The organism is Flagellimonas sp. L-11 (assembly GCF_056857735.1).
Map to the genome: position 1 here is coordinate 1 of NZ_JBSXNR010000077.1, position 57,671 is coordinate 57,671.

Consider the following 57,671-nt stretch of genomic DNA (forward strand, 5'->3'; position numbering starts at 1 on the left):
GCACAAGGAATTAAGTTCCAGATATTGTTTTGGGGACACATATCCCAGGGCCTTGTGTGGCCTGTAATTGTTGTAATCGTCCATCCAAATCCGTGCCTGTTCCCTTACTTGGTCGATGTCCTCAAAGATGAACCTGTTGAGTGTCCCCCTCCTAACTGCCGTTGAACCTTTCCACGAATGCATTCTGGGTCGGTTTTCCCGGTTGTATATAATTGAACTCTATTCCGTGCATCTCGCTCCATTGGGACGTTAGCTTAGCGATGAACTCAGGGCCGTTGTCCATACGTATGCGTTTGGGCTTGCCCCTTCGGTTTATCAGATGGTTCAAGACCCATACCATCCGGTTGCTTGTCAGGGAAAAGTCCACTTCGATGTGCAGTGCCTCCCTGTTGTAATCGTCCATGATGTTCAGTGCCCTGAATCATTGGGTTCTGAAAATTGGACAGTCCGTAGAACCAGATTCTGGGATCACCATTTTTTGTTAAAGGGCGGTAAAGAGAAGCTTTAGATTTAATGGTTTTTAAACCGTCATATATTACAGCTGGTATCAATACTTTATACTTCGGTCCTTGCAGCTGTGATTCATAATTATGGATATTCTCCTCCTCCAAAAAGCTGCGTACGGTTCCTGTGGCGTCCATTATGGACTTTTTCAACCCAGTTTCGGTCGGCTCTATCAAGGTAAATGGGACTTGATATTTTGTTAAGATCTTTATTTTTTCCTGTTCGGCGTTGTAAAGTTTTCTCACTTGATATTTTTTAAAATTTCCATCGCCACAGCCCTTGCCATCAAAGGGGGTACCGCATTTCCAACCAAAGTATATTGGGGCAGTTCCGATTTGCGATTATTTCCACCAGTTGAGCGCTTGCCCTGAAAAACAAAGGAATCATCGAAGGATTGCAAACGGGCCATTTCCCGAACAGTAAGGGCCCTTGGGGTATTATAGTGGATATAATCATCCGGAATGGTCATAACCGTAGGGCTTTGGGATTCAGGCTTCAATATATTATAGTTACGCTTATTTGAAGCCAGCCCACATTCGTTCAGTTTATCCTGTGCTTTCTTGTAATCCCCTTCCTTTAGGATAATATCCAATCGTTTTATGACATCGTCCCCCTGATTGCTGGTCTTATGGTTGTGCAGCACCGCATAATCTTTTTGATTGTTGTCCAATGCCTTCGCATTCCTGACATAAAAAGGCTTGGTAGCGTTTGTAAACCTACCATTGAGACGGCCCGACTTGCTCCATTCGGCAAAGGTCTTCCCCTTTTTGACCAAGGGCTTTCCTTCAATAGAACGAGTTTTTAGCAAGCTCTTCATTTTTTTTGCGGTACCATTGTACTGTTTTGAGATATCGACAAGCTGATAATGGTGCGCCTCTTGGTTGTTACCGATAAAATCCAGATCGTACAAGGCCTCAAATACCGATACTTTCTCCTCCTCTGCAACAGTGGCCGGTATTTCGGATATAAACTTCTGGTCCTTTCTACAACCAATGAAAAGTACACGTTCCCTATTCTGTGGCACCCCATAATTTGATGAATTGGCCACGAACGGTGCTTCAATCCGGTATAGCCTGATATCATCTATTATCTTTTGAAGCTCATTGTTTTGTCGTTTATTGCAAAAGGTCTTGATAATGGCCAGACAGTCATCGATGTTAAGGATATAGATCTTCAGGGCATGGATGATATCCTCACAGTGTTTCCGGAATTTCTTCTCTACTTTTAATTCTTTGAATGCCTGTTCTATCTTGTCAATAATCACTTGTGAATCAAGATGGGTCAAGAATTGGGTGAAGATATCTACAAATGAATCATTATCGATGTTGCAGAAATCCTTTTCCCTAATGATGTCCCTTTTGAGCTTTTCCCATTCTTTGTTCCGTATTAGGAGATTGAAGCCATGTCTGATGGTACTGATTCGGGTATCTGTCTTACTTGTTTTGTAATCAACAATATTTGGGGTTAATTTTTTAAATCGGGAATCAACGGTCCTAATATAATTTTCCTTTTCAATTTCAGCCTTGGTATCCGTGAACTGTTCCATCTCGATACGCTTTACCAGACAATCCAAAATAAAGTTGTCCTCTGGATTGGTCTTCTTCAATGCATTGACAAAAGCGGAAAGCTTAGGCACTTCATTGATATCCACGATGGAATTGATCTCTGTCAATATGAGTTCCTTTATCTTGCCCCGTTCCTTGGTCAATATCCCCTTGACATTTTCCATCACAAAGTATTTGGGCTGCAATACTTTGATAACCTCCAGATAATGTGCAAAAAGGTCGTCTTTTTTATCAAATTTTTTCCGTTTTCCCGCGAGACTAAAACTTTGGCAGGGAGGTCCTCCACAGACCACATCCACCTGTTTCCCTTTAAGTTTGGCCATCAAATTGTCCAAAAAATCGGGCTCTGTGATGTCTTGGCACAAAAACTCGGCATCCAGTCCCAATTGGTAGTTATAGCGCACCAGATGGGTCAATTCCGAATTTTCATTGATATCATTGGCCAATAAAAAATCAAAATACTTGTTTTTTCTCTCTGCCTGTAAAAATCCCTCGCTGAATCCGCCCGCACCGGCAAAAAGATCTACAAAGGTAAATGCCTCTCCCTTTGGGGAACTGGGTTTCTTTACAATATTGACATCATGGCTCTCCTTATAAGCATTGACATAATCAGAGAGTTTATCCTTTATTTCTTTATCTGTATAATTTTTCTTCAGTGGACTGTTGAACAGTTCCTCGGCTCGCTCTTTCAAGTAATCTAAATAATGGTTAATCTCCCCTGACCTTTCTGCATGTGCGATCACGGATTGTGATTCCTTGTCAAAATCCTCTGGTCTGATTTTTTCCTTAGTAGAGATTTTTAGCTGCTCTGCATTACAGTTAATTCTTAAATGAATTGGTGCGAAACCCTTTTTATCGGTCTTGTCTAAATAGAAATTGAATGTTGCCATGCTTGTTTACGGACATTTTTACGGACACGGACAAATTTACGGACACCGATGGGAATTTCCAATTTTTGTTTTGAACTTCGGGATTTTGTTAACAAAAATTGTTGAACATATTAAAAAAACAAATCCCTCCCCTTCTTACATCTTTACATCCAGGTTGCCACACTGCAGTTAAGGATGGGTCAGCACCTTGGGGATGATGTGGACACAAACGGCTGACAAAGACAGTCTGGTGTTTCAATAAACCCGCCTTTTCAAGAATTCCAACCTGTTTATAATATGTACCGGCATTCCTTTTATTAAATCCCTATTTGATTCTTAATAGGTTTTCTATAAATTTCTTACATTGTTGCTGGATTACCCCCAATTCCTTATGGAAAATTAATGACATCATACCTCGCATTAAAGGACAACATTAATGCCAAGCTTATTTGATGGTTCACGAAAAAGTTTAGTTAAACTTAGGCCCAATGGCAACCAAAACAAGGCAAGAAATGAAAAATTTAACACTCGACAATTACCTTGACAGTCATTACATCCACAGGAGCAATTGGTTAAGGGCGGCCGTTTTGGGGGCCAATGATGGCATAATTTCCATTTCCAGTCTCGCAATCGGGGTTGCAACGGCGAGTTCGACCAATGAACCTGTTATTTTAGCAACGGTGGCTGGACTTGTGGCAGGAGCGGCATCCATGGCAGCAGGAGAATATGTATCTGTAAGCTCACAGACCGACATTGAAAAGGCAGATATTGAAAGAGAAAAAAAAGAACTGGTCGAAATGCCGGAAGAAGAGTTGAACATATTGGCCCAGATCTATGAAAAAAGAGGGCTGAAAAAGGAAACAGCGCTGGAAGTTGCCCAAGAACTAACTGCGGCCGATGCCCTGGGAACGCACATACGGGACGAATTGGGCATCAATGAGATCAGTAAAGCCAACCCGATTCAGGCCGCGTTGGCGTCAGGTGCTGCATTTACTGTTGGGGGCATGTTACCTCTTTTAGTGGTTCTTTTTGCCCCAATAAAAGGAATGGAATATTGGCTATATGGATTTACAACTATTTTCTTGATCATTTTGGGAGCAACGGCCGCAAAAACCGGTGGTTCAAATATGTTGAAGGGAATGGTCAGGATTACCATTTGGGGCACAATCGCCATGGGACTTTCTGCATTCGTGGGTTATCTCTTTGGGGTAAGCGTCTAAAATTTATAAATATGGGGACAGTATATCCGCATGTAGCGATAAATCATTAACCCACATTTTTTTTGTGGATTCAATCATAATGGTTACTGGACTGAGATTTAAATCAAAGGCCATGAATCGAACGGTATATCTGATTTTTATCTGTGCATCTTATTTGTGATGAGGTCAAGCTTATTTCAAATATTGATTCTTTACCGTACCGCCCTGTTATCTGCACAGACCTCACTCCAAGAAACAGACCTTGAAAACGGAAAATTACCGTAGGGCTCCACCACTATACCTCCGATGCCAACACAAGAACGTGTACCAGGGTTTTTGATTACACCAATAATAAAATCGCCCGACCCATTCCCACCGGTCTATGGCATCCCTTTGAAGAGAATGGAGCGAGTGCCAAACCTTTACACGTATTGGACTAATATAATGTATATGCCTTATTGTTAAAAATCAGGAGCGCATCCCAAATTTTTATTATACGGTTGAATATATTTCCAGAATGCTTTACCGGCACTTTGTCTATAGTTCATAGAATAATTGGTTTGGGTGTTAGAAGCCACTTGATAAATATATTCCGAGCATTGGTAAGCATATTTTCTTTTAAAGCATACGATTGCAAAATAGTAAGTTTTATAATCCACAAATACACTGTAGAATGTAATCTTGGAAATGGCATCACTATTGTAACTATGGAAAGTACTGCCATAGCTCTCCGACTTCACGAATTCCATCATCTCTTCACAGGTCTGGGCCTTCAACTCCAAGAAGCACAATAGTACGAGTATACTTAACACTATTTTTTTCATACGTCAAACATTGGTATTACCCCCTACCCAAAAAATCCTGTGCATATTTTATAAAATAATCGTGATCTGTTTCCTATTCCATATAGGTGAAAGTCAACGATACCACCCCTTGATCCGAATCCATTACGGAGACCGCAGTGATATCCGCGGAAGTTGGATAATTATCTTCGTCATAATCAAAGTTCGCATTAATGGAATACACCATCTCTCCCTCCTCATTCTTATAAACTATCTGTGAAAGGTTGTTTACCGGAAACAATAACCTGGCCTGCACAATTTCCGAGGATTGCGGGGTCATTGAAAAGTTGAGTCGCACATTATCAAGCATGTATATCAATCCCCCAGATTTCATGGTATAATAAAAAGGATTGGGAGCATCGTCATACTCCAGGTTTGCGGTATAGACTTTAGCGATATAATCGCCAAAGTCCTCATCCCATTCTTCTTCAAAAAACTCAATTACTTCTGGATTTCCATTATCATCGTAGGAAACCACCTGACCTATGTCAAAGGCATCATAGGGAGACTGATATAGTTCTTCCGTATTAAGGTTGTCATTAGAGCCGGTAATCGTTTTCAATTCACTGTTCTCATACAAAAAGATACTGGTATCGGTCCCATCGGAGACCGTATTCAAACTACCATCATTATTGTAGGAGAAACCGATCGTTCTATTATCTTCCGGCTTTTCCGGGGAGATATATGAAACACTGCGGATTAACTTCTCCTCTACATTTCCATTGGCATTTTCAAATTCATCGGTAACGGATTCCTCGCTACAAGCAACATTTAACAAGGAAACAATAGCACAAACAAGTGGTAGTTTAAATTTTTTCATGGGACTTTGGTTTTATTTTTTAATCTTTAGGTAGTCCGAAATTACATGGAACATCAGTTACTACCATACGTTTTTCCGTAATAGCCCTTTGCCCATTTATGCTTATTTTCCCAAATCCAAAATCCAATCAACCTTATGTTACAAAAGATATCTTTCCTTGTATTGATATGCTTCCAATGTGTCCTTTTTGCTCAAACTGAAGAAATTCAACTGATATCATGGAACATCCAAGATTTTGGTAGGACCAAAAACACCGACGAACTAAATCAAATCGCTGAGATCGTCAGGGATATGGATATCCTTGCCATCCAAGAAGTGGTCGCGGGATATGGCGGGGCACAGGCCGTTGCCAAATTAACCGACATGCTCAATAGAAAAGGGGCCAAATGGGACTATGTCATTAGTGACCCTACCAACAGCCCGAAATACGTTACCGAGCGTTATGCCATTGTTTGGAAGACCAAAAACATAAAAATAAAAAATCGGGGTTGGCTTATCTCAGAATTAGATTCGTTGGTAGACCGAGAGCCATTTTTACTGGATTTATATGTAGAAGGAAAAAAAATCACCCTGATCAATTTCCATTCCAGGCCCTATAACAAAGACCCTGAAAGTGAAATCATCGCACTTTCCAATTTTGTCCTTGATTCACTAGAAACTCCTTTGATTATTGCCGGTGATTTTAATGTTGAAGAAAAAATGCCTGTTTTTGATTACTTAAAGGATAATGGTTTTAAAACAGCCATATCCAATGCAAAGACCACATTAAAAAGGCAATGTGATAACAATGATTACCTCAACCACCCCATCGACAATATTTTTTATTCGCAGGATATTTACAAGACCGAAGGAAAAGCTATTGATTTTGTGAGGTTTTGCGACGGGTTAAAACGGGCCCGTAAATTATCCGATCATTTACCGGTTCTTTTAAAATTCCGGATCAACTGGAAAGCTTATTAATCTTCCCAACCACAAAGGGTCCTGCCCAAATCCTTGGCCTCGGACAAGCTCACTTCATAAGTCTTTGTCGAGCAATTGGACAAACCCCTGCAATGTTTGTCATAATGATACCGTTTACTGCTCTTTCCTTTACAGATAAAGACTTTGGTCTCAACATTTGTAACAGGATTGAAACCAGTGATAAAACAAAAAAGTACTACAAGAGACAAAATTTTAGTCATCCCCATAATAAGCTGCGGTCTGTAATAAAAGGTCTTCAAATTGATAGATATCGTCCACGGTTTCAATCGGATGCCGTGACTCGTCTTTATGCTCATCAAAGGTCCCTAGGTATTTCTTCCCCCCATTGAGATGCAAACGACAGAGCGGTTTTCGGTTATTATCATCCAGCAAGATACCAAAATAGGACTGGGTATCCCTATGCACAATGCGGTCTACCGAGAGTTTCCTACGCAAAATGGCCACTACGATTCGATATCCTTCAAGTTCCTCCTCCGTGGTGTCGACTTTACTCACCTTTTCTGGCTCCTTGTCCTCTTCCTGTTGTTTTTCCGCTTCCTTATGAAGCGCCGAATTCAAGCGATCGTTCACCTTCTCGCCAATGGTCTGGATAAAGGCCTTGCTTACCAAATCGGTGAATTCCCCCATTACCTTTTCAGTAAGCCGGCCAGTATAGATCCGTGATGCGAAGAGCCTGACAAAATCATAGCTTGGCGCTTGTAGTTCTTCGCCAATAAGTTTTTTGATTTCCTTGGTATATTTTAGGGAGCTCGCGTTGTCCACTATCTCATCAACGTTAAAGTTCTTCTTGTGGAACTTGGCAATTTCGTTGACCACATTCTCCTTTAACTGGGTGATATCGAACTCTAAAAAAGGTTTTTCGTCCATTTTATTGGCCGATTCCAAATCGGTGAAAAATTGATACTCGATACCGTTGGTCAACAGGGCAAAACGAGTTTTCGTAGTATGGAAATACCGGAACAATTGGGAGTTGTGGGCGTTCAACTTTTCTTTCCAGTTCTTACACTCGATGATGATTATGGGGTCACCATGCTGAAAAATCGCATAATCCACCTTTTCCCCCTTTTTCAATCCAAGGTCTGCGGTAAATTCAGGTACTACCTCGGTAGGGTTAAAGGTGTCGTAGCCCAATAAATTGATGAATGGCAACACAAAGGCATGTTTGGTGGATTCCTCGGTATCGATTTGCTCTTTGAGCTTGATTACTTTTTCCGCTAATACCTTAAGTTGGTTCTGAAGTTCCATGTTCCTATATATTTTTTGACAACCAATTGGTACAATCACCGCTTAGATTATGCGAAGCCCAATATCCTTTTAATCCAACAACAAGGAGTTCATCGTCTCCATAGATGTGTTTGGAGAGTCTATCCCTTAATAATGCACTGGTTTCATTGGATTTGACCACCCACATCGAATCGAAGCATTGCCTACAATTTCCAATTCTTTGTATTTCTTCAACCAAAGGTTGATAATTCCGAATTGGGGCATGCAAAACATATGAAATTAGAAACGACCCCATTTTACCGATAGCTGGTTTTACATCCCTTTTTATCGCATGTAATTTCCTCAACGCTTTCTTCCCAATGCTCTGGCTTTGCCCTTGTGTCAAATCCACAATCTGTAATCCCTCCCTTGTATCCTTTGTGCACTTCTCCTGTTGGGATATGTTTAACTGCCATATCGATAGTATTTGATTATACTTTCAAACCTACCCCTATAAAATATCAATCCCTTACAGATATCCGTAAGGGAGTGTCAAGTTTTGCAATTCATGTACAGTAGGCTGAACTAACCTACACTACCATTGCAGGTGGTCAGTGTGTAATATTATATCAATTTCCTTCATAAAAGAAATCATGGAGTTCGATTAAGCTACCTCTTTTTATTTGTACAAGATCACGGGTATTTTTCAAGAAAATACCTAAGGACCTTTCATTATAAACTAATTTCATTTCGTTGGAATAATCCGATACGACAAACATGTCTCCTTCCATTTTATAAAATGGAATCATATTCTTTCCTTTTACCCTGACTCCTCTATTGACAATCTTTCCATTTATTACATCACTTTCCACGTCGGAGGTTTCTCCAGAGGCAACTTTTACGTAAGCCACCATCATTTTTGTCCATTCTGATTTGTTGACCATAAACCACTGGACCTTGTTAAAATCAATACCATATTCATTAATCCATCCATGACTGGTGAACCCAAGAAGTACATATTTTTTCCCGTTCAAAACAGGGTTGTCTTCCGGTTCAAATTCTTGAATCTTGAAAGTGATTACGGATGCGGATGACATGTCCTTTACCTTTTTCCCATCAAAGTCCACTGTCTTTAAAGAAAAACTGGACATTTCTGGATGGTTGGACAATACCCATTGCGTTGCGGTGAGCTCTGCTCTTTCCTTCATTTGTTCGACCGCCGCTACCCCTGCCCCAACCAATGCCAATGCTCCTACAGCACCTGCAATCGCTGCACCATCATTTTGGGCGTGCGTCTGTTTTGGTATCAAAAGACATAGAAAAACCATAATCAAGGCAAATCCCCTGAATTTTATGCCTACCATGTTGATGACTGAAGCTTTTGTTGGTATATGTTGAGATTCTGTTGTGTAAAAATTAACTGAGGACTTCATCGGTAATTAGTTTGATCTTTTCAATATTACAACCTTATGAAAAAGTAACCTTACAGATATCTGCATGGTAAAGTCAAATATTAACCAACAAACTATAAATCAGATCTTTTCCTCCCGAATCATTTTGGCGATTAAATGATTGGTATTCTTGGCCCCGAATTCATCGAACATTTTACTGACCCTTTTGTCTATGGTGCTTTCGCTATTGGGGGTGATATCCTCCTTTTTGAACTTTTCCGAAATTTCCTTTTTGGTAAGCCCTTCCGCCAAGCTTTGAAGTATCATCAGGTCGAACTCTTCAAGTTCAAATACGTTATTGGAAACGTTCAGATCAATACCGGGGGAAACATAGGTACGGTTATGGTACACTTCCCGAATTGCTCTTACCAATTCCGTAAGGCCATGGCGTCCCTTGCAGACATAGGCATTGATTTCTTGGTCCTTAAAGAGTGCATCGATCTTGGACGGGTTATCCTCCATGGAATTCACGATGACCTTTATTTCCGGTTGCAGATTTCTGGCAGCCTGGATCAGTTCCAAACCAGAGGTGAGTTTGCGCTCCACATGGTCTCCTTTAAAAAACAAATCGGTTATCAATAAGCCGAAAGGTTCCCTTTGATCTACAGCATACTTTAAGCGATTGTATGCCTTATCACAATAGAGTTCGTCGCGGATGATCGGGATTTGTAACTTCTCGCGCAACATTTCAGATATCCCTTGATTGGTATCTTGAAAATCCTCCGCGAGCAATATTTTTTTGAACATAACAATACGTTGAATTATAAAGGTATCGTGATATGGGCCTTAAAGCCCTGACCTTTATGGGAATCAAAAGTAATGCTTCCTCCAATAGCCTGAATACGCTTTTCTGTATTCCAAAGACCATTTTTGGCATTGAGTTCCTTCAGTGACGCCCCCACTCCATTATCCGAGTAATTGACCGTCAATACTTTTTCTGTGGATTTGAAAACAATGGTGATCATATCGGCACTACTATGCTTGCCCATATTGATCATCAGTTCCTGTATAGCCTTGAAGAGCACTTTTTGTGATAAAGGGGCCATTTCATTCCATTGGACATCCTTGACACCGGTCATGAAAAGGTTCGCATCGCTCGGTGTCCTAAAGCGAAGCATTTCCAAAAACGCTTCCTTAAAATGCGTTCCTATTGCCACTTCATTGACCTCCCTCGAAAAATTGCGGCTTTGATTGTAAAGGCCATCCAATTTATCCAAGACGGCTGTCCTATCCACGTCCGCATTGATCATCAACATGGTCTGGTTGAGTCCCGCCCCGAAATCGTCATGTAACCTTCTGGACATTTCCGCTTCGGTCTCCAATGTCGCCTCCAACCTTGTCAATCTATTTTGTTCCTTTAAATGTCTCGTCCGTTGTCTAAAAAAATAAATGGCAAAACCCAAGCCCAATAGCATTGTCAAGGAACCTAAGTAGGATATCGTTTTTTGATTTCGCTCCTTTGCGGTCAACAACGCTTGTTCCGCCTTCTCCTTCTCTAAGCGCAAAATGGATTCCTGTTTTATTTTATCGTCATACTTGTATTTGGCAAATTGGGTCTTGACCTTCAATTCCTGCGAATCAAGACTATCGGCCAACAGAATATAGCGGTCTCGGAGCTTGACATTTTCTGGGTCTATTTGCATGAGAAATTTCAAGGCATCAATCTCTGCCCTTGGGACCTCGATTTTTTTGGCCACTTGGATCACGGTATCAAAATAGGCCTTGGCCCTATTGGACCTATCGTCCAAATGAAACTCACCTAGATGCGTATAGCTTGCCAATTGCCCACGCCAATCCTTTTTCTCCTTTCTTATTTGGAGGGCCTTTTGGAAAGAAGCGCCAACATCCTTTTTCTCTAAAAGCCATTGGGCATAGGACAAATTATCCAAAATCCTTGCATAAACCACAGGAGTGGAATCCAAGGCTGTATTTCCCATGATCTTATCTAAAAGTACTATGGCCTCTTCATATCTTCCATTATCGATATAGGTGGCGGCAAGATTGTTCTCAAATGCGATCCTGTCCTCCAATGATCCGCTATTTTTAATGGCCTTGGTATAATAGAATATGGCATCCTCGAAGTTCAATAACTTCCTATGATTGGTGGCCAAGAGTCCATAATATTGAACCATTTTTTTGATGTCACGGGATTCCCTTAAAAATTGCAGGGCCTCGGTCACGGTTTCCTTGCTTCCAAAAAAATCATTTTGGTTCTTCTGTATCACCCCCATAAGCAATAAGCAATTCCCTGTCCAGCTACTATCCTTTGCCAATTCGAATTGGCTTTTGGCCGCACTGTAATTTTCAAATGCCCTGCTATAATCAGATTGGATCCGATCATAATAATACCCCATTAGGTAATACTGGGATGCCTTTAATCTAGGCCTATCAACTTCGGATTGCATTGTGACGAAACTGTCATGGTGGGCCACCAAGCTATTGTAGTCCCCAGCTTGAAAGAGCAAGGAACTTTTTTTGTACATCAACTTGCCCAAGATGGAATCCGCTTCCAGATTTTTAGCCAAAAAAAGGGCCCTGTCTATACTTTCCCTTTTCTCTTCCAATGAAACATCCTTGCTAATGGAGCGAGTATAATAGATGTTTATACTGTCGTTTTTATCCGAAACATCCCTTGTCCCATCTTTATCGAACGGTACACAGGAAACTAAAATCGTCAATATGATAAGGAATGGGTACCGTTTCAAGAATAAAGAAGTTGTGGTTCATTAAAAAAAGCCATGTCCGATTTACAGACATGGCTCAAATTAATGAAATTATTCTTATTGATCACCTTCTCCGGGGGGCGGTGGAGGTGGTGGTGGGGTCGGATCTTGGTCGTCACCTTCGGTAGCGACCATGTCATATTCGCTCTCGATCTCAGCCGTATCCGTAGTGGAACAAGAGAACAGAAACATATTCAGAACAACGGCCATCACGGCCAAAAACACTTTTCTCATCTTTATGAAATTTTAAATTGAACAAAGAGGTGGCCGTCCGGAATTTTCCGGAGCATTTTTGGTTTTCAACCACCCGTGAGTTTTGGAGTACTCCTTTGCTATTTTTGGAAAGTGGAAACTGTAAGCGACCCTTTAGGTTACTTTCCAATGGACCTTACAGGCCGCATTACAGCATCCCATAAAAATGAACTTTCTAGAAAAGCCATGTTAGCAACACATAGCGGAATCCATTTTCTGAGACAAAGTAAATTGAAGTGTTCATTTGCATTGCAGACAGCGATTGGACTTGTATTGGACATTTTTTAGACATCAATAAAATCAGGGGTTCAGAAGGGTTCAGTAATATGATTTGCCTTTTTAAAATTTGTACTTTTAGTCCAATGGATGAAAAATATATAGCAGAGATTGTTCGGAAGGTCTTTGAAAAAGCGAAGACGGAACATGCCTCCCACTCTAGGTTTGCATTGTCCAGTCATATCAGCGACCATAGTGAACTAAGTTCAAAAACCTTGGAGAGGGCCTATGACAGGTACATCAACAAAAAAAAGAAGTATGGTGCCCCACAAGCGGAGAGTGTCGATCTATGCTGTAAATATCTTGGCTATGACAATTATGCTGATTATGTAAAAAACAGAAAAACAGTTCCTTCCACAAAATGGGCCATACCCATCCTCGTGGTCGTTTCCTTGGTTTTGGCAATCGTGATAGGGATATATGGGAGCAATACAAATCCCACAGGTGAAAAGGCTGCAAACCAATGCATGGCATGGGCCGACTCCATATATGTAGAAGTACCCTGTACTTCCAAACCCTATTCTTCGTTTGGAACCAAGGTGGAGCCCATGGATATAACAAAGCTGAAGCATTTTAAAAAAGTGGATGTCAACATGGCAACGCAATTCTTTTCGAAGGATGATAAACCCTTACTATGGTACCATAAGAACAAGGAAGGGGAAATTGAATATTTTACGGCTCCAGGACTGCATCCGACCAACGACGAAACCTTGCGCAAAATCACCCCCTATATCATCCAGACCTATGTTCCTGTGCATTCCTATAAAAAGGACTCCTTCTTGGAATAATACCTGCATTTTAAAATGCATAAAGTTTGAATAAAGCGCAAGGATAATTCCAGTCCAGGATATTTGGGTCTGAGACTCCCTCGTTTAAAAAGCGCTCCTTCAAAAGCAACATAATGCACTGCCCCCATAATCGATACCTCCCATAACCAAAGCCAAAACATTTCGAAAAACGAATATCCCATCAAAAATCTCCGGTTTATAGGCACCGGAGCGGCCCTTTATGGCCTTTAGACCATCTCACAAACGGTTTCAAAGAGTTGTTTATCGAAACGTTTCTGATGTGAAAAACTTCGTCTCAAACTACAGTGCAATACCGCATTAAAGGCATTGTAGCCCAATCAGAGGTTGGGAGTAGTACCCAATAGTACGGCCTAACGAGCTAGGATCTCGATGACCTCACGGGCCCTTTTGGAGGGATTATCATTGGTATCACTGCACTCATAGCAAAAGAGCTTGGTCTGATCGAGCACCTTCTTAAAGGCCTTAGTGTCCAATAGTTTCGCCGAGATTATCTGGTGGTACCTATCGGAGATCGTATAGAATTCATTGTCCATGAATTTAAGGAACAGCCCTTCGAGCTCGGGCATAATCAAGTTCACGCAACGCATGTGGTGCTTGATGGAAAAACCGATCTCCTTTTGGGCCACATGCAGTCCATTGGAGTACACCCTGCAACCCTAACACCGCTCCGTACGACCGCACATTCGCCAGTTCTCACGATCAACTACAACAATTATTTTCACTAAATTGCCTTTGCCACTGTTCCTAACTGTGCATATAGCGAATGTGCGTTTAATGGCTGCCCTAGCTTTTGCCCCGCTGTGCAGGACAACGCTACTCGCCATATCCGCGTGGCCGTTGACAGTAATGTGGAAAACGAGTTAAACTAAAAGAAAGAAATTATGGACAGAAAGGAATTTTTAAAAAACTCGGCAATTTTAGGTGGAGCGACAATCCTACCGATCAACAACGTTTTTTCACAAAATGTGACAGAAAATGGTATTGACAAATTAGTGGACAATAATGGGAATTTCATTCAAAAACCACTTCCATACAATAAAACTTTTTTGGAGCCATATATGGACGAGGAAACTCTTCATTTGCACTTTGAATTTCATCACGGTGGAGCAGTTAAAGGAGCAAACAAAGATTTGATTAAAATTAAGGAACACCTAAAATCGGGCGATTTAGACCAAGTGGATTTGTGGACACGAAAGTTAGCCTACCATTTTTCAAGCCACGTACTTCATTCCATTTTTTGGACGAACTTAACCAATAAAAAAACTGAACCCAAGACCGAACTTTTAAAACAGATAGAAAAGGACTTTGGCTCATTTGATAGGTTAAAAAGTTACATCGGAAAAATATCAAAAACCGTAGAAGGTAGCGGTTGGGGAATTTTGGGCTACCAACCTTATTCGGACAGCTTGACATTACTACAGTGCGAAAACCATCAAAAATTAACACAATGGGGCGTTATTCCGATTTTGGTGATTGATGTTTGGGAACACGCCTATTATTTGAAGTACAAAAATAAAAGAGCTGAATTTGTTGATACCGTTCTTGAAATTATCAATTGGGATAATGTAGCTGAACGATTTATGATAGCAAAACGACTTACAAAATAAACACTACTGCCAACAATGGTCCGTTCCTCCATAAGCAGACACGTGCACATGCCCTTGAATAGCGGAAACTATGCTTTGCATTAAAAACACAAAACTTGGGCAGAGCCAACCTATTTGGCACAGGATGCCGAAGAGAATTGGGATATAAACAAGTTGGCAGTAATCAAAAAAACAAGAAAGACAGATGGACATTACAACAAACTATAAGGTACCAAAGGACACCAAAATAGGGCACGTACACTTGAAGGTTTCCAACCTACAGCGCTCACTCGACTTCTACTGCGGACTATTGGGTTTTGAAATTACAACGACCTATGGCACTGACGCCGCCTTCATATCTGCGGGAGGTTATCACCACCACATTGGCTTAAACGTTTGGTATAGCAAGAACGCCCCTCCAGCAGCACGAAATACGGTCGGACTATTTCATACGGCAATACTGTATCCAACAAGAAAGGACCTAGCAACCATTCTCTATCGCTTACAACAGGCCGACTACCCATTGACAGGGGCTTCTGATCATGGCGTTTCAGAGGCCTTATATTTAGATGACCCTGACGGCAATGGTGTTGAACTATATTGGGACAAACCGAAAAACCAATGGCCACAAAAACCTGATGGCTCATTGGATATGTACACCAAACCCCTTGACCTTGATGGATTAATGAACGAAATAAATTGACTACGGCCTATAAGTGGATGGCTCCGCCATTACATGACGGCGTGCGCCCCTCAAAACCACAGTGAACATCTGTATGCTACCCTTCAAACCAAATGTTTCCATGTATGTGGGAAGAATAAGATTTCCCCTATCCAAAATTAAATACACTTCATGTCCGAAGAATAAAAAACTGCTCGAAACGCAATTATGGAAGACTGCCAATGAGTTAAGGGGCAATATGGATGCCGTCCTTAGGATAAAACTTTCGGTAAACTCATTCAACGACAATCACATCCTACGGGTTCCCTTTCCGTATATCTCGTAGACCAAAACAATGATATGACCTCCCAGTCATTGGTCGATCAACAAACCACGGTACGCAGAATTCTCAACACTGATAACCAGGAATTCAACGATATCTTTTATGGAATATCCCTGGGAAGTTATATAGAAAGTCTTTTGACAACGGAACAGGAATCGGATGGGGCCTGATACTATTACATATAATTTATAAATTCCTTCTGATAGCCCCTATGGTCTCCAAAGTGATTTTCACCTTGTTTTCCAACCCGGCATAATCCCCATTGGCCAGTATCTCCTTGGATATGAGCTTGGAGCCCATGCCCACACAGGTCACTCCAGCATTGAACCAAGCTTCCAAATTTTCCCTTTCCGTGCTCACGCCCCCCGTGGGCATAATGCTCGTCCAGGGTTGCGGGCCCTTTATCGCCTTTACAAACCCGGGGCCATAGGTGGCCCCGGGAAAAAGCTTGATGATCTCGCACCCCAATTCCTCCGCCCTATTGATTTCCGTCAATGATCCACAGCCCGGCGACCAAAGCACCTTGCGCCTATTGCAGACCTTGGCAATATCCTCCCTAAAGGATGGGGTGACAATAAAGTTCGCGCCCATTTGCATGAACAGAGAGGCCGCCGCTGCATCCGTAATGGACCCGACCCCCATGATCATCCCGGGAAGCTCCTTGATTGCATATTTATTGAGTTCCAAGAACACTTCAAAGGCAAAATCCCCCCTTGCCGTGAACTCCATCAATCTGGCGCCGCCCGCGTAACATGCTCTCAGTACCTTTTTCCCCACTTCAACGTCCGAATGATAAAACAAGGGCACCATCCCCGTTTCCTGCATCATTCCCACTACTTCCGATCTTGTATGTCCTGCCATATCCTTTATATCAAAAAGTCATGGAGCCGTATCGTTGGCCCCATGGGATTAAAAAACTAAACCAACCCGACCATCTATCGGGACACTCTACCGGAGGCATCGCCCCCCATTAATTTTTCCACTTCGTCCACCGTGGCCAGATTGGCATCCCCTTTTATGGTGTGTTTCAAGCAAGAGGCCGCCACCGCAAAGTCCAAGGCATTCTGGTCATCTTCAGGGTATTTGAGCAATCCGTAGATCAATCCGCCCATGAAGGAGTCCCCGCCACCGACACGATCAACGATATGCGTGATTTGGTATTCCCTGGAGGTGTACATGTTCTTGCCATCGTACAGCACGCCCGCCCAAGTGTTGTGGGAGGCGGACAGTGAACCCCGTAAGGTGGTGATCACCTTCTTGGCCCTGGGAAAACGCTCCATCATCTGCTTGCATACCGAAAGAAAAGCTTCGGCCTTCACGTGTTCACCTTGCGTGGTGATGTCCAGCCCCTCCGGTTTGATCCCGAAGTGCTTTTCCGCGTCCTCCTCGTTGCCCAGTACGATGTCACAGTACGATGTCAACTCGGACATAACCTCCTCCCGCTTGGTATCGTCACAGTATTTCCAAAGCTTGGCACGATAGTTAAGGTCGGTGGATATGGTAACGCCGTTATCACTTGCCACCTTTACGGCCTCCAGACAGGCATCCGCTGCGCCCTGTGATATGGCTGGGGTAATCCCCGTCCAGTGGAACCATTCCACATCCTTGAAGACACTGTCCCAATCGACCATCCCGGGGCCTATCTCGGCCATGGCCGAATGTGCACGGTCGTAAACCACCTTGCTGCCCCGGCTCACCGCCCCGGTCTCCAAAAAATAAATGCCCAAGCGGTCCCCGCCATAAACGATTTTGTTGGTGCCCACTCCCCGCTTTCTCATTTCCATCAGGGCGCATTCCCCGATATCGTTCTTGGGCAATCGGGTCACAAAGTCAACGGGCACCCCATAGTTGGCCAATGAGACCGCCACATTGGACTCCCCCCCGCCATAGACCACATCAAAACTGTTGGCCTGCGAGAACCTCAGAAACCCCGGAGGGGCCAATCTCAACATAATCTCGCCGAACGTTACTACTTTTTTCATCTCTATCTTTCATTTTTAAGGTTTACTTGTCGTTTTCGTTCACTTTTAAAAGGGAAGGACCGGCAGTGCCCTTCCCGATTGACCAAGCTAATTCAAACAATCAATTATTTTTTTATCCCTTTGAACGCTCCATATCCGGGGTTTCCTCCACGGGCGCGTTCTTGTGCCAGTACGAAGCCAGGACAGACCCCGTAATGTTCATCAATGGACCGAAGACCGCAGGGGCCAGCCCCATGGTCGCTATCTTGCCCAAGGTATTGGCGATACCGGAGGCCAGCCCTCCGTTCTGCATCCCCACCTCTATGGAGATCGTCCTGGAATCCCGTTCATCCATCCCGGCCAACCGGGCGAACCAATAGCCCAATGTGTAACCAAAAACGTTGTGCACCAGTACCAGCAACAGCAGCAAAGCCCCAATGTCCAACAAACTGTCCCTGCCAGCAGCGGTAATCACTATAATAATCAGGCCTATGGCAAACATGGACACCAAGGGCATCACATTGTCCAGCCATTTGGTGCGCCCGTGCAGCAAATGGTTGAACAATAGGCCCGCCCCTATGGGAAGGATAATCATCTTGGTTATACTCCACATCATAGAAAGCACATCGATCTCAACGAACTGCCCTGCCAATAACTTCATGAGCAAGGGCGTCACAAAAGGGGCCAACAGCGTCGCAATGGAGGTGATGGTAATGGAAAGTGCCAAGTTCGCCTTGGCCAGATAGGCCATGACATTGGAGGCCACCCCGCTTGGGGAGCAGCCGATCAGGATGATTCCCGCCGCTATCTCAGGGGCAAACCCGCTCAAGTTTGCCAGGCCATAGCCCACCAAGGGCATTATCGCCAATTGCGCAACAACCCCCACCAGGACCCCTTTCGGCGATTTGACCACCCCGGCAAAGTCCTTTACGCTCATCGAGGTCCCCATGCCGAACATGATGATCTGTATCAAGGGGATGATTAGGCCGGTCAGTTTAAATTCGCCGACCTGTACAAAGTACTGGGGCCAATATAATGAAAGGGAGACCCCCGCAAAGATCAGCACTGCGAACACATAGCCCCTCAACGATTTGTAACCGCTGAAGCCCAAGGCCAACAGCACAAAGAACAGCACTATGGGCATACCTGCACCGGACAGTTCGCCCATAAGGGCCATAGCACTAAAAATCAATAGCGACAAAGCTGCAAGGCCCAAGCTTATCTTATATATTATCGGTGTTTTCAAAATGTTAGTTTTTTATGGTTAATTAATTTTTTGTGGCTTGTTTTTCAGAGCAAACGCTATATAATATCCTCCTGGTTTTTGCCCCCTTCCCCCACCGGCGGCGATAACCACATATTGTCTGTTGTCCGCTTCATAGGTGATGGGTGTGGCAAAGCCACCGGCGGGCAATTGGTATTCCCAGACCACCTTCCCCGTCCTTTTATCGAATGCCCTGATTTTCTCATCCTTTGTTCCTGCAATAAAAACGAGCCCACTAGCGGTTACTATGGGGCCTCCATAACTTTCCGTTCCGGTTATCGGAATGCCCTGCTCCGTCAACTCAGGGTACTCTCCCAAAGGAACCCTCCAAAGGTACTCCCCGGTATTCAGGTCAATGGCATTCAGTGTTCCCCATGGTGGTTTGATTCCGGGGTAACCGTTTTGATCCTTTAGTTTTTTCCAAACTTTTGGAACATAACGTGGTTCATAGCCAAAGGCAGGCTCTTCTATATTTTCTTCCGCTTCGCTTGTATTGGGGACATTTGCCGTCCCGGGATGCATTCCCATAGGCAAATCCAATAGAAAAGCTGTAACGGCTTTTCTATTTTTTTTGGAAATGTGGCGAAAGGCCGGCATACGACCCATACCGGATTCAAGAATAGATTCAATGTCCTGTGAAGCCAACCTATCCCCAATGTTGACCAAACTTGGAAACTCTGCGGTCCCTTTTTTATCGCTTCCGTGGCACATGGCACAATTTATCCTATAGATATCGGCACCGGTCCGTACACTTTGCATTTCATTGTCCCTGGACTCCACATCCTCCATTTCCAATATCCAAGGATCGTTATTGGAGTTTTGATAGAGGATCCCTTCCAGGTCCGTTGCATTCCCTCCCCATTCCGCTCCACCACTATATCCGAACATCAGCGTACCGCTTTCACTGGGCAAACTGAACTTATGCCCGATTTGATATTTATCGACTATCCCTTTAACGTACGCACGGGATTCCGGTGATAGGTCGGTTATCATATCTTCCCTGAAAAATTGATGTGACAATGGTTCTGGTTTTATCGGAAAAATTTGGGAAGGGTACGGTTGTTCTCCCGGAAGACCATCCAAAATAGGGACTTTTCGCTCTTCGATTGGAAAAACGGACGTGCCATTTTCCCTGTCCAAAACGTAAACCAACCCATCTTTTCCAGCCTGTACCACGACATCCCTCTTTTCCCCTTCCACAGTTATGGTGGTAAGGTTTGGCGCGCATGGGAGATCTCTGTCCCAAAGGTCGTGCCGTACGGTCTGAAAATACCATTCCAGTTTGCCCGTTTTTGCATCCAAGGCCACCACACTGTTGGCGAACAGGTTTTTTCCCTTACGATTGCCACCATAAAAATCCGAGGATGGCGATCCGGTACCGAAAAATACCATGCCCCTTTCCACATCCAAGGACATGCCGCCCCAACTATTTACGCCTCCATGCTCTTTATACGCATCTTTGGGCCAAGTATCATATCCTTCCTCGCCCGGATGGGGTATGGTATGGAAAACCCATTTTAACTTTCCCGTCACCACATCGAATGCACGAATATTGCCCGGTGCCGCATCCCCTTTCTCGGAAACACTGGAACCAATGATGAATATATCCTTGTAAATTATTCCGGGGCTCGTCGCATTTATACTGACCTTGCCCATATCCAAATCCAAACCATCGTCCAAGCCCTCATGCAAATCCACTCTGCCGTCCTCTCCAAAACTAGGGATTGCATTGCCTGTTTTTGCATTGATCGCATATAGGTAGGTACCCGATGTGTAAATAATCCTACAATCATTGCCCTTTTGCCAATAGGTGACGCCCCTACCTGCACTAATATTGTATTTTCGGGAATCCCGAACCGGTTTAAACCTCCATAGCTCCTCTCCTGTTGTCGCCCTAAGTGCAAACAGTTGCAGTTCCGGCGTTGTACCGTAGAGAATGCCATCCTTCACTATGGGCTGGCATTGTATGGACCTAGGTCTGGACGCTTCAGCTCCCTCGACTTGGTCTCTGGCATCATAAGTCCAGGCTATTTCCAGATCGCCCACATTTTCCATGGTTATCTGTGTCAAAGGGGAATATCTTTTTGACGCTCTACTCCCTCCATATACAGGCCAATCTTTTCCTGTCTCTAATGTAGGAGTGAAGCTGTCTAGATACTTTTTGTTGTCATCGACACATCCTCCGACCAATATTGGGACTGTGGCAACGAAAAGGATCAACACCAAAGTTGGTACACTTTGTTCTCCTTTTACAAGGATTCCGGTCTCCTTCATATATTCCCGTGATGATTAAATATCATGATCATAGTTTATATGCTTGACGGGCAAGAAGCGCTACACGCCCGTTGTCATCCAACTTGAAAACCATTACAACTCCTATATGTACCTGGGCAGAAACCCCATTGTTCATGGCATCGGCAGAGAGAACATGCCTCACAATGGCAACATTGCCCGATACATTAACTCTTTGGTCTTTATTTGAAATGGATAAGAATTGGAAAGGTCCGTTTACCACATCATCAATAAATTCTTCCTTATCCTGTATGTTTCCGCTGGAATGTCCATAGGTCAAATCTTGGGATGCTATTGCCGACAAAACCTCAGCATCCCTTTCCATTATAGCGTTATCGAACCGTTCCAGTGCACTCAAGACTATGTCCTTATTGAGCTCGCCCTCTGTCCCACGGGCTGTACATGAACTAAGGACAATACCTGCCAAAAGGAACAATAGGGTCAAAAACAGCTGCTTCATTTATAAAAAATTAATAGTTGTTTTTCTTTAAATGAGCGTTCAATTCCTTCCTGGTCATAGGTAGTTTGCTGTCTGGATAATTCTTTAGCCAATTCAAGAAATCCGATTTGATCTCGGAGGTCCATTTGGTATCGATCTGCCCTGCGGTATATGTTTTCTCCCGTAATCTTTGAAAACCGAATTCATCCCTCAAAGCCACTACTTCTGAAGAGATCACCAACTCGGCCACATGGTGGGACGGTATAAAGATGGTCCCGTGCCTATTGGCCAAAACCACATCCCCTGGCAGTACGGTGGCCCTTCCGATCCGAATGGGGGCATTGATCGACGTCAACATCTGCTCTTGCAGGTAAGAGGGATCTTCATCACGGTACCATCCATTGAACCCTTCAATTTCCAGCAAGCCCCCCAAATCCCTGACACCTCCGTCGAAGACCACCCCATTTTGGGAATTGGCGTATATGGCGTTCCCTAAATTGGAACCGATCAATGTTCCGTCAATGATCCTTCCGTAACCGTCCGCCACATACACATCTCCCTTGACCAACATTTCAATGGGCCAGGAATTGCTTCCTCCTATGGTATCCCTTTTTTCTTTGGCACCCTGTAACTTCACGTATTGGTTTAGGTCTGGCCTAAGTGGCATATATTGCGCCGTTACAACGCGACCGGTCATCACCCCTTCGGGATGAATGATCTTCCATCCGCCTTCATACTGGTTGTTATATCCTTTGCCTCTCAGATAGCCCCAGGCCTCTTCAATCCTTATTTTTTTCAATCGCTCCAATAGTGCATCGGAAACCCTAGGCCTACCGTCCTTAAAGCGCTCCCCTTCCCATTCTTTTGTAAGTGCCTTTATATATTCTGGCGATGAACCGACCTTTTGGGCGTTCATGCCCCATTGGCCGATCAAACAAACAAGCAACACTAAAAATATTCTAGATTTTTTCATTTTTTAAAAATTCCGTATTGATTCAACAAATATTCAATGGAAGCCCATGATGATATAAAACCTATCACGGGCTTGCCTAACTAAACAATTCAACTACAAATACTAACTATAAGTCCTATCATGGGATCTCAGTTCATCCCATTCCTTTGTCGATTTAAAGAAGCTCTTATCGCTTGGGTGCAAGTGGTCTTTGACCACTTCCTCATTCAACTCAATCCCCAATCCAGGTGCCGTAAGGGGTACGGTCGCAAAACCTTTATCGATCATCTTAAAGCCTCCGACTGTTGTTACCAAGTCTTCCCACCAAGGCACATCCACTGAGTGGTGCTCCAAGGCCAAGAAATTTTGTGTTGCAGCCGCACAATGCACATTGGCCATAAAGGATACGGGAGTACCGGCTTGGTGCATGGCCATGCCTATTCCAAATTCCTCTGCATAATCGCCTATCCGCTTGGTTTCCAGCAGTCCCCCGGAAGAAGCCAGGTCCGGATGTACGATATCCACTGACCTGTTATGTATGATGGGCTTGAAGTTTTCCAAGAAATGGATATCCTCTCCCGTTGTGGTCGGTGTTTCCAATGCTTCGGAAATAGTTCTCCACTGTTCGGTATACTGCCATGGCACCATATCTTCCAACCATGCCAACCTATATTTGTCCAATGCTTTTCCCAGTCGGATTCCATTGTTCATGTCAAAGTGTCCATAGTGATCGGTGGATATTGGAATTTCCCAACCTACCATTTCCCTTACATCTGCAACACGCTGGGCCAACATATCGAGTCCTTTCTCGGTAATCTGGATCTGTGTGAAAGGATGCTCGGTGTTCCCATAGGACATATAGTTCCTTCGGTCCCCCCATTGTGCCAAACGTCCTTCCTTGTTTCTCCAGAACTTATCGTTTACCAAGGTTCCCGAATTTGGGGGCAAGGAAGAAATGGCCACATCCATCTTTAACCAAGTGTAACCTTGGTCATTCATTCTATAGTCAATGAGTTTTTTCTGCTCGGCCGCCGTATCGGCTTGGGGCGTATCGGCATACAACCTCACCCTATCCCTATATCTTCCTCCCAACAATTGCCATGCGGGCACATTATATGCTTTTCCACAAAGGTCCCATAAAGCCATTTCCACGGCACAAACACCACCGGCCTGCCTAGCAGGCCCTCCGAATTGCTTTATGCTCTTGAATATTTTTTCAACATTGCAAGGATTCTTCCCCAATATTCTACTCTTAAGGAACAATGCGTAGCGAACATCGGCGGCATCCCTTACCTCTCCCAATCCATAAATACCTTGGTTGGTCTCTATTTTTATGATGGCGGTACCTCCCATTACATTGGTCAGAACATATCGCATATCGGTAATCTTTAGCTCAGAGGGAGCAGAGGCCCTGTTCACTTTTGATGTCGTCTGGGCCACGGTATCCTCAATGCCAAGCCCCATCATTCCTGTCATCGCAATCCCTCCAAGAGCGGTTTTCTTCAAAAAATCCCGTCTGGCATCCGGTGTTTTTGGATTATTGATTTCGGCCTCCCTGGCCGATTTATAGGCACTTTCCTCCTTTTTATTTTTGGCTATGATTTCTTTTAATACTGATTTCATTTTTTATGGATTTGATTTGTTTGATTAATTTACTCTCGGTCCCACCACACACGGGTGTCTAGATTATCAGGCCCCATTCTGGATATGGCCTCGTTCAGATTCTCCCCATTTACTGCTATTTCCGCATTTGGATATGTCAATCTTCTGATAAAGTCACCGGTTATATCCTGTCCCGGATATGAATTCGGGGACAGGTTGGGATACCCTGATCTTCTAAAATTGGCAAATGCCTCCGGTCCATTTAAAAAGGAGGACACCCAGTACTGGGTATTGATCAACTCTAGGTTATTGCTCCCATCCAAAGGGTTCGCAGCTATGTAGGCATCGACATCCGAGGCTTCTATTGTGGCATCACTGCCATAAGAGGCCATCTGTTCCATATGGGCCCTCATACCTTCTTCATAAAAAGTCCCGGCATCACCTGTGATCCAACCTCTTTCGGCAGCTTCGGCCAACAATAATTGCGTTTGTGAATGGGTCAATAAAAATACCGGGGAGCTGATTGTAACGATTCTGTCCCTATCCACTTGACTGAATGCATAAAAGCTCTCCAGTCCCATATCCGAGACGACTTGCTCGATGCTCACATTATCATACCCAATGGGCATTCCTATTTGATCTTCAGCATTGGTGGACGCATTGTCCTCGGTCTGTTCCGCACCTGAAGCGGCACCAATATATCTAACTGCAATGGATTCCAATCTCGGGTCGTTATGTGAGGACAAATAATCCACAAAGTACTCCGTTAAATAAAAATTATTGGCCTCGGAACCGTTGAGATACCCCCCTATGGGGCTTGTAAAGTTATTATCGTGCCTAACCACAAAATTATCTTCATTGGACTCCAGCACACCTCCATCATAGGCGTACTGAACGGTTTCTTGGGCCAATTGTGGGTTCACTTTCACCATTCTCATTCCGATACGAAGGAGGAGTGAATTCCCTAATTTCCTCCATTGGTCCAAATTACCTGCATATAGTACCTCACCGCCTTCATCGGTCGCTGATGCTGTAAAACCTTCAACGGCTCCTTTCAATTGCTCGATCAAGTCTAGGTATATGTCCTCCTGTGCATCATATTTTGGCAAAACAATTTGATCCGAATACCCCTTTCCTGCTTCAGAATAAGGGATATCCCCATAGGTATCCGTCAATACCATAAAGGCATAGGACTGGACAATCTTGGCCATATTCAAAAGGTTGCTTCGTTCCGGCCTATCCGATAATTGGTCGATCAGGTCCCCTGTATGCTTTATAACGGACTCGTAGTAGTCGTTCCATTGCATTTCGGTTGCCCCGCGGTTGTCCTGGTTATAGTTTGCCCCGCTCAAAATACCAGAATTCGGGGTTATCAATTGTTGCACTATCCCCATATCGTAAACTACCTGTCCGTTGGAGAACGATAATCCGATAATGGCGTTGTTCAACAAAAATGTTGGGTCTATACTCTCACTGGTAGGATCCACTGTATTGGTGTTTATCTCATCAAAGTCTTGTTCACACCCAATAAAGAGGAAAACCACCATCATTAATGCTATAATTTTCTTATTGCTTTTCATAATTCTTCTCTTAAAATTTTAGGTTTAGATTGAAGCCCATGCTCCTAGTGGTGGGCACACCAGTTGATTCCAACCCGGAAACATTGTCCGAACTATAGCTGAACGAATCCGGGTCTATGTTATCAACCCATTTTTTGATCAGAAATACATTGTTGGCCACCAAACTCAATGTGGCTCCTTTCAATACCGAATCATCGGGGATAAACTTTCTAAAATTGTACCCGAGGGTAATTTGTCTTAGTTTCCAATACCCTCCATCGTAAATAATGGGTTCAATAATTTGTGATGACCTTACTACTTCCCAATACCTTTGGGATTCTGTGGCCACTGTATTAGGTTCTCCCTGCAGGTTAACACCGTCGCCCACCACACCGGTTTCACGTCCGGGAAGTGTCATTTTGTGCAACCCGTGCCTTACTGCATTAAAGTTCGTGCCTGAAATTATCTTGTTGCCCAACTTAAAATCAATTAAGAATGAAAAATTGAAGTCTTTATACCTAAAGGCATTGGTGATTCCACCGACCCATTTTGGCAGAGCACTTCCAAAGTATTGGATTTCATCAGTTCTAAGTGCCCTTCCATCATCGCCAAAAACTTGTCGGCCTTGTTCATCCCTCATAAATCCAAAACCGGCCAATTGACCTATTTCTTTGCCGGTTACTTGATATAGGAACCCATTGAAAATATGATTACCGACCAATATGGACTCTCCTGGTGTATCGGTCAACAAGCTGATTACCTTTGTTTTGTTGTAAGAGGCGTTCAAGTTAAGGTCCCACCTAAAGTCCTTGTTCTTTATCGGGACAATATTGAGCATGGCCTCTACACCATCGCTCCTACTCTCGCCGCTATTGATCAAAGTGCTCACAAAACCTGATGTATTGGAGATTTGTGCCGGTACAATCTGATCTATCGTGGTCTTACGATATACTGCCAAGTCCAGTCCCAACCGGTTATCAAAAAATCTAACGTCCAGACCAAATTCCATCTCCTTGGTCCGCATAGGTCGCAGATCGGGATTGGGCAAAGTGCTGGTATTTGCACCTGCCACTGGTTGCGCATTCCCATCTATATTGGGAAAGAAATTAGAGTCAATATCGTAGAACAATGCATCGGAGTAAGGGGGCACATCCGTATCGCTCCCCACTTCTGCATAAGCCACTCGAAGTTTGGCGAAAGTGAGCCAATCTGGTTGTTCTTCGAATACATTGGATACAATATAGCTTGCGGATAGGGATGGATAAAGTATGCTCCTATTCGCTGGAGCGAGAGTGGAAAACCAATCATTCCTCAATGTTGCACTCAGGAAATAGGTATCTTTATACGATAGGTCCAGCGCACCGTACAAAGAATTTACTGCGCGTTCCGATAAACTATAAACAGGGTCTTTGATACGACCATTCTGAACGGTATAAAGGTCTCGTATCACAAAATCCGATACATCTACCCTGTTCAGATCCAAGGTACGCTTCATCTTGTTGCCCCCCATATTCAGACCTACTGAAAAATTTTCAGAAATATCTTTATTTATGGAAATCAGGAAATCTATATTGGTCTCCCTAAACCTTCTAGACTCTTGCGTAAAGGTCCCGTTCACGAAACCATCCGGAGCTGGCCCTCTTGAAGCCTGTCCCGTTGGGAAACCGTTATATTCCTGAAACCGGGACCAATAATCTTGGCCTCCCCGGATTTGGGTGCTCAACCAGGGTAATACATCATATTTTAGGGATATATTTCCAAAAACTCTGTCTCTTTTTATAGTATTGAACTGCTCTGAGAGTGTAAAGTATGGATTTGTCCTGTTCCTAAACCTTGAATAGACATATTCATTGCCATTCTCATCAAACTTATTGGCATCCAAGACGTCCAAAGGCATGGAATTGGCCATATTGAACAGTGATACGGGAATCGTATTGTCCTGTTGCCCCACATTCGGTGGATTGGTATTCCTTTCATTGGAGTAGTTCACGTGGGCCTCAAAGCTCAATTTATCGGATAGATCATAGGTAGTGCCCAAGTTGATCGTACTCCTATCAAATTCATTGTTGGGAGTAATACCCTCGCTGTTCAGGTCTGATAAAGAAACATTAAACCCTCCTTTTTCATTCCCGCCCGCAAAAGAAACCGAATGGGTAACATCCAAACCATTCCTGTAGAACTTTTTGACCCTATCGCGTACAGGTACATATGGCACCTCGATTCCATCAAAGAGCACTTGTGTCATTCCTGGTTCAAAACGTTCACCGAAGGACCATTGTCCTGATGTTGGATTGGCAGATGTAGGCCTGATCCCATTTTCACCCTGGCCATATTCGTATTGATATTCGGTGAAATCCAGAGGGGTATGATTGGTTACGTTCACGTTGTAGGTAATTCCAAGTCCATCGCCATAGCCACGGCTCTTGGTCGTTATCATGATCACACCATCTTTGGCTCTGGAACCATAAAGTGCAGCCCCTGTGGCTCCTTTCAATATGGTCATACTTTCAATATCATCTGGATTGATACTGGAAAATCCATCTCCTCCATCAGAAAAAACACCTCCGCTATTGGTTCCAACTTCATTGCTGGCACTTCCAGGGCTGGTACCAAAGCTTGTATTGTCAATAGGCACACCGTTTACCACTATTAAGGGATTATTGGTTCCGGAAATCGACGACTGTCCACGAATCCTAACTTTTGATGAACCCCCAGGTCCAGTGCTCAAGGAAGAAATATTGACACCGGCCACTTTACCTTGTAAGGTGTTCATGAAATTGCTCGACCTGTTGACATTTACCTCTTCTGCATCCACTTGGGCTACGGAGTATCCCAGTTTTTTTGTCTCTTGTTTGATTCCCAAAGCAGTAACTACTACCTCATTAAGGTTTTGGGTATCTTCCTGTAGTGTTATGTTGAGTTGTCTTGCCCCATCCACAGGAATTTCTTGTCTTGCAAAACCTATGGAGCTCACAATCAATATTGGGTTCGTTCCTCTAACGGTTATCTCATATACACCATCGAAATCGGCCGCAACACCATTGGTCGTGCCCTTCTCGATAACTGAGGCTCCCGGAATTGGAACTCCGTTCGAATCTGTTATAGTACCGGTGATTGTAGCTTGTGGAATTACCCTGAGGGTATTCGCAAGTCCATTTGGCGCACCTTGCATGCCCTTTGGCCTAGGCTTTAACACAATTTGTTTCTTATTGAACAAGTAAGTAATGCTGGTGCCTTTGAACAGCTCATCTAAAATGGCCGTAATCGACAATTGCTCTGCCTTAATGGAAACCCTTCTCTTGGTGTCTATTTTTTTATTGTCGTAAAAAAATTTGAATTCTGTTGCAGATTCAATTTCCTCGAACACTTGCTCGATCGCTACATTTTCCATTACCAATGTAAGTTTGGCTTTCTGGGAGTAGGAGTTTGCATGTGTCGAAAAAAAGGAAACTATCAAAAAAAAGACGGTTAGTTTCACGGTCAGCGACAGGTTGATTGGTAGACAAGGCACAGTGTCCTTAATATTATTTTTCATACCTTTGTAATGTTTTTAGTTAACTTAATTTTTAAGTTGATGAACTCTATCGGGAATATGTTGCAGCATTTCCCGATTTTTTTATGTGCATTTATTTCATAGGCTTAATTGTTTTTTGAGGTTGTTTTGATATGGTTATTTGATTTTCCTTTATTTCGTATTCAAACTTTGTTTCTGACGCAAATGTGCTCAAGACCTCATCAATGGTCTCTACATCAAATGTTGCCGTGAACAAGCGCTCATTTAGATTATCATTTTGATTGGAGATACTAACGTTGTAATGTCGTTCCAGCCTTTTGATGATATCCCTAAACCTCATTCCCTTAAACACCAGTTTTCCATCCATCCAACTGGTATAGATGTCCGTATCCACTTTTTTGGTACTGGCAGCTACCATTTTTTTGTCCCAATAGGCAATATGCCCAGGTTGAAGAATCAATGAGTCCCCTTTTTTTATTTCAGATGGATTGGGATTAAGCCTCACCGAGCCTTCAACCAAAACGGTATTAATACTATCTTCTTCTGGATAGGCATAGACATTGAACTTTGTTCCCAAAACTTCTACATCCATATTGGCACTCGTAACCACAAATGGATGTTTTTTATCCTTTGATACCTCAAAAAAAGCTTCACCCTCCAAAAAGACCTGTCTTTTCTTTCCAGGTAAAAATGTAACAGGGTAACGCAGGGATGACCCTGAATTTAAATAGATGTGGGTGCTGTCGGATAAAACAACGTCAAAACGCTCTCCATTGGAAACCCATAATGTATTGTATATCAATTCATCCTTTGGATTTTCCCCTAAGTAACTTAACTGATGTCCCTCTTTCTCTCCAAATTTGTTCCCTGCCTTATCTACCAATTCTTGCTTGCCTGTTGGCGAAAGCGCTATCTCCTCACCACTATCAAGAACTATTACAACACCATCTTTATCAGTTATTGGAACCTCTGTAATTTCGTTTAGATCATTGTTTTCCCCCCAATAAAAATATCCAGCTATCAAAGCAATTATAAGAATGGCCGCATATTTATAGGTGGATTTGACTATATGAATCACTCTGTTCCTCTTTGTAGAAGTAAATTTTTCGCGAATATTGTTCCATGCACTATCTGCGTCCAGTTGATTCAATTTTGAAATATCTCCGCCCTTCTTATAATAATTCCGGATGCTTTGAAATACAAATTCGTTTTCCTCTGAAGCCGATAACCATTGATTAAATTCCAAGTTTTCGTTTGGGCCAAGTTTAGATGTAAGTTTTTTATAAATAAGTCGTGCGACTTCCATAGGCTTTAAACATTGTGCGATGGCACGTTTACCTATATAATCATCATTTTACAAAAACGGGTAGTTATTTTTTATTGAAATTTTATTTTTTAACAAAAAAAATGTAGACAATGACAACTATTAAGTTGAACAAATAGGTATCCTTAAGGGTTGTCCTAAGGATTTTATAGGCCTTTTTTAAGTGATATTTAACCGTATTAATGGATATTCCCATAATATCCGCTGTATACTTATACTGCAGACCTTCTATCACACAGAGTTCAAAGACCTTTTTACTTTGATCAGGCAATACATTTAGGGCATTTTGAACTTTAGCTTTATTCTCTTGTTCAATTAATTCTTGCTCATAAGAATAATCTATCAAGGGAGGGGTTTCATCTAGCTTCCTGATTTTCTGTTTTGTTTTGATTCTCTGTAAACTGGCATTTTTAACAGCCACCTTAATATAAGAAGAGGGATTGGCAATACCCTCAAGTTTATTCCCTGATATAATTTTAACCAATACATCCTGGACCACATCTTGAGCTTCATCCATGTTATGGAGAAATGCAAAAGAATGCACGCACCACTCTTGATAATTTTCCTTGAATAAACTTCTTATCTTATTTTCGGTTGGGGAATCCATTTTCTATAATTAAACATCAAAGTTTCCGATGCACCCTTATTCAATAGAATATAATATTTGGGTTAAAATTTTATTAAATTATCTTTAAATATATTCATTTATTTTAAGTTTAATAAAATTTGCCGTTTTACTAACATATTTACTTTTAAACATGGGAGATAAGATGTTCTCTGAAAACTAGTTTTTTATGGCATAAATGATATTTGTATTTAGCCCGTAGTGCATTTTAAACAATGCTGATTTTAATATTGTTGATGCTCCTTTAAAATATAAAATGATTGACGTACCGCACCATTGTCGATGCCGTACCATTGTCAATTCCGTCACTTTTGCCAAGACCTTGGTCTTAAACCCTTCAAATGTCTTGGCACAATTTCTTCGTATTAAGAAATGGTCGCAGAGCTATGAGAACAGAGTTTCTATCCGCTTCCTTGATTTTCTGAAGGTGTATGGTGTTCCCTGAACTCTTTTTGGTTGCGTCTCATGGGCGTGATGATACATAATTGGGACAGGAATCAGCAAGAACAGTTGTCCTGTACCGGCGGACATTTTACCGAACCGTAGCTACAGTACACACAGCAGTCGCCCTGCTTCGGCTTTGATACGGTCTTGCAGTTTTTACATTCGTAAAAGAACTGGCAGGCCCCGATCGGCATTTCCTCTTCTTTCTGGTGTCCACAATTGGGGCAGGTGATGGTCGATTGTAGGATAACATCCATTACTCTTCTTCTTTGCCGGTCACGGTATATCCGGTCGCATTGATGGCCTTTTCGATTTCATCAATATCGGTCTTTGAAGTGTTAAATTCGACCTTGGTGTTCCCTTTTTCGTAGGATGCGGTCGATGAGATAATCCCAGGAAGTTTGTTCACCTCATGGTCCATATGTGCCTCACAGCCTGCACAGGTCATACCATCTATGGAAAACTCAACAGTTTGAATATTCGATCTGTCCACCACAATTATTTGTTTTTCAACCTTCGGATAGAAAATACGGGCATATAGGGGAAAGGCAAGCATCAGACCTGCAAAAACCGTTATCAATCCCAAAAATGCTTTGCTTTGGACAAATTTGGGCTTGTCTTCCGTTTCGCAATTGCAATCAATTTCCTTTTTGGGCCTTAGCTTCCGGTACCAGGCAAACCCAAGGGCCAAAACGGTCAGTCCAACAAAATAGGGTCTGATCGGGTCGAGCCAAGAAAAGGTCGAGGCCAGCCCGCTCGTACCTGCAACAAGCGCCAATACGGGGGTGATACAGCAAAATGAGCTTAACAGAGCCGCCCCCATGGCCATAAAAAGATGCTTCATTTGTTCTCTGTTTTTGGTCAACCGTCAATGCATTCTTTATATTCCATCCCTTTAAGGTCAAGAAGTTGAAAAGGGGAGTGGAACTCCCACTCCCCTCTCCCTTTAATTTTTCTTACAGCAAGCCGGGTGTTCCACTGCTGTTGCATTTTCATAGGGGCATTGTGGTGTCCCCACCAATGGGCAACCAACTTTTGGACAGTCCGGGCTTCCTTCAAGCGGACAGCTGTTATTGCTGGGTGCGGTAAGTCCATAAGCAAGTCCAGTCAAGGTCAACATTCCTGCTGCTGCAAGCACTATCATTTTGTTTTTCATGGTCTCTGTTTTTAAATTGAACAATGCCTCCAAGTTAGGGCTCAGGGATGGGGGGTGTCCAAGTTTTTTTCGGATAAATATTTTTTCATGCGAATCTCGACCCCTTCCGCTTCTTTGAGCTTTTGTGGAACATCTTCAAGGGAAAACTCAGGGAACAGCCTTCGCAACCGTTCTATATTGACCTCCTCCCCACAGTTTCCAGGGCAGTTTTGGTGTGCGGCAGATATCTTTTCCGCCATGGCCTTTCGGTACACATCGTCCAAAAGTTCAAATGTAGCTTTGTCCAAAATGGCCCGGACGGCCTTCAGTTGGAGCAGGATATTCTCTGCCCGCCGTTCGTCATCCACCTGTTCCAACACGTAGTTCAACTGGCCCATGGCCGTTTTGATGGATACTTTGATGTCCTTGGTCAAATCTGAAGAGATCATAACGCTTCTGTTGTTTTCCTTTCGTCCAATATTTCAAAAAAGGGCATGAACAGTTGCTCATATTCCCCCGCAAGGGAGTAAAAAATGGTCTGTGCATGTCTTTCCCTTTCAAGTAGCCCTCGGTCCTTGAGCTTTCTCAGGTGCTGCGAAACCGCCGGGACCGTCATCCCAAGGATGTCACTGAGATCGCATACACAGAGCCTTTCCTCCCCATGGAGCAGGTACAGGATCTTCAATCGAACTTGGCTGCCCGCCAGTGCAAGTCCGTTGGACAGGTGTGCGAACGGGCCACTGAGTTCTTCAACGCTCTCCCTGCAACGATCGATCTGCTCCGCATCTGCTTGTTGTCGTATACAGGATATGTTGTTCATAACATAAAGATAGGTAAAGATATTATTTAAGCAAATACTTAAATAAAAGTTCACTTGATTAATGGTTTATCTTGCTTTGGCAGAATTTCTAAATAATTAAACCCATTTAAACTTTCTTGGTTTGAATTTTTCAATGCTATTATTATAAATGATAAGAAGTTGAATCCTTTCTTGCTTTCAATGGTCAGATCGAACCGGTTGAGCAGCGACCTGAAACTGTCAATCCATGCGTTGGTGTGTTCAACGGCATATCTCTGGTCTTAAAGTCCTGGTCAAAATATTTGTTCCTTTTACACTCTGCCGTTACGTTTGTTGAAACATATGTTTGGCATTGATGTCCCTTCTGGCACAGGCCGAGCGAAAGTTCTTGGAGTCGAATCCCGCCGTTTTTATGTCCGCTCTGTCAAGGGTGGCGGTGACCAATGCCCAGCGGACACAGGACTGGAACGAATCGGTGTTCACCTACAACAAAATAATCCAGACCTATCGAAGCTACCAATATGACCAAATTGAGGTTCCCAGGGTTGCTGTTCAGGAAAGAGCAGATTTTGTACTGAAGTCGATCAATTCCAAGTGAACCATCGCCAGTAACAAATCCTTTCATCAAAGCATCCCCCTTTTCTGGAAGGTAGCAGTGGTTCAGCAACCCAATTTTCCCAGAGAGGGATTGCAGTGAAAGGCCCTGAATCCTTGCCATCAGGCCTTGCAACGAAAAAGCCCGGCCCAGAGGGGACACGCCCAAAAAATACCCTTGTTGTGGTATTTGTATACCGCCCTTAGGGCATAGTTCCATGGACAACTGGTTATTATGGCCTTCTACACGGTGCTCTGTTTTGCCTTTAGGCGCTCCATAAAGAACATCGGGGTGATGCCCACCCGGGATTTAAAGGCCTTGACAAAGGTGCGTTCACTGTTGAACCCCGCCTCCCCGGCCAGGGAACTATTGCTGTAATGGGCCAACTTTCGGTCCTGTTTCATTTGTGCAATGATATGGTCCACCCTTAGGTCATTGATATATGCCATCACGCGCTTTCCCTTGTAATGGGTAATGATCTGGGAGAGGTATTTCCCGTTCACTTCGGCCTGGACCGCCAATTTGCCCGCGGACATCTTTCGGTCCAGAAAGTCCCGACGGCCTTCAAAACGTTCCAGACGGGCCAACACCGCATCGATTTTCTCCTGGGAAATTTCCAAAGAGTGGGAAGGAACAATATGGCTTTTTTCCATTTTCCGGGCAGGCGGGTTTTCCCCGGAAAGTATGGCCTCGAACCTTTTTTGGTACAGCTTCCGGCTGCGCTGGTAGCGCCAGACCAACCATAGCGACAGGATCGACAACAGCACCGCTGTTGCAATCCCGATGTTCTTCTGCCGCTCCCTGACCTTCAAAATTCCTTCCATCTGCTGTTTCTCCCGTTGCATACTTTTCAGATCGTAGCCATCCTTGATAGTATCGTCCAGATATTGGTGCTGTTCGTGCAAAAAATCAATGGCCTCGATATGCCGCTCCAAATAGGTCAACTGCAGGTCGGGCCTTTCCATGACACCGTAGTATTCAGCCAGGTAGCTATAGGCCCCCAGCAGTTCCGCTTTGATGTAGTTCCGCTCCCTAAAATGGGCATCAACCTGTTTAAAATATCCCACGGCCCTTTCCCATTGGTTCGATTCCCAATGGCAGCGCCCAAGGTAAAATTCGGTCAGCACCTCATTGGCAAAATCATTTCCTTTCTGTCGTATCAATCGAAGACTACTGTCCAGGTGTACTATGGCCATGGGATAGTTCCCCTGCAGGGCATAATTGATTCCCTCGGACTGCACAAAATACCTGTTCAAGCCGAGATACCCCAGCCTTTGCCCCTCTTCCATGCCCAAGGTATTGGCCTTACGGCTTAGGCCATAGTTTTCCATCTGCTGGTGACAACGTCCGAGCAACAATAGGGAATTCAGGTACCCGGGCACGCTATGGGCCTTAAAATACGCCAGACCTTCATCAAGCAGGGCGACGGCCTCATCATAATGTTCGGTGTAATATTTCACCAGGGCAATATTGTATTGAAGCTTATGGTGCAGGTATGCATCATCGGTACGGGCCAGGAATCCATCGGCCATAAGGTAATTTTCCAGGGCCCGTTTGTACTTTTTTTCGCTGTAGAACACAATCCCCTTGGTGAGATAGGCCGACCCGATCAAAGCAGTGTCCTTGGCAGCTCTGGCGCTAAGGACCATACTGTCCGCATAAGCCAGTCTACCCTTTCCCAAGGAACGATGCAGATAGTTTTTATAGCCTTGTACCCGTTGGAATTCATTGTTTTCTTTTACAGCCTTTTCCAGATAGGCCTTAAGATAGAGTTGTTGTTGGGTGGTATCCTGCCCTGCGCGCTTGATCCGCTCAAATAGGACCGGATATTCGAGTCCCAGGAGGGAATCGGGATTGCCCAACGGATGCTGGGCACATAGGGTGCCCATACCCATGAGGAACATCAATAGGGTCAGTCTACCAATCTTTGGTCGTTGCATGGCTATAGAACTAAAAAGGGGGGAACCATGGTACCTCCATCTTCGGGGAACGGACCGGCGATGCACCGGCGTGGACGATGGAAGGGCGATATCCTTCGAAGATAGTATAAATTGTGGGTTTTCACTTACACAACCTGAAAAAAGCAGCTATGACGATTTCAGGAAAGGCACCCGTCCTTTTCGGGAAATCACCGAACAAGCCCTTGCACCGATACCTTGATCGCCCCTAGTTTTACATCGAATTCAACCCTTAACACCTCCGTAGCAACGGCGGTCAGCAAGGTTCAGATTACCCGGGTGAGCATGGACCGATTCAATTATTGGTCAATTAAAATCCATTACAATGAAACATTCCATTTACACCTTTGCCCTGGCCATATGCACCCTTGTGGCCTGCACCCCCGATAACCTCAATGATGACTATCCACTAGGGGATAGCCTCGCTTCACCATCAAAACAACAGTTGCCATTGCAACCAATGGCCCATGACACCGACTCGGTCATCGAAGATGAGGACTGGGACCTGTCTATCCCCAATGCCGTTGGGAAGCCACAGGATATTATACGACATCTGGCCAATCCCGATTTCGATTCCATCGCCCCCATGCCCGAGGCCGAACCCTTTAGTCTGGAAAACTGATGGAATCCCGTGACCGTTCACAACGAAAATGGCAGCTCCTTGGGCCCATGGTCCTGATGACCATCAACCTATGGGCCATTTGGATTGTCATTGAACTGTTCGGTTACGATCAATTGGTCGACCATTTCAATCCGGAAGGCATTACCAAACGTGTTCATCCCGGAAAACCGGCCCGGCTCTTGTTCATCACTGTGCTGTGCAACCTTTTCCCAACGCTAAGCACATTGTTTTCAAAACTCATGGATATCGGGGAACGTTGATCCTTTTGGAACGGTCCGACTACCGTGGAAAGCGACCGATAGCGGGCTGGTTATCCTTTTTATCAAGGATAGCAAGTAAGTAAGTGCGGTCCATACCCATTTTGACAGTCTGCACGCCCTGCTGTTCCTGGTCAAAAAAGGGAGGGTACAAATAGTAATCGAGCAAGTCGCCCATATGCTATATCCCGGACGACCACTTTTACTGCCCCGAGGTAGGAACTGGTTCCTCCGGCTATCCCTTTCCCCTATTGAAATGGGCATTGTTGGCCTTGACCCAAAGCAGCTCCATGGAGATACCAACAGGGTATTCCCCAGAACCCTATTTCAGCATTGGGAGCGACAGACCCGCACGATTGATCTTAAAACCAAAGAGCTCCTTTGGTTGTTCAAACTCTTCAAGATCCTCCAACCACTCCCTCCCCTGCCCATGGGATTGCCCTGCGGTACGGGCTTTACATGCTATTGTGGGAACTGGATCGTTTGGTCCAAAAAGAAAACCCTTTGACCTCGATCATGAACACCGCCGGACATTTTTTGGTATTGCAATTTATGGAATTGCTCACGCGCCATTACGGCTCGCAGCACCAAGTAGCTTTTTATGCCAAGCGTCTTCGGGTAACACCAGACCACCTCTCCAGGGTCCTCAAAAACAATACGGGACGTAAGGCCAAGGACCATATCCAGCAGCTCTTGATGGAAGAGGCCAAAGTACTGTTAAGCGGCCCGAGATCCATCAAGGAAATTGCCTATCAGCTCGGGTTCAACACTCCCTATGCGTTCAGTAAGTTCTTTAAGCGCAATGCATCCGTATCCCCGACTTCCTACCGTAGCAGATATTAGGCCCACAAAAGATCTTGACCTCACTTTTCAACTGGCCAGCTTCGCGGAGTTAGAAGGGTTAAGGGAACAGCTGATTGAAAAAGGATTTACACAAAGCGAAGAAGACATCGTGAACTGTCGGTTTCGATATGAAGATTTGAAAGTTGATGTAATGTCCACTCAAAGTGTAGGTTGGGCTCCATCCAACCCATGGTTTGCTAAAGGTTTTGAAAAAGCTATGACCAAAACCTTGGCCAAAGTAGTCATAAAAGTGTTACCACTACCCTACTTTGTTGCTACAAAAATGGAAGCTTTTTTGACAGGGGAATCAAAGATATTTACGCCAGCCACGATTTAGAGGATATAGCCTATCTATTTAACTACACCTCAACTATTGATGGGCAACCTCTTGCATCTGAAAAAGAAGTAAAACAATTCTTGGTCAAGAAGCTAAGTATCTTCAAAAATGATAAGACTATCTTAACCGCGATTCGTGGAAGCTTATATTACGAACAGGCTGATGAACGAATGGAAATCATCCAGAAGGGAATTCAAAACATAGCCAATGACTCACAATGGTTACTTTTAATTAGATCAAGGTTTTATGCGGCGTAGGCTTTCTGTAAAATTCCTACATTTAGGCTTTACAGCCTCCCAAAAATTTATTGTCGTAACATGTGTAATGCTTGACAAATGGCATCAAAATTCTGTACTCTCAACCAATTATCAGTGAGTGACAAAGAAAGAAAGGTATATATAAATAAGTTGTACTTTGTATATGAAAAATTTAAAAACTCAATATTTACTTTTTTTTGTTCTGCCTTTTTAAACTAGTTGTAGTGCATTTAACAACTAAATTGTGAATAACAGCCATATGACTATGGAAAAATCATTATCCATTCTAATCCTTTTAGTTTTGCCTTTTTGCAATATTCATGGCCAAAACAAAAGTGATTCAAATTATAATAGTGAGTTTATTGAAGTCAACGGAATCAAAACTCATTACCTAGATTTTGGAGGAGAAGGTTTACCCATAATCCTCGTTCATTCAGAAGCGTGGAGCGCATTTACTTTCCAAAACTTTGGGCAACTTTTGACTGAACATAATAAGGTTCTTGCTATTACCCGATCTGGATATGGTGATTCCGGTATGGGGGATTATGATGTAGAAAGCCAAGGAAACCACTTGATCGCTTTTGCCGATGCAATGAAAATTAAAAAGGCTGTATTTGTTGGTAACGCTTCGGTCACTGCCGAACTCACTTATTTAGCTGAAAATTACCCTCAAAGGGTAGCGGGGGTAATTTACTTAAACGGTTTATCGGTGCCATGGATAAAAGAGAATTATGAAGACCCAACTCATGCCTTTGAGATGTTCTTAAGAGCAAGCCCAAGTTCTAATCCGGAAAAAACCGATTTTTTGACTATCAATAAAGCCAGAAGATCTTACCGGCCGAAACATTACATATCCGATTCCATTAAAATAAATGTTCCTGCTCTTGCTATTGTATCAAGAAATGGAAGACAAGGTTCGGAAAAAGGCCTTGGTGCATTAGTATATGTGGGATCTCCTCTTATGGAGGATGTAAGAAACGAAATTGCTCCCTCTCGCACCAGGGATATGTTAGACCGACTAGCTGATGACCCATCATATAGACGGGCAATACTTTCTACTATCCAAGACTCTATTGCAAGAGAATATTTTTTAGAATTGGACAGCGACACCGTTAAACAAAAAAGGATGTACCAATACCATATGCAGGTTGTTTACCCCGCCATACTTGAAGCCCAGGACAAACTCATAAACGCTTATGGTGATAATATAAAGCTGCAAAAAATAGAGGTTGCCCAAATTGTGGGATACGAGTATAGGGATTCCCCTGAACTAATTATTGATCCAATTCTAAATTTTATAAACCACTTGAGCACCAAATAAGGGAAAACCAACTCCCCGGGAAGGCGCACAATCCCTTGAAAAGCGTAAGCTCTGCTTTAGGTTAAAAATAAAACTTGGGCATATAAAAACTTATCGGACAAACATTGCTCAATAACAAAATCCATTGAACGGCTATTTGAGTCGGAATTTGCCCAATACGCCCTCCCAATTTATCGATAAATTTTCTGATACAGCATCGGAAATCGGACCTTATTTTTCCCTTCAATTATTTTTGGTAATCCTTTTTTAAGCAGTCGTTCCCACTCAGGTGGAATGACTTGATTTTAAAAGGCTTTGCAAACCATCTTCTATTGCTTAAGTATGTGAGGATGAAATTCAAACACTAAAGACGATTCGTCCTTAAATCCTATCCTTTAAAATTTATTTGTAGCACCTGCTTTTTCTTAATTGCTGGATACAATGGATTTAAGAATTTTATTCCTTTGTATTCTTCACTATGGTCATAAAACAAGATTCTTTTTGCATCATTTTGTTGCTCCTCCTCATCTTGGAAATTGATTAAGGCTTCTGCTAGTTTGTTGTATTTTGGATGATTCTCAAATCTAGATAACAGTAGTTGGGCAGCTTCAACTAAGTATTGTTCATATTTTTGTAAAGGTTGCTGTGCAATGGTAAAGTTGGCACCAGAATAGGTATATGTTCTTTTACCTTCAGAAAGTGGTGCATCGAAGCCTATCACTTTATCTCTAAATACTTTAATGTCTTCACGTAATGTTCATTCTGAAACTTTATAGAAAAGGCACAGTATCAAAACCATGCCTTTCAAACAACTTAAACTAAATAAAATCCACTTGTTTTCTATAATTTCATGGGAATGCGATTTATCCCTTTGGGAAAAGGAATTCGCATATACTGTAGTATGGTAGGTGCAAGCTGATTGGAGTACAACTGCTCTTCCCTATCTATTTCCCCTTTGGGTTTAATGCCTTTTCCAAAAGCGATCATCCAAACCGCACCGGCTCCTTTTATATCACTTCCGTGACTTCTCCAGGTATCCAATGGCTGTGTTCCCCTCCCATGGTCGGTGGTGATCAAAAACACGGTTTGGTCCTTGTAGAATTCATCTTGTCGGGTAAATTCCCAGATTTCTTTAATTAGGCCGTCCGTATTATTTGCAGATTTAAGATACGCTTGGTAATCGCCATCATGCGCAAAATCATCCGTTTCCCCGTAGGAGATATAGACCAGCTTTGGGTGCTCCTTTTTCATGTGCTCCAAGGCATAATGATGGGTGAAGGCATCCAATCGCACCGAGCCCCATGGACTTGGTATTTGCTCCTGAAGTTGGTTCAAGAACCTTTCCCTTTCGTTCAAATTTTCTGTGGCAGCTTCAAAACCTGCATTTACGGGAATCCCGGAACGTTCTTCGTTGATGATGAACGGAAACACGTCCCAACTGCCAAAAGCGGCTACTTTGCCTTTTCCTTCGGGAGTGTTATTGTACCGTTCCAAAACGGTAATGTTGGGGTTTGGTATTTTATCGTTGCTCCGGATGTTGCCATCGTCGGCGGTTCCCGTCAAAATTTCGTTGTAGCCCGGATAGGAAAACCACATGGAGTTGGTCAAGTTTACCTTGCTGCCCAACTTTCGGTTGCCATGGATTTGCCCCATCTTTTCCACTTGGCCCCAGATAAATGGCAATAGCGCTTCCCTTCTTTCTTTGGGGGTATCTCTCCAGAATGCTTCCTTTAACATTTCAGCATTATGGACATAACCTTTATTGTCGATCAAAAGGGAATCGGCTCCGGTGAACAATTCCTGCCAACGGAAACCATCCAAAGTGATCAAGATTACTTTGGTTTCTGTTTCATTTTGCGCATGGCTATTGAATATTGCCGCAAAAGCAGCTATCAAAAACAAAATTCTATTTTTCATTTTCCTGTGGTGTTTTAAATGTAGCTGTTTCGGACCAATCGCTCCAGTTCAGGTTTTGATCACGATACCGAACCCTCCAATAATAGGTAGTATTGGGTTGTAATCGATTGGTTCTTTCATCGGTCAAATCGTCCTCTTTTTGACGGTTTTCCATGTAATACCAGTTTTCGAACTGTTTCCAGCTGTCCAAGTCCAACTTTTCAAAGTCAGGAGTTTCGGACATCTGCCAATGGGCGGCAGCATGAAAAGCACTACTCAGCGAACTCGAAAACCCATCTGCTTTCAACACGGCAAATTCGTCCTTCACAATTTCATTGTGCTTTGGGGAAACCACTGTTGGGGCATCGGGTTTTTTCTCCAATCGCCAAATGGTAATACTGTCCCGAAGCCCGTTCTGTCTAGACCTCACATTGTTTCCCTGACTAATTCTTTTAACGGTAAATTTAGGGTCGTTTCGGTTACCATCCACTTCCACCATGACAAAACCGTATTCATCTTGGGTAACAGTAAACTCATCATAGTCCCTGCCTTCAAACTCGCCCCAATTGTCTATGGCACCACCTGCCGAGGCCACATTGATCCACAAATGCTTATGATCACGGGACTGTCCACGCGAATACCCATGGGTGTGTCCAAAAAAGTGGATACTTGGCTTTCCTGTTTTTGTGGAAAACTCCTCGAGCATTTTCACTACTTTTCCTGTCGATTCTTCCTCCCCTGGAATCCACAACTCGGATTTGTGCGGATGATGCAATTGGGCGAACACAAAATCAATGTCATTGTTCTTTTCGGTATCGGCCAACACTTTCTCCAACCATTCATATTGTTCGCGAAGGTCACGGTAACCCTCGTTGGAATTCAATCCTATGATTCGGGTGTTGCCATAATCCTTGTACCACCAATGTTCGGCATAAGCAGCTGTTCCGTTTTCCGGAAGATTAAAATATTTAAAGTAAAAAACTGAATTTCTCTCATGATTTCCCAAAACGGGATATACGGGCACCTCGGCAAAGAGTTTTTTTGCGGGGTCGAAGAAGTGTTCTTTCCATTGATCGTATTTGCTTCCCGTAGAAACCAAGTCCCCTGGAATCAAAACCATGGCCAAATTATCAGGTAGCTTGCCTCCATGCTCTTTTTCCAAATACTGAAGTACACCTTGGTTCACGATTTCCGAAAACTTGTTGGGGTGTTCACTATCATATTGCATATCGCTCATCGCCACAATATTGAAGGACTCTTCGTTACTTGAAAACGGTGGCGTCTTGAACTGGAAAATGTCCGACCGTACCTTTCCTGTTTTTACCCGATAATAGTACTCCGTAAAGCGTTTGAGTCCTTCCAATTTAACGGTGTGGACCCTAGAATCGGAAAAATTGATATCCTCTGCCTCTCCAGAGGTTTTTTTGCCCAGTTTCTTAGTGGGCCCCCATTCCACGATGCTTTCTTCCCCACTAGTGGTCTCCCACATGATCACAATGGAATTGGGTTCTGCATCCTGAAGATAGGGCTGCACTAAAATTTGGGGTTCGGTTTGGGCGGTAAGCTCCATCAGACCCAAACAGAATACGATGAGTAATTGGCTGATTTTTTTCATTAGGCTATGGTGTTGGTTTTTAAAAAGGCGCAGTTCAATATTTCAAAGGCTTTCCCTAGTTCTTCCCTGGTTATGGTCAATGGAGGCGAAAGTTGGAGCACATTTCCTTTGGAAACCTTAAAGCTCAATCCTTGCCTTAGGCATTCGTACATGATTTCTTCGGCTTCGGCCGTTGCTTTTTCCTTAGTGGCTCTATCGGACACCAGTTCAATGCCCCATAAAAGTCCCACGCCACGCACATCCCCGATCAAGGAATATTTACGGTACATTTTATAAAGGTTCTTCCGCATAAACTCTTGGTCTTCCTTTACTTTTTGAAGAATTTCTTCATCTTCGAGCACTTCCAATAGGGTTAATCCCGCTATGGAGCCCAACGGACTTTTTTCATGGGTGTAGTGTCCAAGTGAGATGTGTCCGAACTTGTTGTATTCTTCACGTGTAACAAGGGCGGCTTGCGGAATGATTCCTCCGCCCAGACCTTTACCTAAACATAGAATGTCCGGTTCAATATCAAAAAGCTCATAGGCAAACATGTTGCCCGTGCGTCCGAAAGCGATGGGGATTTCATCCAAAATCAGTATCACCCCATGCTTGTCGCACAACGCCCTTGCTCCTTTCCAGAATTTTTTTGATGGGATCTGAACATCGGTATTACGGATGGTTTCCGCCAAAAACGCCCCGATTTGAGGATCTTTCTCCAAAACATATTGCAGATATTCCAAGGCTTTTTCCTCATTACCTTCAAAAATACCGCGATAGGTGATTGGGGGCGGAATACGCTCCACACCTGGCATTAATGGCCCCATATGTTCCTGAAAAACGGACTCGCCCCCTACACTTATGGCATCCAGAGAAGCCCCGTGGAACGAATCCCAGAATGAGACTACTTTATGTTTTCCTGTTACGGCCCTTGCCAATTTTAGGGCAATTCCAATAGCAGAACTACCATTGGGAGTAAGCAAAATACGGTCAAGGCCTTTGGGAGTATATGAGGTTAGTTTTTCCGCAAACCGAATAGCGGTCTCATTGGCATATCTTCGGGTGGAGAAGGTAAGGCTTTGTAATTGCTCAGTTAAACGCGACACCATTTTTGGATGGGAAAACCCAATTTGATGTACGTTGTTCCCATGAAAATCCAGATATTTTTTTCCTGAAATACTTTCAATGTACGAGCCTTCACAATTCTGGAGCACATCCAAGCATGGTGTGGACATGGATTGATGCATAAAGTACTTGGCATCTCTTTCCAATAGGTTTTTGGTTTCTTCGCTCACCTCGTTTTCCAACCATTCGTTCCGAGCGGAAGTTAGGTTGATGTCACCTTCCACAACAGAATCTACCTTGTGCCTATCGTGCTTTGTATGGGCCATGTTCACTTATTATTTTTCTTTCTTCCATGGTGTCGTCCAACACATATACCTTATAGGTGTCGCCATTGTTGTACACCCGAACAACTATATGCCCGTTCTGGCTTTTGTATAGATCCAACCTGCCGCCAATCACATCTTTTGTGCCTTGCAGCATAATGGTCGAGAAAATATCACGGTCACCAGGGTATAGTTTTTTTGATGTAATCCTTCTGAGGACCTCCTCCCCCGGGTGGTCGGCCGTCCAATTTTGCTGAATCCATACCCTAGGGCGAATCGTCCGCACATAAAATGGGTTCTGTGAATCCCGATTGCCGTGATGATTCAATGTCGCCACATCCACAGCGCCGATAACGGGTGCCACATAAGACTCCAATGCATTCATATCGGTTCGCCCAAAACCATCTATTCCCGAGATATCACCGCCCGTATAATAATTGAATTTACCATAATCTATTCGGATGACATTGCTTAAAGGATTTTCCCCGGGATATTCCCCTTTTTTAAAAAGGGCGTAAAAAGTATCATCATAACCTGTCCAAATATTCCCGTTGGATGCTATGTTCTGGACAGAGAATCCAGGATAATCCTTTGGATTGTTCTGTAATCTTATTTGATTGTTGCTACCAATAACCAAAGCTTCATTTACAAGGCCCGCTTGCTTTGATTGAACCTGGATAAACTTCCAATATTCCTCCAAGGTAGGAACCATTCCGTAGGCATCCTTGGTGAATCGTTCTTTGGATTGTACTTGCTCGTTGGTTAGATCGATAGGATAATCAAAACCACGGTCGATCAATGTTTTAATCGGAATCAAAGTGCCCACCTCCATGATTCCCGTAAGTTGATAGCCCCCTGGAGCTAATTTGCGCAAGGAATCGACCTCTCCAAAGTGATCATCATGGTAATGGGTTATCAATGCGTAGTCCAACTTTCGTTCTAGCTTATTGGGCAGGAATTGATCGATATAACCCACAATCCATTCAGGTGCCGTTTTGGACCTGTTCGGTACCAATTTTGCATTTCTCCTAGATGTTGTCCTTGGATGTGTTTCGGACATATCGCCGGCATCCACCAACATAGTTGTCCCATCGGGAAAAACCATAAAAGCCGCATCGCCCCTACCTGTGTTGATGTGATGGATATCCAAAAAACCGGGTCGCCACTCGGGCAATTGTTGTTTTTGCCCATGTGAAAGCTGCACCATTAAAACAATGAGCAGTACAAAGGATTTTTTGAGGTTTGGATACATACTTATTTTGCTCTATACAACTGATTTGCCGGAATAATTTGTTTAGGGATGTCAGGACCGGAATATTTTACATCCAAATGATAGCCTCCGCCACCATTAAAAAACGTAACGCGTACCAAGTGCCTTCCTTCGGATAGTTCCAAAGAACCGCTGCGCTCCACAACGCCATGGCCACCATCGTTGTCTACGATTTCGATACCGTCTACATAAAGCTTGCTGCCATCGTCGCTATTGGTGAAAAAACTATAGTTTCCGCTTTCGATTACTTCCAAATAACTTTCAAAGACCATAGCTACTTGTTCTTGTGGCAAATCGTGGGTCAGTGCTTGCTTATGGGAAAACTCGATGACATCACCTTCATAAATGGGCTTCAACGATGTAAAATCGGGCAATTTTTCTATGCCGCTCACCTGATACATCTTAAATTTGACTGGGTCTTGTTTGCTCTCCGATACAATTCTAAAATTACCCGCTGTAACCGTACTCACCAACTGATCATTCTGAAAGATACCTGCTTTGATAATGTTGGTTTGTTTCAAATAAAAAGTGTCTTGGTAGACTAGGCTATTTTCCAATGTTGGTAGGTTGTTTCCAATGGTGTACCGAATCTGCCCCACATTATTTGGATTTTGTATCACCACGGCAACAGAATCTGCTTTAAAAACTCCCCCAGCTGGTTCAAAATAGCCAGCATCCGGAAAAATTTTTGGCGCGGTTATCCGCTCCTTTCGCCCATAAATCAGTTTTGGGGCTTCTTTTCCGATAAAAGCGCCTTTTACAGGTCTGCCTATCCAAGCTTGCGGTGTTTGCAAGGCCATCGCATAGGCAACGGTCGTTGCATTGTCATATTGATACACGGTTTCTTCCATTTTGTAGCCCTTTTTGATGCCTGCTCCGTACAAAATGAATGGTATTTCCATTTCGGCCAGGCTTTCCCCTCCATGACCAAAGCCCAATCCTCCGTGATCAGCCGATACAATGAACATGGTTTTTGCGAAAATGCCTGCTTCTTTTGTGGCATCCACAATTTTAGCAATCAAGGAATCCGCTTTTTCCACGGACTTATAATAATCGGGGGTACCGTGGCCCTGGGCATGACCTGCGTGATCAACATGATCCAAATGCACAAAAGTGAACGTCGGCGTATTTTTTTTGATGTAGTCCACTGCGGCTTGGGTCGTCTTGTCCTCATGGTCTCCATCTATATCAAAATCAACATCCTCTTTTTCGAACAAACGTCCAAAACCGTCCCAGTCGTAGATGGCGCCCACATGCGCTTCTGGCTGTTGGTCTTTAAATAGTGTGAATATGGTCGGAAACGTCCCATTTTCGGTAACTACGACTGGAGGTAGTTGGTGGTCGAACTTTTCCCAACCATTCGAAGTTACTCCATGTTGTTCGGTATCGGCTCCCATGATCATACTGGCCCAGTTGGAACTGGAACTGGACGGCATCACAGATCTGGCATGCATGGTTGCCGCCCCATTTTGAATCATGGAATCCAAGGTTGGTGTATTTGCTTTTTGAATCCCGTCGGGACTCATACCATCTACCCCAATAACAATGATATGTTTTATACCGAAATCCTTCTTTTCCATATCTGGATTAGCACATGACCATAGGGATAGAACCCCTATGGTCAGTACTAAAACAAATGGTATGCTTGAAAAGTTTGGTGATTTTTTTGTGTCCTTAATCGACATCCCACCACAACTTTGTGTTGATATTGTCCCCTCCCATACGGGAAACGGCTGCATTATAGTTATCCTCATTTGTGGATTTTACCGAGTTGGGATATTGGAAACGCACCGGAACCTGACCATCATTAACAGCATCTGGACCAGGTACCACTTCCGGCATACCGGTTCTTCTCCAATCTGACCAACCTTCAAAACCTGTATAGAAAAGTGAAATCCATTTCTGAAGGGCAATTTTACCCAACTTTTCATCGGCAGTTCCAGTATAGGCCACAGCTGCCTGTCCCAAATAGGCATCAAGGTCAGTGGCCTGCATGGCTGCAGCAATTTCTGACCAGCCGCCAGCAGTAACCCTTGCAGTATAATATTCAAAGGAAGCGCGAATCCCGTTCTCATAATAGGTCGCGGCATCCCCGACGGAAATCCAACCCTGCTCCCTAGCCTCTGCCAATATAAACTGAAGTTCGGAATAGCTCATGATGATGGTCTGTGAAGCCGTAGCCGATGCTTGCTCAGGATTACAGGCCCTACACGCCAAAAGTATTCCCAATCTTGAAATAAAGTTTGAACCGGCTTCATCCGGGTTACCCGATGGACTATAGCCAAGTGCCGCTTCGTCATCCAATCCGTTTGGCATTCCTACATAATCAGCAAAATCCTCAGAAAAAATGCCTTTTCCCGAAGCAGTCGTTGGCTGGGCAAAAACATATAACCTATTATCATTCAGCTCCTTAAGACGTGTTTCCAACGTTTGACTCAACCTAACCTCATCAAAACTACCACTACGGGTTTCATATTTGGGCTGTGGATTGAGGGAGTTCCATTGTACCATAGCGATATCCTCATTACTTTCAAAGATGGGATATGCCGTAGGATTTCCTACTATTTGGGCCATTCCGGCAACGGCGGTTGCATTGTCCACATCACTGATGCGCATCAACAAACGTAACCTTAAAGAGTTTGCAAACTTTCTCCATTTTAAAATATCCCCACCGTAGAAAATGTCCCCGGAAATATTGGATTCATCCGTCAGCACAGCGTTTGCGGTCTCCAAATCCGCCAACATACCCGCATAAATATTGGATTGTGGATCAAAGACCGGAGTAACATTGCCCTCACTGATACCCTTCGTAGCTTCTGAGTAAGGAACATCTCCATAAGCATCCGTTACATAGGACATAATCCAAGATTTCATGATCAAGGCCACACCATAATAATTTTGGGCTTCCATATTGTCCTTGGTACTTCTAATTATATTTTCTACGTCCCTTAGCGAAGCATATGCATCATTGTATGGATCTCCAGAGGGTGACCAGTTATAGGTGTCTCCACTGGTGAATTGAAGACGGGCTCCATACTGCACCACTGTAAAACCTTCTTCCCAACCTTGGCCACCCCAGTTATAGGCCATCTCCCTCTGAATTCCCGGCAACAAAAGATCTGGTTGTGCGGATGCAGGAAAGTTTGGGTTTATATTGATTTCGTCAAAATCTTCCGTACACCCAAAGATGAAGGAAAGTGCGAACATTGATAAGATTATTTTTTTCATAATATTTGAATTAATTCTGATGTTCTTTTAAAAGTTTACCTGTAGGTTAAATGTGAAAGACCTTGTACTGGGGTAGGACATATTCTCGATTCCGGGCTGCAATGTTCCTCCGGACACCCCAACAACTTCAGGGTCAAAATGTGGGTTATCGGTCCATAACAATAAATTTCTACCTGTTAGGGAAAATCTTGCATTCGAAATCGGAAGCTTATCGATTATTCTTTTGGGAAAGGAATAGCCCAAGGTAACTTCCCGCAGTTTGGTATAGGAAGCGTCATATTTGGCCGCTTCCACGTTATCCCTTTCATAATACCTATTGTTATAGGTTCTTGCATCGACATTGGTAGTATTGGGAACGTAAACCGGATTTTCACTAGTACCTGTATTCACGACTCCTTCCGCAACAATTCCTGTCTCCCTACCTTCCAAAGTTTCCATTAATTGGCCAGAGGTACTTCCTATCGTTTTGGTTCTGGAAACCACTATCCCTCCTTGCCTTGTGTCCAGAAGAAATCCAAAATCAACATTTTTATATCTAAAGCTATTTTGAAAACCCAGTGTAAAATCCGGGGCATAATCCCCTTGGTACACCAAATCATCGGTACGAATAGGGATTCCTTGATTATTTACGATTTTTTGACCGAAGAACTCGCTATTGGGGTCTTCCACCCTTTGAAATCCTCTACCATAAATGGCACTGATGGATCCCCCTTCCCTAGCCTGGATAAACGCTCCGTTGGCACTGGTAAGGGTAAAATTCACTCCGCCCAGATCCTTAACCTCACTCTGATTCGTGGAAAAGTTAAAAGTGGATGTCCATTTAAAATTATCCGTTAGTACGGGCACAAAACTCGCAATTGCCTCGAATCCATAGTTACGCACCTCCCCTGCATTGATCAACTGGCTGGAATATCCACTGGCAATATCGGTACTGATATTGATGATCTGGTTCTTTGTTGAACTGTCATAATAGGTAAGATCAAAGTTCATTCTGCTTTGGAAAAACCTCAAATCCAAACCAAACTCGTAAGAAGAGGTAATCTCCGGTTTCAAATCCGCATTAGGTATCAAGGATGACTCCGTTAAAATGGGGGTTGAACCATCAAAAGGTCTTTCATTTTGATAAAAACTACGCAATCGGTAGGGATCGGTATCGTTACCTACTTCTGCATATGCAGCCCTAACTTTAGCAAACGTAACCCATTCCGGCATTTTAAAAATGTCACTGGCTATGGCACTTAGGGTAGCAGAAGGATAGAAATAGGAATTGTTGTCCGATGGCAAGGTGCTAGACCAGTCGTTTCTTCCCGTCAAATCCAAAAAGATTTTACTATCGTATGCAAAACGCGCATATCCGTATAAACTATTGATACGTTTTTCATAATTATTGGAGGAAACCTGTACGGCCTGTCTGGAATTATTGAAGGAATAAACTCCTGGGTTGATCAATTGGGGAGCAACACTTTTGGTGAAATCCTGTTTTTGTCTTAAGATATTACCCCCACCTGAAATGTTCACATTCCATTTTTCATTGAAGGTTTTGTCATAGCTCAACAGAAAGTCCGTATTGCTTTCCTCAAAGAAAATATTATCCTCTTGATAGGTTCCAAATGGAAATCGCTGTGTACTGAATGCCCTTTTTCTCTCCCTGAAATCACGGTAAAAATCACGTCCCGAACGCAGTAACAACTTCCAATTATCGGTTATATCATAGGTAAGGCTGATGTTTCCAAAAATACGATCCTTGTCCTGGGCATTGGTATTCTCATACATCGTAAAGTACGGATTGTCATGATAATTATAGTTATAATTGAATTGTTGAATTCCTTCAAGACCCGGTTGCCAATAATCCCTCAAATTATTTGTGTTCAATTGTCTACCGTACCAGATAAAAAGATACATGATACTTTCCGTGCCATAACCCACGGCCGGTCTGTTATCGCTATCCGTTTTTACATAGTTGATGTTGGCATTGACCTTTACCTTTTCCGATACATTGAGACTGCCTGAAAAGTTCAAGGAGTTTCTTTCAAGATCTGTGTTGGGAAGTGTGCCTTCCTGATCCAAGTTCTGAAAGGACAAACGCATATTCCCCATTTCACCTGATTTGGAAATGGCGATACTGTTGGTTTTTGTAATTCCGGTTTCAAAGAAATCCTTGGTATTATCAGGATTGGAAACCCAAGGAGTAGGCGATATTGGCGCATTGCTTACAAATGTGTCACCACCTCGTGTTCCGTCCGCCCTTGGAGAATCAAACTGGGGAATCAAAAGTCCGGTATCCAACCTTGGACCCCAGCTTTCATCCACACCATCGGCAATTCCTGAACCACTGCCGTCCACGAAGGCAAACTGCTGATTATTACCTTGACCGTACTCATTTTGCCAATCCGGTAGCATGAGTACATTATCAATGGTCACACCCGTGTTAAAGGAAACACCTAGTTTACTTCCTTGTGACCTTCCTTTTTTCGTGGTAATGATTATGGCACCATTGGCCGCCCTGGCCCCATAAAGTGCTGCTGCTGCAGGACCTTTTAGCACGTTTATGGATTCAATATCCTGTGGATTGATTTCAGCCGCACCGTTACCATAATCCACACTTTGGGTTCCGGAACCGCTAGATCCGACAATTTCATTACTGATTGGAGTACCATCAACTACGAACAACGGTGAGTTTCCATTGATGTTCAGGGAAGCATCCCCTCGTATGGACACTCTGGCAGACCCTCCCAGACCTGAAGGACTGTTGGTAATCTGTAAACCAGCAACCTTACCAGACATACTATTAAGGAGGTTTGGTTCCCTTGCCTTCACCACATCATCATTGTCCAATTCCTGGGAAGCGTAACCTAAGGATTTTTTTTCACGTTCGATACCCAAAGCGGTCACCACCACTTCATCCAATTGTTGCGAATCTGGCTGCAAAACAACTGTTGCCGATGTCTTTCCTACTGTTACCAGTTCCTTGGGGATATATCCTATATAGGATATGACCAAGGTTTCCCCACCTTGTGGAAGTTCTATTTCAAAATTTCCATCAAAGTCTGTGGCGGCCCCTATTGACTCGCCTTTTACAACCACCGATGCCCCTGGCAAGGGTATGTTGTTCTCGTCAACTACCTGACCTGTAAAAGCAACTTGGGAGTAACCCATGACACTTACGGTGAAGGCAATTAAAAACGTTAAGATTGAATTTTTCATTTGTTGAGTATTTGTAAAATTTGGTTAATTATTTATCAACAAATATCCAACACAAGAGTTAAGGCATGCCTTTAAACAGATTAAAAAAACGATACGGAAAAGTTAAAAGAAATAGCGCAATGTTAGGTAAACATTATTTACAAATACTCAATTTTTATAAAAGCCTGTCTGCTTCGATTTTAACAAGATATCCTAGTATTTCAGTGGATTAATGGATATTTTTATTGATCTTGAACCATCAAAAAATATTATAAATACTAAAATTCAACAACCTCAATAAAAATGGAAGATTACCTCATCGGTATTGGAAAAAGAATCAAGCAAATTCGTAAGAACAATAAAAAGACCATTAACGATGTTGCGATCAATGCCGGAGTAACGGCCGGGCTTATTTCTCGAATTGAAAATGGGCGAACCATTCCCTCCTTACCTGTTTTTTTGAAGATTGTGGGAGCCTTGGAAATGGAGATGACCGACTTTTTCGAGGGTATTCCCAGAGCACACGGTCAGGTTTTTTTAGTGACCCGTAAAAATGAACAATCCATCATCGAGAAAGAAGACGAAGCGGTCGGATTTACCTACAACTACATTTTTGGAAAACAATTGAACTCCGTGGGTTTTGAAAGTGTGCTTTTGGAGGTGCAACCCAACTCAGAACGTGACAAGGTGATGACTGATGCTTTTGAGTTCAAATATATTTTAACGGGAGAGTGCTATTACGAGATAGGTGACCAAGAGGTGCTGCTCAAGGAAGGGGATTCCATTTTTTTTGATGGCAGAATCCCCCATGTGCCTATCAACCGAGGAAAAGTTCCCTCCAAAATGTTGGTGGTCTATTTCTTTATTTGATCAAGGAAACAATACTTCTTCCAGATCAGCCAATGAATCCAAAATCATTGATGGTTCAGCGGTTGCCAGTTGTTCGCGGGTCTGCGCACCGGTAAGTACACCTACTGTCCATCCACAATTCGCGTTTTTCCCTTCTTCAATATCGATGGCTGAGTCTCCAGCTTTCAAAACATTTTCGGATTCGGTGATACCGAACATCTCCATGGCTTTATCAATCATTTCAGAAGATGGTCTTCCCCTTACCACATCATCGGCCGTAATCACAGCATCAATTTGATTGCCTGCGACCCAACCCAATTTGTCCAAAAGTGATTGCGCCGTTTTTTGGTCGTATCCTGTATTTAAAACAATTTTTACCTCTTTGGATCTCAGTGTTTGGAAAAGTTCTTCCACACCATGGTAGGTGGTTACATCAAGATTGGTGTAGGCCTCTTCCAACATTCCTTTAAAATCCTCAAAAACCGCATTGGCGTCGACCCCGGTTGTCTTGGTTTCCTTCAATATATCGGAAATGGCCTTGAACTTTTCCTTACCGGCACCAAACCCCAGTACGGTATCCAGAGAAACCTCAACACCGTGTTTGGCCAAAGCGGCCTTAACTGTTTTGTAAACTACATTGTCCTCGTTCACCGTAGTGCCTGCCATATCAAAAACTGCCAATTCTATTTTTTTCATAATTTGATTTTCTGCTTATTAAATATAGTTGCAACATTCTTCTTTGAGAACCCTGCACTGCCCGTCATTCCCTTTCCGCCGATTCCTGTTACAATATGAATATTATCGTCAATGGTTTTTTGAAAAATATCGCTGTTCTTACATTGTGAGTATATCCCGTACCACCTTTTCTTGATTTGATAGGTGGGCAGGTCGATTATTTTATTGGCCTCCCCAATCATAAAATTGTCAATATCCATATCCAGGTCATAACCCAAATCTTCAATTTTGGCGGCATCGGCATATTGATGTGAATCTCCGAGAATTATCGAACCATCGGCTGCTTGTTTAAAAAGAATGTGCACTCCCCATTTTTTCTGAAGACTGTCCTTTGGCTCATTTTCCTTGATTCTTGCAAAAGATGGACATTCGTGAAATGCTTCGTACCTCCTAATGGACCATCCCGTTAAGATGGACCCCTTTAATTGATAATTCCCTTGCGGCTTGGTCTGCATCATCTGTAGTTTGGATACTTCCAAATCACTAGCTGCAAAAATTTGAGGATATAGATTTTTAAAATCCGAACCATTACAGATAATTACCTGTCTTCCAAAAACTTCTTCGTTTTTTGTGTTTTGTACGGAAACCCATTCCCCGTTGGGTTCGCAAGAGACTACTGGAAAATCAAACTTGAGATCCAAATCCTTCTGGGCAACCAAGTATTCTTGAAGTTTATGGATCATGGTTCGTGGTTCCACGGTTACTTCCTCTGGGAAAAACAATCCCGCCCTTACATAATCGGTTCGCAATCCGGGGTAACGCTCCAAACATTCTTGTTTGGTGAGCATTTTGGATGTATAATTGTTTCCGCTATTTATCGCTCTAAGCTCAATAAGCAATTGCTCCTCTTCTTCATTGGAGGCCAAATAGACCGATCCATTTTGGCGGATACTGATATCGAACTGGGATTGAATTTCTTTATAGATTCGAAGACTTTCACGACCAAATTTTTGCCATTTGGAATTCATTCCCGAAGGCACCACTTGCCCAAAATTCTGCGTGGTAGCTCCCTTAGGATAGGCATCCTTTTCCACCAAACAAACTTTTAAACCCAATTCCAATGCGTGGTAGGCGTGAAAAGTTCCTAAAATACCGCCACCTACAATGACGGCATCATATTTATTGTCCATAATCCAATTGTTTCTTGGGTTCCTCCGCCTTGCTGAGAGCGGTAAAGTGAAAATACAATATCAGAGTACTACAAATACCTATAAAAGCGACGGCGTACGTACCGTACACAAAAAATTTAAGCCACGACAAACTCGTCTGTCCAAAGTTTTTATAAAGCAGTACCAAAACGCTCCCCACATAACCAAAGGCATCGGCAATATAAATAAGGAAACCTGAATTCCCCTTTACCTTAAAGGTGGCAATAAAGCGATCAAAAAATAGACAGTTGAACGGCACATAACAAATATAGAGTCCAAAACCAGTACAAACCATCCATATAAAAGGGTCCAAAATCCCAACTTGAAACATTAGGGTGCTCCCGGCCAAAACCACTGTTCCCAAAATAAGAAGCAAATGATAGGTAAGCAAGGCTTTAAAATTATCCTTGATGTAAAAAATGGCACCAATAATCAAGAGCACCACAAGGGCAATGATAATCTCTGAAGTCGAAAATACGGAAACGTCTCCACGGTACCCGATACTGTCCCAAAGTTCACGGGCAAAGTTGTCCCTAAAATCCCGAAATGCAGTCAAAAAAGTGTAAAACACTATGATGAGAAGCAAGGGGAACATAAATTTTTTCACCAAGTCCTTTCTTTCCCGGGCAGTCATGGGGATACGCTCAGTTCGGTTGGCAATATCCCCTGTAGTCGGCGGAGGAACGCGTTGCAACATAAAAGAGCACAACAAGAGGGGAACAAAAAAAAGGGCTCCTGTAACTGAAGGCATCCAAAATTCGCCAACACCCCAAAATTGCATTACATAAAGCCCTACGGATTTCACCACACCGCTGGACACAATAAAGCTGGCAGACAACACCACGCCCAAAATATCGGTAAACCGCCTGCCCTCAATATAAGAAAAAACAATCCCCCAAATCATTCCCAAAGGAAAACCATTGAGGAACATAAGGGGAATATTGTATGGCGCGGGCACCCAGGCAAAAAGCACTAAAGATACCTCAGCAAAAAAGACCAGGGAAATCAAATACATTAACCTACGTTTGGGCGTAAGCTCCGAGATGACCTTGATTCCAACAAACTTGGAAAGAGCATAACCCAACACTTGTGCAATGACCAACAGAATTTTGTAATCGATCCCCATGAATGCCAGTCCATCAAAAGTGGCAACGGAGAAAGGCTTTCTAAAGGCGTACATGCAAAAATAGGTGCCAAAGGCGGCCAAAGAGGCATGCAGGAGAAAGATTACGTTGGATTGTTTTTTGGACATTGCAATGATGTGTCAAAAAAGTTTACAAATACTAAATTTATTTTTCAAATTACTCACTTTTATTAAGAAGAACGGCTATTTCCAAGATTAAAAAAACGTTAGTTTAAATGTAAAATGTTAACCCATAGCAAATTTGAACTTGATTAAAACCACCAATCAACAGATTTCAGGGCATCTTCACTCAGTAATGAATAGGATGATCCAAGCTCCTAATTGAATTGTTGGATGGAAAACCTGACAAAGTATACCTCCCTACAAAAATTGAACATAGCAAAACATAAACCAACAGTTGAACAACAGGCTTCCAAGACAAATCTTGCGTTTTTATGGTTCTCTGTATCCGTCATATCCAATCCAAGCCCTGTAGTTTTTCCTTTTGGAGAGGACGCCATGTTTTGATTGCAATCCCCTCGGCACATACCGTGTTGACCGGCCAACATAATTCCATCAAATTGTGCCAACAATAAAATGCGTTTACACCCCAGAGCATGCACGATTCTTCTTTTAACCTGATTTACAGGACTTTAAATTATCCATCCATTTGACCAAACAGACAAACAGCTGTGATTGCATTTAATTTTAATTATTTGGATACCTAACTTTGGGGCCCAATGACACTTTATGATCCGCAAAAAAATAAAACGAACCTATAGAGTTGGTAAATACATTTTTTACAAGGAGACGGTGGTAGATTACCGGGAAACCTTTTGGTCCTTTGTAAGCTCATTCCTTGGAATGGCCTTGATCGGTTATGTGCAGAGCCTCTACTTATCGCCACTTGAAAATGTTTTCCTGATCGGTTCGTTCGGCGCTACCTGTGTATTGATTTACGGAACGGTCCATAGCCCTCTTGCACAACCAAGGAATTTGATTGGCGGGCACCTAATATCGGCATTGATAGGGGTAACCGTATACAAAGTAGTGCCCGAACCTATCTGGATCAGCGCTCCATTGGCCGTTTCCCT

The 57,671-nt window shown here is 43.2% G+C and carries 54 protein-coding genes and 2 pseudogenes (1 of these 56 running past the window's edge); 16 read left to right on the plus strand and 40 right to left on the minus strand.

The window, feature by feature from the left end:
- Nucleotides 1-421 (minus strand): annotated as a pseudogene (locus AC13CC_RS15425) (integrase core domain-containing protein); the annotation flags it as partial.
- Nucleotides 422-745: 324 nt separating this feature from the next.
- A complete protein-coding gene (locus AC13CC_RS15430; RefSeq protein WP_482877907.1) occupies nucleotides 746-2,959 on the minus strand; it encodes a DNA cytosine methyltransferase in 2,214 nt (737 codons plus the stop codon).
- A 491-nt stretch (nucleotides 2,960-3,450) separates the two neighbouring features.
- Here AC13CC_RS15430 and AC13CC_RS15435 point away from each other — a divergent pair, with 491 nt between their 5' ends.
- Nucleotides 3,451-4,158: a VIT1/CCC1 transporter family protein gene (locus AC13CC_RS15435; RefSeq protein ID WP_482877908.1), complete on the plus strand. Its 708-nt coding sequence runs from the start codon at nucleotides 3,451-3,453 to the stop codon at nucleotides 4,156-4,158.
- Nucleotides 4,159-4,598: 440 nt separating this feature from the next.
- Here AC13CC_RS15435 and AC13CC_RS15440 read toward each other — a convergent pair whose 3' ends face one another.
- Together AC13CC_RS15440 and AC13CC_RS15445 are read right to left on the minus strand one after the other, a co-directional pair.
- Complete coding sequence (locus AC13CC_RS15440; RefSeq protein ID WP_482877909.1) at nucleotides 4,599-4,961, minus strand: hypothetical protein; 363 nt, start codon at nucleotides 4,959-4,961, stop codon at nucleotides 4,599-4,601.
- Between the two features lie 73 nt (nucleotides 4,962-5,034).
- On the minus strand, nucleotides 5,035-5,799 hold the full coding sequence (locus AC13CC_RS15445; protein ID WP_482877910.1) for a hypothetical protein: 765 nt from the start codon (nucleotides 5,797-5,799) through the stop codon (nucleotides 5,035-5,037).
- Between the two features lie 135 nt (nucleotides 5,800-5,934).
- Here AC13CC_RS15445 and AC13CC_RS15450 point away from each other — a divergent pair, with 135 nt between their 5' ends.
- Complete coding sequence (locus tag AC13CC_RS15450; protein WP_482877911.1) at nucleotides 5,935-6,759, plus strand: endonuclease/exonuclease/phosphatase family protein; 825 nt, start codon at nucleotides 5,935-5,937, stop codon at nucleotides 6,757-6,759.
- A gap of 213 nt (nucleotides 6,760-6,972) precedes the next feature.
- On the opposite strand, the gene AC13CC_RS15455 is transcribed toward AC13CC_RS15450, so the two are convergent.
- The 6 genes from AC13CC_RS15455 to AC13CC_RS15480 all read right to left on the minus strand — a co-directional run bounded on the left by AC13CC_RS15455 (nucleotide 6,973) and on the right by AC13CC_RS15480 (nucleotide 12,391).
- Entirely contained in the window at nucleotides 6,973-8,025 is a 1,053-nt protein-coding gene (locus AC13CC_RS15455) for a type I restriction endonuclease (protein WP_482877912.1), read from the minus strand.
- A 275-nt stretch (nucleotides 8,026-8,300) separates the two neighbouring features.
- Entirely contained in the window at nucleotides 8,301-8,459 is a 159-nt protein-coding gene (locus AC13CC_RS15460; RefSeq protein WP_326278108.1) for a hypothetical protein, read from the minus strand.
- A 153-nt stretch (nucleotides 8,460-8,612) separates the two neighbouring features.
- On the minus strand, nucleotides 8,613-9,416 hold the full coding sequence (locus AC13CC_RS15465) for a hypothetical protein (protein ID WP_482877913.1): 804 nt from the start codon (nucleotides 9,414-9,416) through the stop codon (nucleotides 8,613-8,615).
- A 99-nt stretch (nucleotides 9,417-9,515) separates the two neighbouring features.
- Entirely contained in the window at nucleotides 9,516-10,181 is a 666-nt protein-coding gene (locus AC13CC_RS15470; RefSeq protein ID WP_482877914.1) for a DNA-binding response regulator, read from the minus strand.
- A gap of 14 nt (nucleotides 10,182-10,195) precedes the next feature.
- A complete protein-coding gene (locus tag AC13CC_RS15475) occupies nucleotides 10,196-12,139 on the minus strand; it encodes a tetratricopeptide repeat-containing sensor histidine kinase (RefSeq protein ID WP_482877915.1) in 1,944 nt (647 codons plus the stop codon).
- Nucleotides 12,140-12,214: 75 nt separating this feature from the next.
- Nucleotides 12,215-12,391 carry a hypothetical protein gene (locus tag AC13CC_RS15480; RefSeq protein ID WP_326278112.1) on the minus strand — a complete coding sequence of 59 codons (177 nt, stop codon included), beginning with the start codon at nucleotides 12,389-12,391 and terminating at the stop codon, nucleotides 12,215-12,217.
- A gap of 380 nt (nucleotides 12,392-12,771) precedes the next feature.
- Between AC13CC_RS15480 and AC13CC_RS15485 the strand changes: the two genes are divergently transcribed.
- Nucleotides 12,772-13,473 (plus strand): hypothetical protein, encoded by a 702-nt coding sequence (locus AC13CC_RS15485; protein ID WP_482877916.1) that lies wholly within the window; start codon nucleotides 12,772-12,774, stop codon nucleotides 13,471-13,473.
- A gap of 371 nt (nucleotides 13,474-13,844) precedes the next feature.
- On the opposite strand, the gene AC13CC_RS15490 is transcribed toward AC13CC_RS15485, so the two are convergent.
- Nucleotides 13,845-14,120 carry a hypothetical protein gene (locus AC13CC_RS15490; protein ID WP_482877917.1) on the minus strand — a complete coding sequence of 92 codons (276 nt, stop codon included), beginning with the start codon at nucleotides 14,118-14,120 and terminating at the stop codon, nucleotides 13,845-13,847.
- 255 nt (nucleotides 14,121-14,375) lie between these two features.
- Here AC13CC_RS15490 and AC13CC_RS15495 point away from each other — a divergent pair, with 255 nt between their 5' ends.
- From AC13CC_RS15495 to AC13CC_RS15505, 3 genes are all read left to right on the plus strand, one after another.
- Entirely contained in the window at nucleotides 14,376-15,101 is a 726-nt protein-coding gene (locus AC13CC_RS15495; RefSeq protein WP_482877918.1) for a superoxide dismutase, read from the plus strand.
- A gap of 184 nt (nucleotides 15,102-15,285) precedes the next feature.
- Nucleotides 15,286-15,783: a VOC family protein gene (locus AC13CC_RS15500; protein WP_482877919.1), complete on the plus strand. Its 498-nt coding sequence runs from the start codon at nucleotides 15,286-15,288 to the stop codon at nucleotides 15,781-15,783.
- A 318-nt stretch (nucleotides 15,784-16,101) separates the two neighbouring features.
- Nucleotides 16,102-16,254: a hypothetical protein gene (locus AC13CC_RS15505; protein WP_482877920.1), complete on the plus strand. Its 153-nt coding sequence runs from the start codon at nucleotides 16,102-16,104 to the stop codon at nucleotides 16,252-16,254.
- Between the two features lie 16 nt (nucleotides 16,255-16,270).
- On the opposite strand, the gene AC13CC_RS15510 is transcribed toward AC13CC_RS15505, so the two are convergent.
- The 17 genes and pseudogenes from AC13CC_RS15510 to AC13CC_RS15590 all read right to left on the minus strand — a co-directional run bounded on the left by AC13CC_RS15510 (nucleotide 16,271) and on the right by AC13CC_RS15590 (nucleotide 34,015).
- Entirely contained in the window at nucleotides 16,271-16,945 is a 675-nt protein-coding gene (locus AC13CC_RS15510) for a bifunctional 4-hydroxy-2-oxoglutarate aldolase/2-dehydro-3-deoxy-phosphogluconate aldolase (RefSeq protein WP_482877921.1), read from the minus strand.
- A gap of 74 nt (nucleotides 16,946-17,019) precedes the next feature.
- Nucleotides 17,020-18,066, minus strand: a complete 1,047-nt coding sequence (locus tag AC13CC_RS15515) for a PfkB family carbohydrate kinase (RefSeq protein ID WP_482877922.1) — start codon at nucleotides 18,064-18,066, stop codon at nucleotides 17,020-17,022.
- Between the two features lie 112 nt (nucleotides 18,067-18,178).
- Nucleotides 18,179-19,291 (minus strand): bile acid:sodium symporter family protein, encoded by a 1,113-nt coding sequence (locus AC13CC_RS15520; protein WP_482877923.1) that lies wholly within the window; start codon nucleotides 19,289-19,291, stop codon nucleotides 18,179-18,181.
- Between the two features lie 18 nt (nucleotides 19,292-19,309).
- The gene (locus AC13CC_RS15525) at nucleotides 19,310-21,583 is read right to left on the minus strand and encodes an outer membrane protein assembly factor BamB family protein (protein ID WP_482877924.1); all 2,274 of its coding nucleotides are present in this window, start codon (nucleotides 21,581-21,583) and stop codon (nucleotides 19,310-19,312) included.
- A 28-nt stretch (nucleotides 21,584-21,611) separates the two neighbouring features.
- Nucleotides 21,612-22,061: a nuclear transport factor 2 family protein gene (locus AC13CC_RS15530; RefSeq protein WP_482877925.1), complete on the minus strand. Its 450-nt coding sequence runs from the start codon at nucleotides 22,059-22,061 to the stop codon at nucleotides 21,612-21,614.
- A gap of 10 nt (nucleotides 22,062-22,071) precedes the next feature.
- Nucleotides 22,072-23,013 carry an RraA family protein gene (locus tag AC13CC_RS15535; protein ID WP_326278122.1) on the minus strand — a complete coding sequence of 314 codons (942 nt, stop codon included), beginning with the start codon at nucleotides 23,011-23,013 and terminating at the stop codon, nucleotides 22,072-22,074.
- Between the two features lie 102 nt (nucleotides 23,014-23,115).
- Nucleotides 23,116-24,615 carry a mandelate racemase/muconate lactonizing enzyme family protein gene (locus tag AC13CC_RS15540; protein ID WP_326278123.1) on the minus strand — a complete coding sequence of 500 codons (1,500 nt, stop codon included), beginning with the start codon at nucleotides 24,613-24,615 and terminating at the stop codon, nucleotides 23,116-23,118.
- Nucleotides 24,616-24,644: 29 nt separating this feature from the next.
- Nucleotides 24,645-26,174: a SusD/RagB family nutrient-binding outer membrane lipoprotein gene (locus AC13CC_RS15545; protein ID WP_482877927.1), complete on the minus strand. Its 1,530-nt coding sequence runs from the start codon at nucleotides 26,172-26,174 to the stop codon at nucleotides 24,645-24,647.
- Nucleotides 26,175-26,184: 10 nt separating this feature from the next.
- The gene (locus tag AC13CC_RS15550; protein ID WP_482877928.1) at nucleotides 26,185-29,544 is read right to left on the minus strand and encodes a SusC/RagA family TonB-linked outer membrane protein; all 3,360 of its coding nucleotides are present in this window, start codon (nucleotides 29,542-29,544) and stop codon (nucleotides 26,185-26,187) included.
- Nucleotides 29,545-29,779: 235 nt separating this feature from the next.
- Complete coding sequence (locus AC13CC_RS15555) at nucleotides 29,780-30,973, minus strand: FecR family protein (protein ID WP_482877929.1); 1,194 nt, start codon at nucleotides 30,971-30,973, stop codon at nucleotides 29,780-29,782.
- A gap of 82 nt (nucleotides 30,974-31,055) precedes the next feature.
- A complete protein-coding gene (locus tag AC13CC_RS15560) occupies nucleotides 31,056-31,598 on the minus strand; it encodes an RNA polymerase sigma factor (RefSeq protein ID WP_326278127.1) in 543 nt (180 codons plus the stop codon).
- A 262-nt stretch (nucleotides 31,599-31,860) separates the two neighbouring features.
- A pseudogene (locus AC13CC_RS15565) lies at nucleotides 31,861-32,089 on the minus strand (IS982 family transposase); the annotation flags it as partial.
- A gap of 24 nt (nucleotides 32,090-32,113) precedes the next feature.
- Nucleotides 32,114-32,317 (minus strand): GDCCVxC domain-containing (seleno)protein, encoded by a 204-nt coding sequence (locus tag AC13CC_RS15570; RefSeq protein WP_482877930.1) that lies wholly within the window; start codon nucleotides 32,315-32,317, stop codon nucleotides 32,114-32,116.
- On the minus strand, nucleotides 32,317-32,904 hold the full coding sequence (gene merTP, locus AC13CC_RS15575) for a mercuric transport protein MerTP (protein WP_482877931.1): 588 nt from the start codon (nucleotides 32,902-32,904) through the stop codon (nucleotides 32,317-32,319). Before merTP ends, AC13CC_RS15570 begins: the two co-directional genes overlap by 1 nt.
- A gap of 102 nt (nucleotides 32,905-33,006) precedes the next feature.
- Nucleotides 33,007-33,216: a hypothetical protein gene (locus tag AC13CC_RS15580; RefSeq protein ID WP_482877932.1), complete on the minus strand. Its 210-nt coding sequence runs from the start codon at nucleotides 33,214-33,216 to the stop codon at nucleotides 33,007-33,009.
- A 41-nt stretch (nucleotides 33,217-33,257) separates the two neighbouring features.
- Complete coding sequence (locus tag AC13CC_RS15585; protein ID WP_482877933.1) at nucleotides 33,258-33,644, minus strand: metal-sensing transcriptional repressor; 387 nt, start codon at nucleotides 33,642-33,644, stop codon at nucleotides 33,258-33,260.
- Nucleotides 33,641-34,015: an ArsR/SmtB family transcription factor gene (locus AC13CC_RS15590; protein WP_482877934.1), complete on the minus strand. Its 375-nt coding sequence runs from the start codon at nucleotides 34,013-34,015 to the stop codon at nucleotides 33,641-33,643. The genes AC13CC_RS15585 and AC13CC_RS15590 overlap by 4 nt, the downstream gene beginning before the upstream one ends.
- A gap of 334 nt (nucleotides 34,016-34,349) precedes the next feature.
- Here AC13CC_RS15590 and AC13CC_RS15595 point away from each other — a divergent pair, with 334 nt between their 5' ends.
- Nucleotides 34,350-34,592 (plus strand): hypothetical protein, encoded by a 243-nt coding sequence (locus AC13CC_RS15595; RefSeq protein WP_326407834.1) that lies wholly within the window; start codon nucleotides 34,350-34,352, stop codon nucleotides 34,590-34,592.
- Nucleotides 34,593-34,831: 239 nt separating this feature from the next.
- Here AC13CC_RS15595 and AC13CC_RS15600 read toward each other — a convergent pair whose 3' ends face one another.
- Nucleotides 34,832-36,529 (minus strand): helix-turn-helix domain-containing protein, encoded by a 1,698-nt coding sequence (locus tag AC13CC_RS15600; RefSeq protein WP_482877935.1) that lies wholly within the window; start codon nucleotides 36,527-36,529, stop codon nucleotides 34,832-34,834.
- Between AC13CC_RS15600 and AC13CC_RS15605 the strand changes: the two genes are divergently transcribed.
- The 7 genes from AC13CC_RS15605 to AC13CC_RS15635 all read left to right on the plus strand — a co-directional run bounded on the left by AC13CC_RS15605 (nucleotide 36,528) and on the right by AC13CC_RS15635 (nucleotide 40,184).
- Nucleotides 36,528-36,749, plus strand: a complete 222-nt coding sequence (locus AC13CC_RS15605; RefSeq protein WP_482877936.1) for a hypothetical protein — start codon at nucleotides 36,528-36,530, stop codon at nucleotides 36,747-36,749. The two genes, AC13CC_RS15600 and AC13CC_RS15605, sit on opposite strands and share 2 nt — an antisense overlap.
- Nucleotides 36,750-36,872: 123 nt before the next feature.
- Nucleotides 36,873-37,169, plus strand: coding sequence for a hypothetical protein (locus AC13CC_RS15610; RefSeq protein WP_482877937.1), 297 nt, complete (start codon nucleotides 36,873-36,875; stop codon nucleotides 37,167-37,169).
- The gene (locus tag AC13CC_RS15615; RefSeq protein ID WP_482877938.1) at nucleotides 37,169-37,429 is read left to right on the plus strand and encodes a hypothetical protein; all 261 of its coding nucleotides are present in this window, start codon (nucleotides 37,169-37,171) and stop codon (nucleotides 37,427-37,429) included. The genes AC13CC_RS15610 and AC13CC_RS15615 overlap by 1 nt, the downstream gene beginning before the upstream one ends.
- Nucleotides 37,430-37,604: 175 nt before the next feature.
- Entirely contained in the window at nucleotides 37,605-37,934 is a 330-nt protein-coding gene (locus tag AC13CC_RS15620; protein ID WP_482877939.1) for a hypothetical protein, read from the plus strand.
- A gap of 8 nt (nucleotides 37,935-37,942) precedes the next feature.
- The gene (locus tag AC13CC_RS15625; RefSeq protein WP_482877940.1) at nucleotides 37,943-38,269 is read left to right on the plus strand and encodes a helix-turn-helix domain-containing protein; all 327 of its coding nucleotides are present in this window, start codon (nucleotides 37,943-37,945) and stop codon (nucleotides 38,267-38,269) included.
- Nucleotides 38,202-38,606: a hypothetical protein gene (locus AC13CC_RS15630; protein ID WP_482877941.1), complete on the plus strand. Its 405-nt coding sequence runs from the start codon at nucleotides 38,202-38,204 to the stop codon at nucleotides 38,604-38,606. The genes AC13CC_RS15625 and AC13CC_RS15630 overlap by 68 nt, the downstream gene beginning before the upstream one ends.
- A gap of 522 nt (nucleotides 38,607-39,128) precedes the next feature.
- A complete protein-coding gene (locus AC13CC_RS15635) occupies nucleotides 39,129-40,184 on the plus strand; it encodes an alpha/beta fold hydrolase (protein ID WP_326278142.1) in 1,056 nt (351 codons plus the stop codon).
- Between the two features lie 367 nt (nucleotides 40,185-40,551).
- Here the strand turns inward: AC13CC_RS15635 and AC13CC_RS15640 are convergent, their stop codons facing one another.
- The 8 genes from AC13CC_RS15640 to AC13CC_RS15675 all read right to left on the minus strand — a co-directional run bounded on the left by AC13CC_RS15640 (nucleotide 40,552) and on the right by AC13CC_RS15675 (nucleotide 52,743).
- Entirely contained in the window at nucleotides 40,552-40,884 is a 333-nt protein-coding gene (locus AC13CC_RS15640; protein WP_482877942.1) for a hypothetical protein, read from the minus strand.
- 119 nt (nucleotides 40,885-41,003) lie between these two features.
- Nucleotides 41,004-42,080, minus strand: a complete 1,077-nt coding sequence (locus AC13CC_RS15645) for a phosphoglyceromutase (protein ID WP_482877943.1) — start codon at nucleotides 42,078-42,080, stop codon at nucleotides 41,004-41,006.
- A complete protein-coding gene (locus tag AC13CC_RS15650) occupies nucleotides 42,070-43,674 on the minus strand; it encodes a fibronectin type III domain-containing protein (RefSeq protein ID WP_482877944.1) in 1,605 nt (534 codons plus the stop codon). The genes AC13CC_RS15645 and AC13CC_RS15650 overlap by 11 nt, the downstream gene beginning before the upstream one ends.
- Nucleotides 43,674-45,044 (minus strand): (R)-1-hydroxy-2-aminoethylphosphonate ammonia-lyase, encoded by a 1,371-nt coding sequence (pbfA, locus tag AC13CC_RS15655; RefSeq protein WP_482877945.1) that lies wholly within the window; start codon nucleotides 45,042-45,044, stop codon nucleotides 43,674-43,676. The genes AC13CC_RS15650 and pbfA overlap by 1 nt, the downstream gene beginning before the upstream one ends.
- Nucleotides 45,022-46,293 (minus strand): ComEC/Rec2 family competence protein, encoded by a 1,272-nt coding sequence (locus AC13CC_RS15660; RefSeq protein WP_482877946.1) that lies wholly within the window; start codon nucleotides 46,291-46,293, stop codon nucleotides 45,022-45,024. Before AC13CC_RS15660 ends, pbfA begins: the two co-directional genes overlap by 23 nt.
- Before the next feature lie 2 nt (nucleotides 46,294-46,295).
- On the minus strand, nucleotides 46,296-47,891 hold the full coding sequence (locus tag AC13CC_RS15665; RefSeq protein ID WP_482877947.1) for an alkaline phosphatase family protein: 1,596 nt from the start codon (nucleotides 47,889-47,891) through the stop codon (nucleotides 46,296-46,298).
- A gap of 94 nt (nucleotides 47,892-47,985) precedes the next feature.
- Nucleotides 47,986-49,539, minus strand: a complete 1,554-nt coding sequence (locus tag AC13CC_RS15670) for a SusD/RagB family nutrient-binding outer membrane lipoprotein (RefSeq protein ID WP_482877948.1) — start codon at nucleotides 49,537-49,539, stop codon at nucleotides 47,986-47,988.
- A 27-nt stretch (nucleotides 49,540-49,566) separates the two neighbouring features.
- Entirely contained in the window at nucleotides 49,567-52,743 is a 3,177-nt protein-coding gene (locus AC13CC_RS15675; RefSeq protein WP_482877949.1) for a SusC/RagA family TonB-linked outer membrane protein, read from the minus strand.
- Between the two features lie 282 nt (nucleotides 52,744-53,025).
- On the opposite strand from AC13CC_RS15675, the gene AC13CC_RS15680 reads away from it, so the two are divergent.
- The gene (locus AC13CC_RS15680) at nucleotides 53,026-53,592 is read left to right on the plus strand and encodes a helix-turn-helix domain-containing protein (RefSeq protein ID WP_482877950.1); all 567 of its coding nucleotides are present in this window, start codon (nucleotides 53,026-53,028) and stop codon (nucleotides 53,590-53,592) included.
- Here AC13CC_RS15680 and AC13CC_RS15685 read toward each other — a convergent pair whose 3' ends face one another.
- Genes AC13CC_RS15685 through AC13CC_RS15695 form a run of 3 tightly spaced genes read right to left on the minus strand, consistent with a single transcriptional unit; the run spans nucleotide 53,593 to nucleotide 56,706 of the window.
- On the minus strand, nucleotides 53,593-54,267 hold the full coding sequence (locus AC13CC_RS15685; protein WP_482877951.1) for a phosphonatase-like hydrolase: 675 nt from the start codon (nucleotides 54,265-54,267) through the stop codon (nucleotides 53,593-53,595).
- Complete coding sequence (locus AC13CC_RS15690) at nucleotides 54,264-55,436, minus strand: TIGR03364 family FAD-dependent oxidoreductase (protein ID WP_482877952.1); 1,173 nt, start codon at nucleotides 55,434-55,436, stop codon at nucleotides 54,264-54,266. Before AC13CC_RS15690 ends, AC13CC_RS15685 begins: the two co-directional genes overlap by 4 nt.
- Complete coding sequence (locus AC13CC_RS15695; protein ID WP_482877953.1) at nucleotides 55,426-56,706, minus strand: DUF5690 family protein; 1,281 nt, start codon at nucleotides 56,704-56,706, stop codon at nucleotides 55,426-55,428. The genes AC13CC_RS15690 and AC13CC_RS15695 overlap by 11 nt, the downstream gene beginning before the upstream one ends.
- A gap of 621 nt (nucleotides 56,707-57,327) precedes the next feature.
- On the opposite strand from AC13CC_RS15695, the gene AC13CC_RS15700 reads away from it, so the two are divergent.
- A protein-coding gene (locus AC13CC_RS15700; protein WP_482877955.1) for an HPP family protein crosses the window boundary here: on the plus strand, nucleotides 57,328-57,671 show its 5' portion. It continues 280 nt past the right edge of the window; 344 of the gene's 624 nt are visible here — the first part of the coding sequence; the start codon lies at nucleotides 57,328-57,330; its stop codon lies off the right edge, out of view.

Bases quoted from the DNA above. Each gene is read 5' to 3' on its own strand.
- AC13CC_RS15450 (WP_482877911.1), top strand. From the start codon at position 5,935: ATGTTACAAAAGATATCTTTCCTTGTATTGATATGCTTCCAATGTGTC.
- AC13CC_RS15435 (WP_482877908.1), top strand. From the start codon at position 3,451: ATGAAAAATTTAACACTCGACAATTACCTTGACAGTCATTACATCCAC.
- AC13CC_RS15480 (WP_326278112.1), bottom strand. From the start codon at position 12,391: ATGAGAAAAGTGTTTTTGGCCGTGATGGCCGTTGTTCTGAATATGTTT.
- AC13CC_RS15515 (WP_482877922.1), bottom strand. From the start codon at position 18,066: ATGAAAAAAGTAGTAACGTTCGGCGAGATTATGTTGAGATTGGCCCCT.
- AC13CC_RS15525 (WP_482877924.1), bottom strand. From the start codon at position 21,583: ATGAAGGAGACCGGAATCCTTGTAAAAGGAGAACAAAGTGTACCAACT.
- AC13CC_RS15635 (WP_326278142.1), top strand. From the start codon at position 39,129: ATGGAAAAATCATTATCCATTCTAATCCTTTTAGTTTTGCCTTTTTGC.
- AC13CC_RS15465 (WP_482877913.1), bottom strand. From the start codon at position 9,416: ATGAAGTCCTCAGTTAATTTTTACACAACAGAATCTCAACATATACCA.
- AC13CC_RS15690 (WP_482877952.1), bottom strand. From the start codon at position 55,436: ATGGACAATAAATATGATGCCGTCATTGTAGGTGGCGGTATTTTAGGA.
- AC13CC_RS15470 (WP_482877914.1), bottom strand. From the start codon at position 10,181: ATGTTCAAAAAAATATTGCTCGCGGAGGATTTTCAAGATACCAATCAA.
- AC13CC_RS15545 (WP_482877927.1), bottom strand. From the start codon at position 26,174: ATGAAAAGCAATAAGAAAATTATAGCATTAATGATGGTGGTTTTCCTC.
- AC13CC_RS15660 (WP_482877946.1), bottom strand. From the start codon at position 46,293: ATGTATCCAAACCTCAAAAAATCCTTTGTACTGCTCATTGTTTTAATG.
- AC13CC_RS15535 (WP_326278122.1), bottom strand. From the start codon at position 23,013: ATGAAAAAATCTAGAATATTTTTAGTGTTGCTTGTTTGTTTGATCGGC.
- AC13CC_RS15540 (WP_326278123.1), bottom strand. From the start codon at position 24,615: ATGAAATCAGTATTAAAAGAAATCATAGCCAAAAATAAAAAGGAGGAA.
- AC13CC_RS15610 (WP_482877937.1), top strand. From the start codon at position 36,873: ATGAAACATTCCATTTACACCTTTGCCCTGGCCATATGCACCCTTGTG.
- AC13CC_RS15570 (WP_482877930.1), bottom strand. From the start codon at position 32,317: ATGGATGTTATCCTACAATCGACCATCACCTGCCCCAATTGTGGACAC.
- AC13CC_RS15615 (WP_482877938.1), top strand. From the start codon at position 37,169: ATGGAATCCCGTGACCGTTCACAACGAAAATGGCAGCTCCTTGGGCCC.
- AC13CC_RS15560 (WP_326278127.1), bottom strand. From the start codon at position 31,598: ATGGATTCCCCAACCGAAAATAAGATAAGAAGTTTATTCAAGGAAAAT.
- AC13CC_RS15650 (WP_482877944.1), bottom strand. From the start codon at position 43,674: ATGAAAAAAATCAGCCAATTACTCATCGTATTCTGTTTGGGTCTGATG.
- AC13CC_RS15620 (WP_482877939.1), top strand. From the start codon at position 37,605: ATGCTATATCCCGGACGACCACTTTTACTGCCCCGAGGTAGGAACTGG.
- AC13CC_RS15695 (WP_482877953.1), bottom strand. From the start codon at position 56,706: ATGTCCAAAAAACAATCCAACGTAATCTTTCTCCTGCATGCCTCTTTG.
- AC13CC_RS15460 (WP_326278108.1), bottom strand. From the start codon at position 8,459: ATGGCAGTTAAACATATCCCAACAGGAGAAGTGCACAAAGGATACAAG.
- pbfA (WP_482877945.1), bottom strand. From the start codon at position 45,044: ATGGCCCATACAAAGCACGATAGGCACAAGGTAGATTCTGTTGTGGAA.
- AC13CC_RS15675 (WP_482877949.1), bottom strand. From the start codon at position 52,743: ATGAAAAATTCAATCTTAACGTTTTTAATTGCCTTCACCGTAAGTGTC.
- AC13CC_RS15605 (WP_482877936.1), top strand. From the start codon at position 36,528: ATGGCTATAGAACTAAAAAGGGGGGAACCATGGTACCTCCATCTTCGG.
- AC13CC_RS15590 (WP_482877934.1), bottom strand. From the start codon at position 34,015: ATGAACAACATATCCTGTATACGACAACAAGCAGATGCGGAGCAGATC.
- AC13CC_RS15665 (WP_482877947.1), bottom strand. From the start codon at position 47,891: ATGGAAAAGAAGGATTTCGGTATAAAACATATCATTGTTATTGGGGTA.
- AC13CC_RS15680 (WP_482877950.1), top strand. From the start codon at position 53,026: ATGGAAGATTACCTCATCGGTATTGGAAAAAGAATCAAGCAAATTCGT.
- AC13CC_RS15455 (WP_482877912.1), bottom strand. From the start codon at position 8,025: ATGGAACTTCAGAACCAACTTAAGGTATTAGCGGAAAAAGTAATCAAG.
- AC13CC_RS15580 (WP_482877932.1), bottom strand. From the start codon at position 33,216: ATGAAAAACAAAATGATAGTGCTTGCAGCAGCAGGAATGTTGACCTTG.
- AC13CC_RS15625 (WP_482877940.1), top strand. From the start codon at position 37,943: ATGAACACCGCCGGACATTTTTTGGTATTGCAATTTATGGAATTGCTC.
- AC13CC_RS15530 (WP_482877925.1), bottom strand. From the start codon at position 22,061: ATGAAGCAGCTGTTTTTGACCCTATTGTTCCTTTTGGCAGGTATTGTC.
- AC13CC_RS15485 (WP_482877916.1), top strand. From the start codon at position 12,772: ATGGATGAAAAATATATAGCAGAGATTGTTCGGAAGGTCTTTGAAAAA.
- AC13CC_RS15630 (WP_482877941.1), top strand. From the start codon at position 38,202: ATGCGTTCAGTAAGTTCTTTAAGCGCAATGCATCCGTATCCCCGACTT.
- AC13CC_RS15600 (WP_482877935.1), bottom strand. From the start codon at position 36,529: ATGCAACGACCAAAGATTGGTAGACTGACCCTATTGATGTTCCTCATG.
- AC13CC_RS15430 (WP_482877907.1), bottom strand. From the start codon at position 2,959: ATGGCAACATTCAATTTCTATTTAGACAAGACCGATAAAAAGGGTTTC.
- AC13CC_RS15510 (WP_482877921.1), bottom strand. From the start codon at position 16,945: ATGGCAGGACATACAAGATCGGAAGTAGTGGGAATGATGCAGGAAACG.
- AC13CC_RS15550 (WP_482877928.1), bottom strand. From the start codon at position 29,544: ATGGAAAATGTAGCGATCGAGCAAGTGTTCGAGGAAATTGAATCTGCA.
- AC13CC_RS15555 (WP_482877929.1), bottom strand. From the start codon at position 30,973: ATGGAAGTCGCACGACTTATTTATAAAAAACTTACATCTAAACTTGGC.
- AC13CC_RS15500 (WP_482877919.1), top strand. From the start codon at position 15,286: ATGGACATTACAACAAACTATAAGGTACCAAAGGACACCAAAATAGGG.
- AC13CC_RS15440 (WP_482877909.1), bottom strand. From the start codon at position 4,961: ATGAAAAAAATAGTGTTAAGTATACTCGTACTATTGTGCTTCTTGGAG.
- merTP (WP_482877931.1), bottom strand. From the start codon at position 32,904: ATGAAGCATCTTTTTATGGCCATGGGGGCGGCTCTGTTAAGCTCATTT.
- AC13CC_RS15445 (WP_482877910.1), bottom strand. From the start codon at position 5,799: ATGAAAAAATTTAAACTACCACTTGTTTGTGCTATTGTTTCCTTGTTA.
- AC13CC_RS15505 (WP_482877920.1), top strand. From the start codon at position 16,102: ATGACCTCCCAGTCATTGGTCGATCAACAAACCACGGTACGCAGAATT.
- AC13CC_RS15495 (WP_482877918.1), top strand. From the start codon at position 14,376: ATGGACAGAAAGGAATTTTTAAAAAACTCGGCAATTTTAGGTGGAGCG.
- AC13CC_RS15670 (WP_482877948.1), bottom strand. From the start codon at position 49,539: ATGAAAAAAATAATCTTATCAATGTTCGCACTTTCCTTCATCTTTGGG.
- AC13CC_RS15645 (WP_482877943.1), bottom strand. From the start codon at position 42,080: ATGAAAAATAGAATTTTGTTTTTGATAGCTGCTTTTGCGGCAATATTC.
- AC13CC_RS15685 (WP_482877951.1), bottom strand. From the start codon at position 54,267: ATGAAAAAAATAGAATTGGCAGTTTTTGATATGGCAGGCACTACGGTG.
- AC13CC_RS15595 (WP_326407834.1), top strand. From the start codon at position 34,350: ATGTCCCTTCTGGCACAGGCCGAGCGAAAGTTCTTGGAGTCGAATCCC.
- AC13CC_RS15585 (WP_482877933.1), bottom strand. From the start codon at position 33,644: ATGATCTCTTCAGATTTGACCAAGGACATCAAAGTATCCATCAAAACG.